General features: G+C 52.2%; 51 protein-coding genes (1 of these 51 running past the window's edge). 21 read left to right on the plus strand and 30 right to left on the minus strand.

Going from position 1 to position 57,671, the window contains the following annotated elements; translation table 11 throughout:
- Positions 1-62: 62 nt before the first annotated feature.
- Together tig and bolA are read right to left on the minus strand one after the other, a co-directional pair.
- On the minus strand, positions 63-1,367 hold the full coding sequence (gene tig, locus WCT94_RS00005; RefSeq protein ID WP_336867076.1) for a trigger factor: 1,305 nt from the start codon (positions 1,365-1,367) through the stop codon (positions 63-65).
- 315 nt (positions 1,368-1,682) lie between these two features.
- Positions 1,683-1,997 (minus strand): transcriptional regulator BolA, encoded by a 315-nt coding sequence (gene bolA, locus WCT94_RS00010; protein ID WP_225087223.1) that lies wholly within the window; start codon positions 1,995-1,997, stop codon positions 1,683-1,685.
- Between the two features lie 336 nt (positions 1,998-2,333).
- Here bolA and WCT94_RS00015 point away from each other — a divergent pair, with 336 nt between their 5' ends.
- The 8 genes from WCT94_RS00015 (at position 2,334) to WCT94_RS00050 (ending at position 11,277) form a co-directional block, all read left to right on the plus strand.
- Positions 2,334-2,912 (plus strand): lipoprotein, encoded by a 579-nt coding sequence (locus tag WCT94_RS00015; protein WP_225087222.1) that lies wholly within the window; start codon positions 2,334-2,336, stop codon positions 2,910-2,912.
- A 59-nt stretch (positions 2,913-2,971) separates the two neighbouring features.
- Entirely contained in the window at positions 2,972-4,459 is a 1,488-nt protein-coding gene (gene ampG, locus WCT94_RS00020; RefSeq protein WP_336867083.1) for a muropeptide MFS transporter AmpG, read from the plus strand.
- 425 nt (positions 4,460-4,884) lie between these two features.
- Positions 4,885-5,847, plus strand: a complete 963-nt coding sequence (gene cyoA / locus WCT94_RS00025; protein ID WP_336867085.1) for a cytochrome o ubiquinol oxidase subunit II — start codon at positions 4,885-4,887, stop codon at positions 5,845-5,847.
- Between the two features lie 4 nt (positions 5,848-5,851).
- A complete protein-coding gene (cyoB, locus tag WCT94_RS00030) occupies positions 5,852-7,843 on the plus strand; it encodes a cytochrome o ubiquinol oxidase subunit I (protein ID WP_014914525.1) in 1,992 nt (663 codons plus the stop codon).
- Entirely contained in the window at positions 7,833-8,447 is a 615-nt protein-coding gene (locus WCT94_RS00035; RefSeq protein WP_015839340.1) for a cytochrome o ubiquinol oxidase subunit III, read from the plus strand. The genes cyoB and WCT94_RS00035 overlap by 11 nt, the downstream gene beginning before the upstream one ends.
- Positions 8,447-8,779 (plus strand): cytochrome o ubiquinol oxidase subunit IV, encoded by a 333-nt coding sequence (locus WCT94_RS00040; RefSeq protein ID WP_015839339.1) that lies wholly within the window; start codon positions 8,447-8,449, stop codon positions 8,777-8,779. Before WCT94_RS00035 ends, WCT94_RS00040 begins: the two co-directional genes overlap by 1 nt.
- 14 nt (positions 8,780-8,793) lie before the next feature.
- Entirely contained in the window at positions 8,794-9,684 is an 891-nt protein-coding gene (cyoE, locus tag WCT94_RS00045; protein ID WP_180742244.1) for a heme o synthase, read from the plus strand.
- 228 nt (positions 9,685-9,912) lie between these two features.
- Complete coding sequence (locus WCT94_RS00050; RefSeq protein WP_336867089.1) at positions 9,913-11,277, plus strand: MFS transporter; 1,365 nt, start codon at positions 9,913-9,915, stop codon at positions 11,275-11,277.
- Positions 11,278-11,334: 57 nt separating this feature from the next.
- Here WCT94_RS00050 and WCT94_RS00055 read toward each other — a convergent pair whose 3' ends face one another.
- Positions 11,335-11,826, minus strand: coding sequence for a YajQ family cyclic di-GMP-binding protein (locus WCT94_RS00055; protein ID WP_336867092.1), 492 nt, complete (start codon positions 11,824-11,826; stop codon positions 11,335-11,337).
- A 187-nt stretch (positions 11,827-12,013) separates the two neighbouring features.
- Between WCT94_RS00055 and panE the strand changes: the two genes are divergently transcribed.
- On the plus strand, positions 12,014-12,922 hold the full coding sequence (gene panE, locus WCT94_RS00060) for a 2-dehydropantoate 2-reductase (RefSeq protein WP_336867095.1): 909 nt from the start codon (positions 12,014-12,016) through the stop codon (positions 12,920-12,922).
- A complete protein-coding gene (gene yajL / locus WCT94_RS00065; protein WP_336867097.1) occupies positions 12,885-13,475 on the plus strand; it encodes a protein deglycase YajL in 591 nt (196 codons plus the stop codon). The genes panE and yajL overlap by 38 nt, the downstream gene beginning before the upstream one ends.
- Before the next feature lie 35 nt (positions 13,476-13,510).
- Here yajL and thiI read toward each other — a convergent pair whose 3' ends face one another.
- Entirely contained in the window at positions 13,511-14,959 is a 1,449-nt protein-coding gene (gene thiI / locus WCT94_RS00070) for a tRNA uracil 4-sulfurtransferase ThiI (protein WP_336867100.1), read from the minus strand.
- Between the two features lie 252 nt (positions 14,960-15,211).
- Between thiI and xseB the strand changes: the two genes are divergently transcribed.
- Genes xseB through dxs form a run of 3 tightly spaced genes read left to right on the plus strand, consistent with a single transcriptional unit; the run spans position 15,212 to position 18,251 of the window.
- Positions 15,212-15,460, plus strand: coding sequence for an exodeoxyribonuclease VII small subunit (gene xseB, locus WCT94_RS00075; protein WP_319846924.1), 249 nt, complete (start codon positions 15,212-15,214; stop codon positions 15,458-15,460).
- Positions 15,457-16,368: a (2E,6E)-farnesyl diphosphate synthase gene (ispA, locus tag WCT94_RS00080; RefSeq protein WP_336867102.1), complete on the plus strand. Its 912-nt coding sequence runs from the start codon at positions 15,457-15,459 to the stop codon at positions 16,366-16,368. The genes xseB and ispA overlap by 4 nt, the downstream gene beginning before the upstream one ends.
- Positions 16,369-16,385: 17 nt before the next feature.
- Positions 16,386-18,251 (plus strand): 1-deoxy-D-xylulose-5-phosphate synthase, encoded by a 1,866-nt coding sequence (gene dxs, locus WCT94_RS00085; protein ID WP_336867104.1) that lies wholly within the window; start codon positions 16,386-16,388, stop codon positions 18,249-18,251.
- Positions 18,252-18,336: 85 nt separating this feature from the next.
- On the opposite strand, the gene pgpA is transcribed toward dxs, so the two are convergent.
- From pgpA to nrdR, 6 genes are all read right to left on the minus strand, one after another.
- Positions 18,337-18,873, minus strand: coding sequence for a phosphatidylglycerophosphatase A (gene pgpA, locus WCT94_RS00090; RefSeq protein ID WP_012773711.1), 537 nt, complete (start codon positions 18,871-18,873; stop codon positions 18,337-18,339).
- Positions 18,848-19,828, minus strand: coding sequence for a thiamine-phosphate kinase (gene thiL / locus WCT94_RS00095; protein ID WP_336867107.1), 981 nt, complete (start codon positions 19,826-19,828; stop codon positions 18,848-18,850). Before thiL ends, pgpA begins: the two co-directional genes overlap by 26 nt.
- A 68-nt stretch (positions 19,829-19,896) precedes the next feature.
- Positions 19,897-20,316: a transcription antitermination factor NusB gene (gene nusB, locus WCT94_RS00100; RefSeq protein ID WP_012773709.1), complete on the minus strand. Its 420-nt coding sequence runs from the start codon at positions 20,314-20,316 to the stop codon at positions 19,897-19,899.
- A gap of 24 nt (positions 20,317-20,340) precedes the next feature.
- Positions 20,341-20,817, minus strand: coding sequence for a 6,7-dimethyl-8-ribityllumazine synthase (ribH, locus tag WCT94_RS00105; protein WP_012773708.1), 477 nt, complete (start codon positions 20,815-20,817; stop codon positions 20,341-20,343).
- Between the two features lie 110 nt (positions 20,818-20,927).
- A complete protein-coding gene (gene ribD / locus WCT94_RS00110; protein ID WP_336867110.1) occupies positions 20,928-22,064 on the minus strand; it encodes a bifunctional diaminohydroxyphosphoribosylaminopyrimidine deaminase/5-amino-6-(5-phosphoribosylamino)uracil reductase RibD in 1,137 nt (378 codons plus the stop codon).
- A gap of 35 nt (positions 22,065-22,099) precedes the next feature.
- On the minus strand, positions 22,100-22,549 hold the full coding sequence (gene nrdR / locus WCT94_RS00115; RefSeq protein ID WP_005975999.1) for a transcriptional regulator NrdR: 450 nt from the start codon (positions 22,547-22,549) through the stop codon (positions 22,100-22,102).
- Positions 22,550-22,766: 217 nt separating this feature from the next.
- Between nrdR and WCT94_RS00120 the strand changes: the two genes are divergently transcribed.
- Entirely contained in the window at positions 22,767-23,336 is a 570-nt protein-coding gene (locus WCT94_RS00120) for a DUF3251 domain-containing protein (RefSeq protein WP_336867112.1), read from the plus strand.
- 74 nt (positions 23,337-23,410) lie between these two features.
- Here the strand turns inward: WCT94_RS00120 and secF are convergent, their stop codons facing one another.
- The 5 genes from secF to queA all read right to left on the minus strand — a co-directional run bounded on the left by secF (position 23,411) and on the right by queA (position 29,022).
- The gene (gene secF / locus WCT94_RS00125; RefSeq protein ID WP_336867644.1) at positions 23,411-24,322 is read right to left on the minus strand and encodes a protein translocase subunit SecF; all 912 of its coding nucleotides are present in this window, start codon (positions 24,320-24,322) and stop codon (positions 23,411-23,413) included.
- A 73-nt stretch (positions 24,323-24,395) separates the two neighbouring features.
- Positions 24,396-26,243, minus strand: a complete 1,848-nt coding sequence (secD, locus tag WCT94_RS00130; RefSeq protein ID WP_336867114.1) for a protein translocase subunit SecD — start codon at positions 26,241-26,243, stop codon at positions 24,396-24,398.
- A 27-nt stretch (positions 26,244-26,270) separates the two neighbouring features.
- Positions 26,271-26,603, minus strand: coding sequence for a preprotein translocase subunit YajC (gene yajC / locus WCT94_RS00135; protein WP_010282033.1), 333 nt, complete (start codon positions 26,601-26,603; stop codon positions 26,271-26,273).
- Positions 26,604-26,711: 108 nt separating this feature from the next.
- Positions 26,712-27,857 (minus strand): tRNA guanosine(34) transglycosylase Tgt, encoded by a 1,146-nt coding sequence (tgt, locus tag WCT94_RS00140; protein WP_336867117.1) that lies wholly within the window; start codon positions 27,855-27,857, stop codon positions 26,712-26,714.
- 97 nt (positions 27,858-27,954) lie between these two features.
- Positions 27,955-29,022 carry a tRNA preQ1(34) S-adenosylmethionine ribosyltransferase-isomerase QueA gene (queA, locus tag WCT94_RS00145; protein ID WP_336867119.1) on the minus strand — a complete coding sequence of 356 codons (1,068 nt, stop codon included), beginning with the start codon at positions 29,020-29,022 and terminating at the stop codon, positions 27,955-27,957.
- A gap of 191 nt (positions 29,023-29,213) precedes the next feature.
- On the opposite strand from queA, the gene WCT94_RS00150 reads away from it, so the two are divergent.
- The 3 genes from WCT94_RS00150 to WCT94_RS00160 all read left to right on the plus strand — a co-directional run bounded on the left by WCT94_RS00150 (position 29,214) and on the right by WCT94_RS00160 (position 32,236).
- Positions 29,214-29,795 (plus strand): acyl carrier protein phosphodiesterase, encoded by a 582-nt coding sequence (locus WCT94_RS00150; RefSeq protein WP_336867121.1) that lies wholly within the window; start codon positions 29,214-29,216, stop codon positions 29,793-29,795.
- A 338-nt stretch (positions 29,796-30,133) separates the two neighbouring features.
- Positions 30,134-30,736 (plus strand): peroxiredoxin C, encoded by a 603-nt coding sequence (locus WCT94_RS00155; RefSeq protein WP_010299049.1) that lies wholly within the window; start codon positions 30,134-30,136, stop codon positions 30,734-30,736.
- Between the two features lie 225 nt (positions 30,737-30,961).
- On the plus strand, positions 30,962-32,236 hold the full coding sequence (locus WCT94_RS00160; RefSeq protein WP_336867123.1) for a mechanosensitive ion channel family protein: 1,275 nt from the start codon (positions 30,962-30,964) through the stop codon (positions 32,234-32,236).
- Between the two features lie 223 nt (positions 32,237-32,459).
- Here the strand turns inward: WCT94_RS00160 and proY are convergent, their stop codons facing one another.
- The 6 genes from proY to phoB all read right to left on the minus strand — a co-directional run bounded on the left by proY (position 32,460) and on the right by phoB (position 40,113).
- Positions 32,460-33,836 carry a proline-specific permease ProY gene (gene proY / locus WCT94_RS00165; protein ID WP_336867124.1) on the minus strand — a complete coding sequence of 459 codons (1,377 nt, stop codon included), beginning with the start codon at positions 33,834-33,836 and terminating at the stop codon, positions 32,460-32,462.
- A gap of 141 nt (positions 33,837-33,977) precedes the next feature.
- Positions 33,978-35,297 (minus strand): branched-chain amino acid transport system II carrier protein, encoded by a 1,320-nt coding sequence (gene brnQ / locus WCT94_RS00170; RefSeq protein WP_336867126.1) that lies wholly within the window; start codon positions 35,295-35,297, stop codon positions 33,978-33,980.
- Positions 35,298-35,772: 475 nt separating this feature from the next.
- Positions 35,773-36,879, minus strand: coding sequence for a cobalamin-independent methionine synthase II family protein (locus WCT94_RS00175; protein ID WP_336867128.1), 1,107 nt, complete (start codon positions 36,877-36,879; stop codon positions 35,773-35,775).
- A 240-nt stretch (positions 36,880-37,119) separates the two neighbouring features.
- Positions 37,120-38,058, minus strand: a complete 939-nt coding sequence (locus WCT94_RS00180) for a PstS family phosphate ABC transporter substrate-binding protein (RefSeq protein WP_336867129.1) — start codon at positions 38,056-38,058, stop codon at positions 37,120-37,122.
- Between the two features lie 15 nt (positions 38,059-38,073).
- Entirely contained in the window at positions 38,074-39,396 is a 1,323-nt protein-coding gene (gene phoR / locus WCT94_RS00185) for a phosphate regulon sensor histidine kinase PhoR (protein ID WP_336867131.1), read from the minus strand.
- Between the two features lie 27 nt (positions 39,397-39,423).
- Positions 39,424-40,113, minus strand: a complete 690-nt coding sequence (gene phoB, locus WCT94_RS00190) for a phosphate response regulator transcription factor PhoB (RefSeq protein WP_005975981.1) — start codon at positions 40,111-40,113, stop codon at positions 39,424-39,426.
- 271 nt (positions 40,114-40,384) lie between these two features.
- Between phoB and sbcD the strand changes: the two genes are divergently transcribed.
- Together sbcD and WCT94_RS00200 are read left to right on the plus strand one after the other, a co-directional pair.
- Positions 40,385-41,623 (plus strand): exonuclease subunit SbcD, encoded by a 1,239-nt coding sequence (gene sbcD, locus WCT94_RS00195; RefSeq protein ID WP_336867133.1) that lies wholly within the window; start codon positions 40,385-40,387, stop codon positions 41,621-41,623.
- A complete protein-coding gene (locus WCT94_RS00200; RefSeq protein ID WP_336867135.1) occupies positions 41,620-45,303 on the plus strand; it encodes an AAA family ATPase in 3,684 nt (1,227 codons plus the stop codon). The genes sbcD and WCT94_RS00200 overlap by 4 nt, the downstream gene beginning before the upstream one ends.
- An 18-nt stretch (positions 45,304-45,321) precedes the next feature.
- Here the strand turns inward: WCT94_RS00200 and mak are convergent, their stop codons facing one another.
- Positions 45,322-46,233: a fructokinase gene (mak, locus tag WCT94_RS00205; RefSeq protein WP_336867137.1), complete on the minus strand. Its 912-nt coding sequence runs from the start codon at positions 46,231-46,233 to the stop codon at positions 45,322-45,324.
- 288 nt (positions 46,234-46,521) lie between these two features.
- Here mak and rdgC point away from each other — a divergent pair, with 288 nt between their 5' ends.
- A complete protein-coding gene (rdgC, locus tag WCT94_RS00210; RefSeq protein ID WP_319846903.1) occupies positions 46,522-47,451 on the plus strand; it encodes a recombination-associated protein RdgC in 930 nt (309 codons plus the stop codon).
- An 86-nt stretch (positions 47,452-47,537) separates the two neighbouring features.
- Here rdgC and WCT94_RS00215 read toward each other — a convergent pair whose 3' ends face one another.
- A complete protein-coding gene (locus WCT94_RS00215; protein WP_336867140.1) occupies positions 47,538-49,328 on the minus strand; it encodes a methyl-accepting chemotaxis protein in 1,791 nt (596 codons plus the stop codon).
- Between the two features lie 536 nt (positions 49,329-49,864).
- On the opposite strand from WCT94_RS00215, the gene WCT94_RS00220 reads away from it, so the two are divergent.
- Positions 49,865-50,611 carry a GntR family transcriptional regulator gene (locus WCT94_RS00220; protein WP_336867645.1) on the plus strand — a complete coding sequence of 249 codons (747 nt, stop codon included), beginning with the start codon at positions 49,865-49,867 and terminating at the stop codon, positions 50,609-50,611.
- Here the strand turns inward: WCT94_RS00220 and WCT94_RS00225 are convergent.
- From WCT94_RS00225 to WCT94_RS00255, 7 genes are all read right to left on the minus strand, one after another.
- Positions 50,585-51,562, minus strand: coding sequence for a PfkB family carbohydrate kinase (locus WCT94_RS00225; protein WP_336867142.1), 978 nt, complete (start codon positions 51,560-51,562; stop codon positions 50,585-50,587). The genes WCT94_RS00220 and WCT94_RS00225 overlap by 27 nt on opposite strands.
- The gene (locus WCT94_RS00230; protein ID WP_109411819.1) at positions 51,562-52,563 is read right to left on the minus strand and encodes an ADP-ribosylglycohydrolase family protein; all 1,002 of its coding nucleotides are present in this window, start codon (positions 52,561-52,563) and stop codon (positions 51,562-51,564) included. The genes WCT94_RS00225 and WCT94_RS00230 overlap by 1 nt, the downstream gene beginning before the upstream one ends.
- On the minus strand, positions 52,560-53,840 hold the full coding sequence (locus WCT94_RS00235; RefSeq protein ID WP_010281779.1) for a nucleoside permease: 1,281 nt from the start codon (positions 53,838-53,840) through the stop codon (positions 52,560-52,562). Before WCT94_RS00235 ends, WCT94_RS00230 begins: the two co-directional genes overlap by 4 nt.
- A 258-nt stretch (positions 53,841-54,098) precedes the next feature.
- A complete protein-coding gene (gene ppnP / locus WCT94_RS00240) occupies positions 54,099-54,383 on the minus strand; it encodes a pyrimidine/purine nucleoside phosphorylase (RefSeq protein WP_336867143.1) in 285 nt (94 codons plus the stop codon).
- A gap of 136 nt (positions 54,384-54,519) precedes the next feature.
- Positions 54,520-55,041, minus strand: a complete 522-nt coding sequence (gene aroL / locus WCT94_RS00245) for a shikimate kinase AroL (protein ID WP_336867145.1) — start codon at positions 55,039-55,041, stop codon at positions 54,520-54,522.
- A 282-nt stretch (positions 55,042-55,323) separates the two neighbouring features.
- Complete coding sequence (locus WCT94_RS00250) at positions 55,324-56,373, minus strand: type II asparaginase (protein WP_431888898.1); 1,050 nt, start codon at positions 56,371-56,373, stop codon at positions 55,324-55,326.
- Positions 56,374-56,579: 206 nt separating this feature from the next.
- Positions 56,580-57,671, minus strand: partial view of a multidrug ABC transporter permease/ATP-binding protein gene (locus tag WCT94_RS00255; protein ID WP_336867150.1) — the 3' portion only. Its footprint extends 555 nt past the window's final position; the window shows 1,092 of its 1,647 coding nt (coding positions 556-1,647); the start codon falls outside the window, past its right edge — the gene reads right to left on this strand; the stop codon is at positions 56,580-56,582.

Raw genomic sequence — 57,671 nt, forward strand, 5'->3', positions numbered from 1 at the left:
GCCCGCGCCATAAGGCACGGGCTTTTGATAGGGAAAGTTCCCTGCTACGCGATAAACGCTGTTTACGCTGTAGCGGTTTGATTCATCAGCTCATTGAAGCTTACTGATTTCTCAACAACTTTCGCTTTAGCCAGCACGGTTTCTACCGCTTGCTCTTCCAGAGCGACGTTACGCATGTTGTTCAGCAGCTCTTTGTTTTTGCCGTAGAACTCGATAACTTCCTGCGGATCTTCGTAAGCAGAAGCCATCTCTTCGATCAGTGCGTTAACGCGTGCTTCGTCAGCTTTCAGCTCATTGCTGCTGATGACTTCGCCCAGCAACAGACCGATAACAACGCGACGTTTAGCCTGCTCTTCGAACAGCTCACGCGGTAATTCCTGCGCTTGCTTCTCGTTGCCGCCAAAACGCTGTGCAGCCTGACGACGCAGAACATCGATTTCGCCATCGATCAGTGCCGCTGGCACGTCGATGTCGTTTGCGTTGATCAGCCCGTCCAGAACCTGAGTTTTCACACGGTTACGCACCGCGCCTTTCAGCTCACGTTCCATATTTTTACGAACTTCAGCACGCAGACCTTCCTGAGAACCATCAGCCACGCCGAAACGTTTGATGAATTCTTCAGTCAGTTCAGGCAGTTCACGCTCTTCAACTTTCTTCAGGACGATAGCGAACTGAGCCGCTTTTCCTTTCAGGTTTTCAGCGTGGTAGTCTTCAGGGAAGTTCACATCGATAGTGAATTCTTCACCTGCTTTGTGCCCAACAACGCCATCTTCAAAACCTGGGATCATGCGATTCTGGCCCATTGCCAGAACGAAATCGGAGGCTTTACCGCCTTCGAAGACTTCACCGTCGATAGAGCCAGTGAAATCGATAGTGACACGATCTTCCGCTGCCGCAGCGCGGTCAGTTTCTTTCCAGGTTGCCTGTTGCTTACGCAGCGTTTCCAGCATGGTATCAACGTCGGCGTCGGTCACTTCAACAACCGGTTTTTCAACTTCGATCGCATCCAGACCTTTCAGTTCAACTTCCGGGTACACTTCAAACTCAACAGAGTAAGTGAAGTCGCCGCCTACAGCGTATTCGCCAGGGATGTAGTTAGGCGCGCCAACCGGATTAATTTTTTCTTTGATGATAGCGTCAACAAAGTTGCGCTGCATCAGATCACCCAGTACGTCCTGACGCACAGAGGCACCATAACGCTGAGCAACAACATTCATCGGCACTTTGCCTTTACGAAAACCGTCAATACGTACTTTTTTGGCCGCGTTGACCAGCTCGCTCTTCACCGCACTCTCAATGATGTCAGCAGCAACGGTAATCGTTACGCGACGTCCCAGACCTTGAGTGGTTTCAACTGAAACTTGCATCTTGTTACCTCAAAAAATCACAGTGATCGGTCAACCCCAAAACTATTCTCGCGACGAAAAATCTCACGACAGCAAAGCTGATTCAGCACAGGCACCAAGGCGCACAGACTTAAATAAACCTCGCAGAACCGGGAAATTGCCAACCCCGTTCCCTGTAGTCAGAAGCGTCCCGAATACATTCAGGAAAAATAGACGCGGCATTATAGCGGTATAGAGAGGATGAGTCGAGAACGGCGGGTGGACTATTACAGCAACAAATTCACACTTTTGGTCAGTAACCCGCCCCGATATGTCAGGAACGGGCCATATTAATGATTAAGAAAGGATGCCAGCGCCACCGCAAGGTGGTGAAGAAGGGACGGCGTTTTGCAAACTGACCCACTCTTTTGTCGAATAGGTATGTAACGCTAACGCATGCACCGAACCCGCTAACTCTTCAGCCAGTACGGCATAGACGGCGCGGTGTCGCCCGATCACGCGTTCCCCCGTGAATTTATCGCTGACCAGCACAACTTTAAAATGGCTTTCCGCTCCCGCAGGCACGTTGTGACGATAGCTTTCATCGATCACCTCTAAATGAACGGGCTCAAAACCCACACGCAGCTTTTCTTCTATCGTTTCACGCATCATACGACTACCCTTTCGGCTTGGGGAAAATGTGATACCAACACGACATTGCTGCCACTCAACTGCAATTTACCGATGCCCGAATCATTATAACCTTAGCGTTTTTTCAACCTGTTATGCGCAAACACAGCCTGACAAAGAAGAAAAATATTCGCAACGCATTGATATATCATCGGCGGTCTTGATGTGATAAAAACGCTTTTTTCAGACCAATGGCACGAAAAAGATGAATTTCAGAACAATTTACCTGCTATCGGCTCTTTTTCCTGCCAGTGGCGATGATATGATATCAACAATATTTGTCGGCTCACCACACTAATCATTACTGAGAAAATACGAATGTTAAAAAAATTATTTTTCCCTCTTCTGGCCGTAATCCTGCTTGCAGGATGTGCAGCAAAAAGCAACACGCTGAACATCACACCCAAAATTAGCCTGCCTTCTCAGGATCCGACGCTGATGGGCGTAACGATTAGTATCAATGGTGCAGACCAGCGCGCCGATCAGGCTCTGGCAAAAGTGAATCGCGACGGCCAACTGATTACGCTGACGCCTTCCCGCGATCTGCGTTTCCTGTTGCAAGAAGCGCTGGAGAAACAAATGACTGCGCGTGGTTATATGATCGGTACAGGCGGCCCGGTAGCCTTGCAGATCGTAGTTAATCACCTGTACGCCGATGTCTCTGAAGGAAACCTGCGCTACAACATCACAACCAAAGCAGATATCTCCATCATTTCTCAGGCGGCAAACGGCAACAAGCAGGTGAAAAACTACCGTTCAACCTATAACGTTCAGGGTGCTTTCACCGCCAGCAACGACAAAATCACCGATGCGGTTAACACAGTGCTAGGTGATGTCATCAACGACATGGCACAAGACACCAGCGTAAGCAGCTTTATCAAAGAAAACGCCCGTTAATTTCTGTACGCCGCTTCCCTTGCTCCTGAACGCTTTCGGAGCAAGGGAAAGGATTCTTCATGTTTAGTCGCATCATTGCTTTGTTCAGCCAACGTAATTCGCTTTTTATGCTGTTGCTTGGCTTCGCTTCCGGTTTACCACTGGCATTGACATCCGGCACATTGCAAGCCTGGATGACCGTCGAGAATGTCGATCTGAAAACCATCGGTTTTTTCTCTTTGGTTGGTCAAGCCTACGTATTCAAGTTTTTGTGGTCCCCTCTCATGGATCGCTACACCCCACCGTTTCTTGGCAGGCGCCGCGGTTGGCTGATTCTCAGTCAGATTCTGCTCATTGCCGCCATTATTGGCATGGGGTTTATGAATCCGGCACGCGATCTCTGGTGGCTGGCAGCGCTGGCCGTGATGGTCGCGTTCTGTTCTGCTTCTCAGGATATCGTTTTTGATGCCTATAAGACGGATTTACTTCCCCCTGAGGAACGCGGTACGGGTGCGGCCACCTCAGTATTAGGTTACCGTCTGGCCATGCTGGTTTCTGGCGGGCTGGCGCTGTGGATGGCGGATCGCTATTTCGGCTGGCAGGCTACCTATTGGCTCATGGCAGGACTCATGCTGATCGGTGTGTTCGCAACCCTATTAGCACCGGAACCGCTAAATAGTCAGCCTGCGCCGCGCACCATGGAGCAAGCGATTGTTGCCCCACTGCGTGATTTCTTCGAGCGTAACAACGCCTGGCTCATTCTTCTGTTGATCGTGTTATACAAACTCGGTGATGCCTTTGCGATCAGTCTGACGACCACTTTCCTGATACGCGGCGTTGGTTTCAATGCCGGTGATGTCGGGCTGGTTAACAAGACGCTTGGACTCTTCGCCACCATTGTGGGGGCGATTTACGGTGGATTATTGATGCAGCGGCTCTCGTTGTTCAGAGCGCTGATGTTGTTTGGCATCCTTCAGGCCGTGTCCAACGCGGGATACTGGCTGCTGGCGATTACCGCCAAAAGCCTGTTCACCATGGCTACCGCGGTTTTTCTGGAAAATCTCTGTGGCGGTATGGGGACAGCCGCATTCGTCGCGCTCTTGATGACGCTGTGTAATAAATCATTCTCAGCCACACAGTTTGCCCTGCTTTCCGCCCTTGCAGCCGTCGGCCGGGTGTACGTCGGCCCTATCGCAGGCTGGTTTGTTGAATCCTACGGCTGGGCATGGTTCTATCTGTTCTCGATTTTGGCCGCACTACCGGGCCTGGCGATCCTGACGATTTGCCGTGAGACGCTGGAATTCACCCAGAAAACCGACACCTTTCAACTGCGTACACACTTCCAGAATTATTACAGGAAGGCCTTACATGTACTGGGTTCAGGGGGGGTATTGCTGGCACTGTGGCTTATTCTGCTCATCAGTAATGCATTGGAATGGTCTTCATTGCCCTTACTGGCAGAATACCTGCTCATCGCAGGCGGTACGCTCGCGCTGCTGGGCATTTTCTTCGGTAGCTTGCTGGACTATCTGTCACTCAGACGCGCGTCCAGACCGTCTATGCACTAACGTTATTGGTTCAGGTAGCTCTCATCGGCTGCCTGAACCAATTACACCATTCCTTTATTTAATTATTTTTTTCATAATTATCTTGCTAGAAGAAATTTTATTTCCTCGTAAAATCTCTCCAGAACTAATTTCATTCGTTATCAAAAACACATGTTGAGCAAAAAATTTCACCAAACTAAAAATAGAAAATAAGCGTTATGGTAAGTTGTAATTTCTTATTATCCATCCATACTCTCATCGGGGTAGCTACTTAATTTGCTGTTTTTCAATGTCATTTTTATTTTGGCTATCTTTGTGACATTAAGGGCAAAAACCAGCAACAATCGGCTGACATAACCTTAATCATGTTTACAGTGCAGTAACCTTCCCGTAAAATGCCCGCTCGCATGAAATGACAATAGAGCCCTTGTTATTGAGGTCGCTAGATGAGACTCAAGAAATACAATAAAATTTTTGGGATGCTGTCTTTATTTGCAGCCACAGCTCTGCTGAGCGGTTGCGATATGGCGCTGATGAACCCCAAAGGAGAGATCGGGTTAGAACAAAGATCGCTAATACTGACGGCCATCGGGCTGATGTTGATCGTTGTGATTCCCGTTATCGTTATGACGATAGCTTTTGCCTGGAAGTTCCGTGCTTCCAATGAAAAGGCAAAATATACCCCGAACTGGTCACACTCCAACAAGATAGAAGCCGTAGTCTGGACTGTACCAATTATCATTATCGTTATTCTTGGCACGATTACCTGGAAGACGACCCACTCTCTTGACCCTTACAAGCCACTGGTATCAGACGTCAAACCTATCAATGTCGAAGTTGTTTCGCTTGACTGGAAATGGCTGTTTGTTTACCCGGATCTGGGCATTGCGACGGTTAACGAACTGGCTTTCCCTGCCAACGTACCTGTTGCATTCAAGATTACATCCGACTCCGTGATGAACTCCTTCTTCATTCCTCGTCTTGGTGGACAGATTTACGCCATGGCCGGAATGCAGACGAAGCTCCACTTGATCGCTAACGAACCGGGCAAGTATGACGGTATCTCCGGCGGCTATAGTGGTAAAGGCTTCTCTGGTATGAAGTTCACCGCGATTGCTACACCAACTCAACAAGAGTTCGACCAGTGGGTTGCGAACGTTCGTGCGTCCTCCAAAACACTGAATACGATGGATGAATTCAACACCTTGGCTAAGCCAAGTGAATTCCATCCTGTCGAATACTTCTCCAGTGTCCAGCCGGATTTGTTCAATAATATTATTCGCAAATTCATAGGCAACGACATGAACATGCAACATCATGGTGAAGGCATGAAGTCTGACGAAAACATGCAACACGGTGAGGGTATGAACATGGGCGAGCATAGCTCGCACAAAGGAGCCGAGGGATAATACGATGTTCGGAAAACTTACACTCGATGCGGTTCCGTACCACGAACCCATTATTATGGTCACCGTGGCGGCGATCATCGTTGGCGGCCTTGCGCTGCTGGCGGCAATAACCTATTTCGGTAAGTGGAAATGGCTGTGGGCCGAGTGGTTCACCTCCGTCGACCACAAGAAAATCGGTATCATGTACATCATCGTCGGTCTGGTGATGATGATTCGTGGTTTTGCCGATGCCATCATGATGCGCGGCCAGCAGGTTCTGGCTTCTGCCGGGCAAGAAGGCTTCCTAAACGCTCACCACTACGATCAGATTTTCACCGCGCACGGTGTCATCATGATCTTCTTTGTGGCGACACCGTTTGTCGTTGGTCTGATGAACCTTGCGGTTCCTTTGCAGATCGGTGCGCGTGACGTTGCTTTCCCATTCCTGAACTCCCTCAGCTTCTGGCTGTTTGTTGTCGGCGTTATCTTAATCAACCTCTCTCTCGGGGTCGGTGAATTCGCGCAGACTGGCTGGGTGGCGTATCCACCGCTGTCAGGGAAGGAGTACAGTCCCGGCGTCGGGGTCGATTACTGGATATGGAGTCTACAGATATCCGGTATCGGTACTACGCTGACGGGTGTTAACTTCTTCGCAACCATTCTGAAGATGCGCGCACCTGGCATGACGCTGATGAAAATGCCGGTATTTACCTGGACAGCACTGTGTACCAACGTGCTGATCATCGCCGCATTCCCAATCTTGACCGTTACCATTGCACTACTGACGCTCGACCGTTACCTCGGCACCCATTTCTTTACCAATGATATGGGTGGCAACATGATGATGTACATCAACCTGATTTGGGCATGGGGTCATCCTGAGGTTTACATTCTGGTGCTGCCGATCTTTGGTGTTTACTCCGAAGTGGTTGCCACCTTCTGTAAAAAACGTCTGTTTGGCTACACCTCACTGGTATGGGCAACCATTGCGATTACGGTTCTGTCGTTTATCGTTTGGCTGCACCACTTCTTTACCATGGGGTCCGGCGCGAACGTCAACGCCTTCTTTGGTATAGCCACCATGATTATTTCAATCCCGACCGGGGTTAAAATCTTCAACTGGCTGTTCACCATGTATCAAGGTCGTATCCAGTCCCACTCCACGATGCTGTGGACCACGGGCTTCATCATCACCTTTACCATCGGTGGGATGACCGGGGTACTGCTGGCCGTACCGGGCGCAAACTTTGTCCTGCACAACAGCCTGTTCCTGATTGCTCACTTCCATAACGTGATCATCGGCGGCGTCGTGTTTGGTTGCTTCGCAGGTATTACTTACTGGTTCCCGAAAGCCTTTGGTTTCACCCTGAACGAAACCTGGGGTAAACGCGCGTTCTGGTTCTGGATTATCGGCTTCTTCGTTGCCTTTATGCCGCTGTATGTTCTCGGCTTTATGGGAATGACGCGTCGTCTGAGCCAGCAAATCAACCCTGAATTCCACGCCTTGCTGGTTGTGGCATCCATCGGTGCAGTGCTGATCGGTATCGGTGTGCTGTGTCAGGTTATCCAGTTCTACGTCAGTATCCGTGATCGTCACCAGAACCGTGACCTGACGGGCGATCCGTGGGGTGGACGTACGCTGGAGTGGGCAACCTCTTCTCCTGCGCCGTTCTATAACTTCGCTGTCGTGCCGCATGTTGACGAGCGTGATGCGTTCTGGGAAGCGAAAGAGAAAGGTGAAGCTTATAAGCGCCCTGCCAGCTATGAAGAGATTCACATGCCGAAGAACACCGGCGCGGGTGTGATTATCTCCGCATTCAGCCTGGTATTCGGTTTTGCCATGATCTGGCATATCTGGTGGCTGGCCATCGCTGGCTTCGCTGGCATGATTGTGACCTGGATTGTGCACAGCTTTAATCAAGACGTGGATTACTACGTGCCGGTTAAAGAAATTGAGCAAATTGAGAATCAGAATTTTGATCAACTCAGTAAGGCAGGCGTGAAACATGTCAACTGAAACTCTGACTAACCACAATACAGCCCATGCTGAGCATGGGCACCACGACACAGGAGCCAACAAGGTATTCGGCTTCTGGGTCTACCTGATGAGCGACCTGATCATTTTCGGGTCACTGTTCGCAACCTATGCAGTACTGGTTAACGGTACTGCAGGCGGCCCAAGCGGTAAGGACATTTTCCAACTGCCCTTCGTGCTGGTAGAAACGTTCGCGTTGCTGTTCAGTAGTATTACCTATGGCATGGCGATGATCGCCATGAACAAGGGTAACAAATCTCAGGTTAATGCCTGGCTGGGCGTAACATTCCTGTTCGGTCTGGTGTTTATCGGGATGGAAATCTATGAATTCCATCACCTGATTGTTGAAGGCTATGGCCCGGATCGCAGTGCGTTCCTGTCTGCCTTCTTCGCACTGGTCGGCACTCACGGGCTCCACGTAACGGGCGGTCTGATCTGGTTGGTCATCATGATGATTCAGGTGTCTAAACGTGGCCTGACGGCAACCAACAAAACACGTCTGATGTGCCTGAGCCTGTTCTGGCACTTCCTTGACGTGGTGTGGATTTGTGTCTTCACCGTTGTTTATCTGCTGGGGGCAATCTAATGAGTCATTCAACAACCGATCATTCAGGTGCTAGCCACGGTAGCGTTAAGTCATACGTAATAGGTTTTGTACTGTCAGTCATTTTGACCGTCATTCCTTTCAGTATGGTCATGAGCGGCACTGCCTCACATAACGCCATTCTTTTCACGGTGGTGGGATGTGCAGTGGTTCAGATTCTGGTGCATCTGGTGTACTTCCTGCACCTGAATACGTCCTCAGAAGAGCGCTGGAACGTGGTGGCTCTTGTGTTTGCCGTCCTGATTATCGCCATTGTCGTCGTGGGCTCCATCTGGATTATGATGAGCGCACACCACAATATGATGATCCAGTAACCGAGCCGTAAAAGATGATTAAGCAATACCTGCAAGTTACTAAACCAGGAATTATTTTCGGAAATCTGATTTCCGTTATCGGTGGATTTCTCCTTGCGGCCCAAGGCCGCATTGATTATCCCCTGTTTCTCGCCACCCTTGTGGGGGTGTCGTTAGTCGTTGCGTCTGGCTGCGTATTTAACAACGTCATTGACCGCGACATCGACAAGAAAATGGAGAGAACCAAAAATCGGGTTCTGGTAAAGGGACTGATTTCACTGAAGGTAACGCTGGTTTACGCATCGCTGTTAGGTATTGCGGGCTTTGCTCTGCTGTACATCGCGGCTAACCCGTTAGCCATGTGGCTGGCGGTGATGGGCTTCGCCGTGTATGTCGGCGTGTATAGCCTGTATATGAAGCGGCATTCTGTTTATGGCACGCTGATTGGCAGTCTGTCAGGCGCAGCTCCACCGGTTATCGGTTACTGTGCCGTCAGCAACCAGTTCGATGCTGGCGCGTTGATTCTGCTGCTGATCTTTAGCCTGTGGCAAATGCCCCATTCATACGCGATTGCGATTTTCCGCTTCAAGGATTATCAGGCCGCCAACATCCCGGTGCTGCCGGTTGTGAAAGGTATCTCGGTTGCGAAAAACCACATTACGCTGTATATCGTGGCGTTTGCGGTCGCAACATTGATGCTGTCTCTCGGCGGTTATGCGGGCTACAAATATCTGGTCGTTGCCGCAGCCGTTAGCGTCTGGTGGCTGGGTATGGCGCTGTCAGGCTATAAAAATGCGATTGATGACCGCGTATGGGCAAGAAAACTGTTTGTTTTCTCCATCGTCGCGATTACCTCGCTGAGCGTGATGATGTCTGTGGATTCAATGGCGCCAGCGCATGAAGTTCTGCTGACCTACCTGCGTTAATCACAACCGCGTTCTATGCGTTAGTAAAAACAGGTGGCTTGTCCACCTGTTTTTTTATTGCGTATTTCCTGCGTGCTACCCTTTGGGTCGCCGCAAGCGACGTTGAAAAACGCGCTCTGCGCTTTTTATTTCCCTCTCCCCTTCTCCGCCAAATCACGTAACAAACCTATCGTTTACTGTCTGGCCAATAACGCACTAAAATAGCGCCAATTGTTTTCAGAGGTACGCATGAACGATAATAAAATGACCCCTGGCGAATTACGCGCCACATGGGGCTTGGGAGCCGTTTTTTCACTGCGCATGCTCGGCATGTTCATGGTTCTGCCTGTGCTAACGACTTACGGCATGGCCTTGCAGGGCGCAAGTGAAGCGCTGATCGGTATTGCGATTGGTATTTATGGCCTGATGCAGGCTATTTTCCAGATTCCCTTCGGCCTGGTCTCTGACCGTATCGGCAGAAAGCCTCTGATTGTTGGAGGACTGCTGATTTTTGCACTCGGCAGCGTTATCGCCGCACTCAGCGACTCCATCTGGGGCATTATCCTAGGCCGGGCTTTGCAGGGCGCGGGCGCCATATCAGCCGCCGTCATGGCGCTGCTTTCCGATCTGACGCGTGAGCAGAACCGAACAAAAGCGATGGCATTTATCGGCGTGAGTTTCGGCGTCACCTTTGCTATCGCGATGGTCGTCGGCCCTATCGTTACCCATGCCTTTGGTTTACAGGCGCTCTTCTGGGGTATCGCCCTTCTGTCACTCGCTGGCATTGTGATTACCCTTACCCTGATTCCTTCCGCACCCGCGCACGTCCTGAATCGGGAATCGGCGATGGTACGCGGCAGTTTCCGCAAAGTGCTCGGCAATAGCCGCCTGTTGAAACTGAATATCGGCATCATGTGCCTGCATATTTTATTGATGTCGAGCTTCGTCGCCCTACCCCGCGTCATGGAATCCGTGGGTCTGGCGCCACAGGACCATTGGAAAGTCTATCTGGTCACGATGCTGATCTCTTTTGTCGGCGTGGTGCCTTTCATTATTTATGCTGAAGTGAAAAGGCGAATGAAGCAGGTCTTCATCGGCTGCATCGTGGTGCTGATCGCCGCAGAGGTTGTCTTATGGGCGGCAGGTAGCCATCTCTGGCAAATCATCATCGGCGTACAGCTGTTTTTCCTGGCTTTCAACGTGATGGAAGCGCTGTTGCCATCGTTGATTAGCAAGGAATCACCGGCAGGATATAAAGGTACGGCGATGGGCGTTTACTCCACCACACAGTTTATCGGTGTGGCAATTGGCGGAAGCCTCGGCGGCGGGCTGTTTGAGCTTTATGGCGCGTCTGCCGTATTTATGGGTGGCACCGCTATTGCGGCCATCTGGCTACTCGTCAGCTTCACCATGCAGGAACCGCCTTATCTCAGCAGCCTCAGAATCGCACTGTCCGATGTAGCCTTGCAGGATCGTGAGCTGGAACAGAAAATGCGTACTCAGCCCGGCGTTGCCGAGGTGGTCATCGTGCCGGATGAGTACAGCGCCTATGTGAAGATCGACAATAAAAAGACCAATCGTCAGCAGCTAGAACAACTCGCCGGCCAGATCTGATTAAACAAAAGGCCAGCTTTCGCTGGCCTTTTGTCGTCGGCAAATGACGAGAAAACATCAATCGCGGAAGTTGGTAAACTGGAACGGCTGCCCCAGATTTCCGCCGCGAATCAACGCCATCACGCCCTGCAAATCATCACGTGATTTTCCGGTAACGCGAACCTGTTCACCCTGAATCTGCGCCTGCACTTTCAGTTTGCTGTCTTTAATCAGCTTGACGATCTTCTTCGCCTGCGTGGTTTCAATGCCCTGCTTCAACTTGGCTTCCACGCTGTACGTTTTACCGCTGTGCTCGAACGCTTCCGGGACCTCTAACGCCCCGCCTTCAATTCCGCGCTTCAACAATTTCTCGCGCATAATATCAATCAGTTGCTGTACCTGAAAATCAGACTCGCTGGTCGCTTTAATACTTTGCGATTTCTCATTCAGTTCAAAGCTGGCCGGAACATTGCGAAAATCCCAGCGGGTGCTCAGCTCACGCGTGGCGTTTTCCACCGCGTTACGGACTTCCTGCATATCAATTTCCGAAACAATATCGAAAGATGGCATAATTCGCTCTCCTGACAAATTTGGCTGGCGAGCATAATAACCGCTCTTCTGCGATAAGCAAGATGCCAGACACGATCCCGATTTTACTCTGCATCTGGTAAACAGGCCGAATAGCACAAGATCGTAACGTGAATGATAGCCTATGATGGCAGAACGACAGCGCCCGCATCAAATAAGGGAGACGTACATGAAAATCACCGTTCTTGGCTGTGGCGCGCTGGGCCAACTTTGGCTCGCCGCGTTGCATCAGCAAGGGCATGATGTCCAGGGATGGCTGCGTATTCCGCAACCATATTGTCCGGTCAATGTCACCATGCTGGATGGTCAGCACTGTAATCTCAACCTGACGGCTAACGATCCCGAACACCTTGCCCAAAGCGAACTGCTGCTGGTGACGTTAAAAGCCTGGCAGGTTTCCGATGCCGTTACCGTACTGTTGCCACAGCTCAACCCGCATTGCACGATTCTGCTTTTACACAACGGGATGGGCACGCGGGAAGAATTACCGTCGCTACAACAGCCACTGGTGCTGGGTATCACCACCCATGCCGCACGGCGCGACGCAAACAACGTCGTGCATGTTGCCGCTGGCACAACGCATATCGGCACGTTTAACGGCGACAGCAGCCAAAGTCATCTGGCCGAAGTGCTGCATCAAGCCTTACCTGATGTCGCCTGGCACACCAATATTAGCGCCACCTGCTGGCTGAAGCTGGCGGCTAACTGCGTCATCAACCCACTCACGGTGAAATATCGCTGCACCAATGGCGAGCTTTCTGCGTACCCAGAACTGATTGCATCGCTTTGTCAGGAAGTGGCCAGCGTCATGGAACGAGAGGGTTTCCATACATCGCGAGACAGTCTGCTGCTCTACGTTAATCAAATTATTCAGAACACCGCGGCAAACACCTCATCGATGTTGCAGGACATCATCGCTCAGCGACATACCGAAATTGACTACATTACCGGGTATTTACTGCACCGTGCGCGCCTCCACGGCCTGACGCTCCCCGAAAATGCCCGCCTGTTTGACTACATTAAGCAAAAGGAAAATGATTATGACCGCATCGGCACTGGTGTGTCTGGCACCTGGTAGTGAAGAAACTGAAGCCGTCACAACCATCGATTTGCTTGTCCGGGCAGGTATTCAGGTCACGCTTGCCAGCGTCGCCAGCGATGGCAATCTCGAAATCGTCTGCTCACGCGGGGTAAGGCTGCTGGCGGATGCACCGCTGGCTACCGTCGCCGATCGGCCTTTCGATGTGCTGGTGTTACCGGGTGGGCTGCAAGGTGCGGAGTGCTTCCGCGATAGCCCAATACTGGTGGAATGCATTCGACAAGCGCATCTAGAAGGGAAAATTATCGCTGCGATGTGTGCAACGCCTGCGCTGGTACTGGAATATCATCAGCTGTTTCCCGTCGGAAACATGACGGGCTATCCGGCGTTTAAGGATAAGATTGCGCCAGAAAAATGGATGGAAAAGCGTGTCGTGTACGATCCGCGCGTGAATCTGTTAACCACACAAGGGCCGGGCACCAGCATGGATTTCGCCCTGAAGATTATTGATTTACTGCTGGGCAAAGAAAAAGCCGCCGAGGTCGCCGCACAGCTCATCCTGCCGCCGGGCATTCATAACTATCGCGATTAACGTAGATGAAAAAGGCGCTTGCGCGCCTTTCTACATTACGGACGGTACACCTTCACATTGCTGAAACCTTGCTCACGCAGGTATAGCGCCTGCAAGCGGCTCATCACGCCACGCTCACAGTAAAGCAGGTAGGTTTTGCTCTGATCCAAATCACCAAACTGTGTACCCAGCTTGTAGAACGGTAAGGATTTGATTTCGACCTGATCCAGCTCAAGCGGTTTATCGTCTTGTTCATCCGGCGCACGGATATCCAGCAGTACATCTGTTGGGGCAAATGACGCGACCGTTTCGACTTCAACCACTTCTTGCTTGGTCTGCTCGGCGATCTGACGGATATCAATATTCCGCGCTTCACTCACCACACGCTCCAGAATGGCAAAATCAAAGTGGCTTTCTTCAGCCTCAATCTTCGCTTTTACCGCCTTCACCGTCGGGCTTTTCGAGATAACACCACAGTATTCCGGCATCGTTTTGGCGAAATCTTCCGTTCCGAGTTCGCGAGCCTGTTTGATAATGTGTTCTTTATCATGAGAAATCAGCGGACGCAGAATCAGCGTATCGGAGGCATTATCAATCAAACGCAGGTTGGTCAGCGTCTGGCTGGAAACCTGCCCTAACGCTTCACCGGTCACCAGCGCCTGAACACCGTAACGCTCAGCGATTTTGGAGGCCGCACGCACCATCATGCGCTTCAATACGACGCCCATCTGGCCGTCGTCAACTTTCTCCAGAATTTCACCCACCACAGGATCGAAATCGATAGCAATGAAACGCACCCGGTGTGAGCTACCAAAACGGTTCCACAGATAATGTGCGACCTGTTTTACACCAATCTCGTGCGCCGCACCGCCAAGGTTAAAGAAGCAGTAATGCACGCGACACCCACGACGCATCAGCATATAACTGGATACACCGGAGTCAAAACCACCAGAAATCAGCGACAGCACATCTTCCTGTGTACCGATCGGGAAGCCGCCGATCCCTTCATAACGCCCTTTAATCAGCAGCAAACGGTCCTGCTCGATTTCCAGATGCACGGTAACCTGTGGCGCAGTGAGATTAACTCGCGCCGTTTCAATATGCTGGTTCAGACCACCGCCGACGTAGCGCTCTACGTCCTGTGAGCTAAATTCATGCTTACCACGGCGTTTCACTCGCACACAAAACGTCTTGCCCTCCAGTTGCTCACGATACAGCGCCAGCGCCTGTTCAAAGATATTGTGCACATCGGTATAGGCGTGATCTTCCACTTCCAGAATATGGTGGATACCCGGAATTCTCGTCAGCGCATCACGAATCGCCGAACGCTGGCTTTCGTCTTTGGCCCGAACTTCGATATGATCCCAGTGACGGACAACCGCCAGCGTTTCATCATAGTGTTTTAATACGTTGCGAATGTTTCCGGTTAGAATCTTGATAAAGCGCAACCGCACAGATTGGCTCTTGATGGTGATTTCCGGGAACAATTTAATGATAAACTTCATGGTGGCTGTCGTTACTTGGTCAGAAAGGCGTAAATAAATTTACCCTGAGCACTAAAATCACGTTATCGGTAAAATCAGCCAGAACAGAGATGATTTTACCAATAGCATCCAGGGCGCGGAGTATATCATTATATGAAGATATACTGTGCGCTTTAACCGTATAATTGTTGTGCATCCACGGATGACCAAACGCAACACCACGCTCTGCCGCCACAAGCCAACGGCGTATAACACCAGGATTCTGAAACCACTATGCCTAAGAAGACCGAGCAGCCAGTCAGCTTTGAAAGCTCGCTGAATGAACTGGAAAAAATCGTTACCCGCCTCGAATCAGGCGAACTGCCGCTGGACGATGCGCTAAATGAATTTGAGCATGGCATCCAGCTCGCTCGTCAGGGTCAGCAAAAACTGCAACAGGCGGAACAGCGCGTACAAATCCTGCTGAGCGACGATCCCAATGCCCCGCTGTCACCGTTCACGCCGGATAATGACGCGCTATGACCGATTTCAGCACGCAACTGAATGCGCATTACCAACGCACTAACCGTATGTTGGGCCATTTCATCGCCGACCTCCCCTTTCAGAGTAGTCCACTGGTCAATGCAATGGAGTATGGCTCACTCTTAGGAGGCAAACGCCTGCGCCCGTTTCTGGTTTATACTACAGGCGAACTGTTTGGCATGCCGTTAGAGAGCTTGGATGCCCCTGCTGCGGCAGTAGAATGTATCCATGCCTATTCACTGATTCATGACGATCTGCCAGCGATGGACGACGACGATTTACGTCGCGGACAGCCGACCTGCCACATAAAATTTGGCGAAGCCAATGCCATTTTGGCGGGAGATGCACTGCAAACGCTGGCGTTCTCCATTCTGGCCGACGCACCGATGCCGCAGGTCTCTGACCGCGATCGGCTGGCGATGATCTCAGAATTGGCTCAGGCCAGTGGTGTTGCAGGTATGTGCGGCGGGCAGGCTTTCGATCTGGAAGCGGAAGGTCATCAGGTCGATCTGGCCGCGTTAGAGCGGATTCACCGCCACAAAACCGGTGCCTTGATTCGCGCAGCAGTCCGACTAGGCGCGCTGGCCGCTGGTGAAACAGGACGCAACGCCTTGCCCCATCTGGATCGCTACGCTAATGCGATTGGGCTCGCCTTTCAGGTTCAGGACGATATTCTCGATGTTATTGGCGACAGCGCGACAACAGGCAAACGTCAGGGTGCAGACCAGCAGTTAGGTAAAAGCACCTATCCCAGCCTGCTGGGGTTAGATAACGCACGAAAAAAAGCACAGGAGCTTTATCAGGAATCACTGGCATCGCTGGACGATCTCGTCGCATCCAGCTCGATTCCCCTGAATATTGCCCCACTACAAGCGCTGGCGAATTTCATCGTTGAACGCGATAAGTAATTACCTAATGAGTCTCTATGAGTTTTGATACCGCGAAGTACCCTACATTGGCGTTAGTGGAAACACCGGATGAACTTCGACTGTTGCCGAAAGATAGCCTGCCGAAGCTGTGCGATGAGCTGCGCCAATACCTGCTGGACAGCGTCAGCCGTTCAAGTGGCCATTTTGCTTCAGGATTAGGGACGGTTGAATTAACGGTTGCGCTGCATTATGTCTACAACACCCCTTTCGATCATCTGGTGTGGGATGTCGGCCATCAGGCTTACCCGCATAAGATCCTGACGGGCCGTCGCGATCGTATTTCAACGATCCGCCAAAAAGGCGGTTTGCACCCCTTTCCGTGGCGCGATGAAAGCGACTATGACGTATTAAGCGTCGGGCATTCGTCCACCTCAATCAGTGCCGGGCTGGGTATGGCCGTTGCTGCCGAGCGTGAAGGCAAAGGCCGCCGTACCGTTTGTGTAATCGGTGACGGCGCAATTACCGCAGGCATGGCCTTTGAGGCGATGAACCACGCGGGTGATATCCGCTCCGACCTGCTGGTTGTGCTGAACGACAACGAAATGTCAATTTCGGAAAACGTCGGCGCATTGAACAACCATCTGGCACAGCTACTGTCAGGCAAGCTCTACGCCAGCCTGCGTGAAGGCGGCAAAAAGGTCTTATCCGGCCTGCCACCAATCAAAGAGCTGGTGAAACGCACCGAAGAACACCTCAAAGGCATGGTCGTGCCGGGCACGCTATTTGAGGAGCTGGGTTTTAATTATATTGGCCCGGTCGACGGCCATGACGTTCAGGCGCTAGCGCATACGTTGAAAAACATGCGCAACCTGAAAGGCCCGCAGCTCCTGCATATCATGACGAAAAAAGGCAAAGGATACGCCCCTGCCGAACAGGATCCGATTAGCTGGCACGCGGTGCCAAAATTCGATCCAGCTAGCGGTACCTTGCCGAAAAGCAAGGAAGGCGCTCAGCCCACCTATTCCAAAATCTTCGGTCAATGGCTACAGGAAACGGCCGCCAAAGACAGCAAACTCATGGCGATCACGCCGGCAATGCGCGAAGGCTCGGGCATGGTGCAATTCTCCCGCGACTATCCACAGCAATATTTTGACGTCGCGATTGCCGAACAGCATGCCGTCACGTTTGCTGCCGGTCTGGCGGTTGGCGGCTATCATCCGGTCGTCGCTATTTACTCAACGTTCCTGCAACGTGCCTACGATCAAGTTATCCACGATGTGGCGATCCAGAATCTACCGGTTCTGTTTGCCATCGATCGCGGCGGTATTGTGGGTGCAGATGGGCAAACGCATCAGGGAGCGTTCGATCTCTCTTTCTTACGCTGTATCCCGAACATGATCATCATGACACCCAGCGATGAAAATGAGTGTCGTCAGATGTTGCACACGGGCTATCACTACCAGAAAGGCCCAACAGCGGTGCGCTACCCACGAGGAAACGGTACGGGTGCTGAACTGACGCCACTCTCAGAACTGCCAATCGGTAAAGGCGTGGTGCGCCGTCAGGGCGAAACGATCGCGATTCTGAACTTCGGTACGCTACTGCCAGAAGCCCAGATTGCGGCAGAGAAGTTAAACACCACCCTCGTCGATATGCGTTTTGTGAAGCCACTGGATGAAGCGTTACTTGAAGAACTGGCACAGTCTCACAGCACGTTTGTGACGCTGGAAGAGAATGCGATCATGGGCGGTGCGGGAAGCGGCGTGAATGAGTTCCTGATGGCGAAGCGCCTTACCGTCTCGGTCCTGAACATTGGGCTACCAGACGTCTTTATTCCGCAAGGTTCACAGGAAGAAATCCGTGCCGATCTGGGTCTGGATGCCGCGGGCATCGAGCGCAAAATCACGCAGTGGATGGAATAAGCGATTTAAACGACAACCGGGGCACATGGCCCCGGTTCACTAATGCAATGGTTCAGTAATACAGTGGTTCAATAATTCGACATCGTCAGAATATCGGCCAGTGATAGCCGATAAAATAGATAATCCCCGCCGAAATAACCCCCGCGACGATATCATCGACCATAATCCCCATACCGCCATGCACGTTGCGATCAAACCAGCGAATCGGCCAGGGTTTCCAGATATCCAGACAGCGGAAGACGACAAATCCAGCCGCTACCCACTGCCATTCATCCACCGGAATCGCCATCAGAGTAATCCACATGCCGACAAATTCGTCCCAGACGATGCTGCCGTGATCGTGAACCCCCATATCCTTCGCCGTCTGGTGACACAGGTAAACACCGATACAAATACTCAGCATGACCAGCAGCGAATACAATTCAAGCGGCAGGAAGGACATGAGATACCACAGGGGAATCGCCGCCAGCGACCCTACCGTGCCAGGCATCCAGGGAGACAGGCCGCTGCCAAACCCCGTCGCCAGCAGGTGCCACGGATTACTCAGCCGTAGGCGGCGTTTCGCCACCTCAGCGCCTTTCGTCTTGCTCGCGGAATCAGTTTTGCTCGCTAAAATGGTCATACCCCTTCCAGTTCAGCTCGGTCGCTTTATTATCCCTGAAAAAGCGTAGCCCTTCAGAGGAAGGCCCGATTTGCCCGATACAGGTGTAGTCGGCACCGAGATGCCCCAAGGCAAGCTCCAGTGCACCGCGGTTAATCTCCGGTACGGTAAAGCACAGTTCATAATCTTCGCCGCCAGAGAGCGCCCAACGCAACGCCTGCTCTTCATCAACGCAGCCCCGCAGCCAATCAGACTGTGGAATCGCGTCCAAATTAATCCGCGCGCCACACTCACTGGCTTTAAGTATATGCTGTAGATCGGAAATAAGGCCGTCGGAAAGATCGATAGCCGAGCTGGCTAGATCGCGCAGCGCCTGACCTTGCAGAATTCTGGGCTGAGGACGCAGATGACGTTGGATCAATCCCTGACGCGCCTCTTCATCCTCAACGTGCAGCGTATTCTGTAGAATAGCCAGACCGGCGGCGCTGTCGCCTAATGAACCAGTAACATAAATCCAGTCGCCAATTCTGGCCCCGCGACGCGTCAGCGCCCGACCCGCAGGCACCAGGCCGTGGATAGTCAGCGTCAGGCTCAGTGGGCCGCGCGTCGTATCTCCGCCAACCAACTGCATACCGTAATAATCAAGTAACTCGAACAAGCTGTCGCTATAGGCGGACAGCCACTGGCTATTGCTTTTCGGTAGGGTAATGGCCAGAGAAAGCCAGGCAGGATCGGCGCCCATTGCAGCCAGATCGCTTAAATTGACCGCCAGAGATTTGTAACCCAGATCGGCGGGATCGATATCGGGTAGGAAATGAACGCCCGATACCAGCGTGTCGGTACTCACCGCCAGCATCTGCTTATCTGCTACCGTCAGTAACGCACAGTCATCACCAATGCCTAACTCAACATCGCGACGTGAACTTCGGACCCGATTAAAATAGCGGGCAATAAGGTCAAACTCACCTTCAACCATAACCTTTCCAGCCAGCCTATCATTCAAAAGCGATCAGGGCCGGATATCCGGCCCTGATTCGATTCATTTTACTTCTTGCCTTTCCGTACGCTCGGAGCAGCTTTATCCAGCACGCCATTCACAAACTTATGGCTATCTTCAGCGCCGAAGACTTTAGCCAGTTCGATGGCCTCATTAATCGCCACCTTGTAAGGAACGTCTTCGCGCTTGCTCAGCTCAAACATCGCCAAACGCAGAATCGCTTTCTCAACCTGTCCCAATTCCTCAATTTGACGAGACAGGAAAGGTGCCATCAGTTGATCAAGCTTCTCAGCCTGAGTGGCAACTCCCGCCAGCAATTCACGGAAATAGGTAATGTCGACATCTTTGACATCCTGCTCGCTCAGGAACTGGTGTTCAACATCGGCAATATCATTTTTAGATAACTGCCAGGAGTAAAGCGCTTGAACCGCACATTCACGAGCGCGGCGACGAGCAGCAGGTTTCACGGAATTCCCCTTACTTAATCAGGCTTACTTAATCGCTTTCAATACATTAATCATTTCTAGCGCGGTCAGGGCAGCTTCTGCACCTTTGTTACCCGCTTTCGTGCCAGCACGCTCGATCGCCTGCTCAATGCTTTCCGTCGTCAGAACGCCGAAAGCAACAGGGATTTCGCTGTCCATCGCAACGGAGGACAGGCCAGAGCTACATTCGCCAGCAACAAATTCAAAATGCGCTGTTCCACCACGGATAACCGTTCCCAGAGCAATAACGGCATCATACCCACCGTTTTTCGCGCTTTTAGTCAGCGCACGAACCGTCAATGGCAGTTCGTAAGCACCCGGCACCCAAACAACGGTGATATTTTCGTCTTTAACCTGACCGATGCGTTTCAATGCATCAATCGCACCTTCGAGCAGGCTGTCGTTAATAAAATGGTTAAAACGCGCAATCGCAATCGCCACACGGGCATCAGGAGTAGCAACAACACCTTCGATAACGTTCATAGCTTTCCTTGTATCTGGTCTTTATGGCCCGCAGGGGGGCGGATTCTATCATAATTTTTGTTGGCACGTATCCGGTTTTGTCGGACCTGCGCCACGTATTTACATACACATCAGAATTTAGGTTTCAGACGTAATCGCAAATCCGGGCCAATCTGGCGAACCTCTGCGATGTCAAATTCCGGTGCCTGAGAGAGCTGATCCAGTCCTGGCAAGAGGCACAGCGAGCGAGCGTTTTCACCCAGCAGTTTTGGCGCAAGATAAACGATAAGTTCATCAACGACACCCGCATTCAGAAGCGCACCAGCCAGACTGGCTCCGGCTTCAACCCAGACAGAGTTAATCTGCCGTCTCCCCAGCACCATCATCAGTGCGACCAGATCAACGCCGCCATTGTGCTGCGGTAAGGTGATCTGCTCAACGTCCTGTGGCCACGCCTGTTCGTCGGCCTGCACGCGCGCCAACCAAGTCTCACCCGGTTGGCTAACAATCCGATGCTGCGGCGTAACGCGCTGCTGACTGTCCACAATCACCCTTACAGGCTGCCTGAGATCCGCTTCTGAATAACGAGTCTGCACATCGGCGCCCAGCTCTGACCACCGCACGGTAAGAGAAGGATCGTCAGCCAGCACCGTGGCACTGCTGCTCAAAATCGCTGCGCTCTCCGCGCGAAAACGCTGCACATCCTGCCGCGCCTGCGGTGAGGTAATCCACTGACTTTCTCCCGACGCCATCGCAGTACGCCCATCCAAAGATGCCGCCATTTTGAGCTGCACATAAGGAAAGCCAGTCCGCATGCGCTTCAGGAAACCTACATTGACTTTCTCTGCTTCAGCCATCATCAAACCATGGCCGACGGCGATCCCCGCCTGCTGCAAACGATGTAGACCACGACCCGCGACCTGCGGATTGGGATCCTGCATCGCGGCAACCACACGGGAAACGCCAGCAGCAACCAACGCATCGGCACAAGGCGGCGTTCGGCCATGATGGCTGCACGGCTCCAGCGTGACGTAGGCCGTCGCGCCACGTGCGCGTTCCCCTGCCATTCTCAGCGCGTGAACTTCAGCATGAGGTTCGCCAGCACGGAAATGATAGCCCTCACCGACAATGTCGCCATCACGCACGATCACACAGCCAACATTGGGGTTGGGTGCCGTCGTAAAACGACCACGGCGCGCCAGCTCTAACGCGCGTGCCATGTATAATTCATCCTGCGGCAAGTGGCCGTTTTCCTGAAAAACGCTCATTCCCGAACCTCTTATCTCTCTCAAATCGACGCGGCTTAATCCTGCAAACGTGCAATCTCTTCGCCAAATTCTCGGATATCTTCAAAACTGCGATACACCGATGCAAAGCGGATATACGCCACTTTATCCAGCTTCCTCAGCGCTTCCATCACCAAATTACCAACCATCTTGGTGGTAACCTCGCGTTCTCCGGTCGCACGCAGATGAGATTTAATGTGATTAATCGCCATTTCGACGTCATCAGAACTGACCGGCCTTTTTTCCAGCGCCTTCAGCATGCCGCTACGCAATTTATCTTCATTAAAAGGCTCGCGCACTTCATTGCTTTTGATGACTCGCGGCATCACCAGTTCAGCCACTTCAAACGTGGTGAAGCGTTCATGACAAACCAGACATTGCCGACGACGGCGTACTTGGGAACCTTCGCCGACCAGACGGGAATCAATGACTTTGGTATCAACAGCGGAACAAAACGGGCAATGCATGATGTGTCCTGACCAGTAATCCTTAACGTAAAGACAGTTTACCCTGAATTAACGGACTAACCAAAACTCCTGATCTACGTTGCGAAGGGTTTCGCATCTCTTCCGGTAATAGGATGAAAAAAGCTGTCTCAACTATGACTTAGGCTTAATCGCAGCTAAACTCAGCAACAGGGATCAACGGATCAATGAATAAAACATCGAAAGGGGAACCACAGATATGAGAACCCGATATCGCGTACTGACCTTCCTGCCAGCGCTGCTTTTGCTCGCTGGGTGCGCTGAACAGCGCCAGATGCCAAAGCTACAGAATCAGATAGGTCAGCTAAACCAGCAATTACAAACGCTGACCGATCAGGCTACGGCATTAGAACGACAAAATGCGTTGAATTCCCAATCTACCTCTGGCGTTTATTTACTGCCCTCAGCGCAAACCAGCACGATGCTGGAAAGCAGCATTGGCAGACTCAGCGTGTCGTTACGCAATATTGAGACGGAAGCGAATGGAACAAGCGCGTTACTGCATATTCGTACGCTTGATGCGAAGGGGTTACCGGCCTTTGGCGCACAGCTTGACTGGGGGCGACTCGACCCGGTGAGTGGTCAGCCTTTAGCGGGCGATACACAAACCCAGTCCTTTGTGGTTTCCCCTACGCTGTTACCTAAAGCCGAAGCCGTTATTGAATTACGCCTGAGCGGTTTACCACCGGAAGAACTCGGTTTTGTTCGCTTACATCAGGTTCAGGAGATACAGAGCCCGCCACCTGTTGCCGCCACCGAATCCCCCTAGCAAACGAACCTCCTGACGCTAATACGCAAAAACCCCGCAGCGACGCGGGGTTTTTTATGTTTACAGTCGGCAGATTAAGGCAGGATAGACGGTTGGTCCGCCCCTTCTTTTTCCACTTTCTGAACGATCAGGTGTTCACGTTTCATACCCAGTTTCAGCGCCAGAGCGGAAGAAACATAGATAGAAGAGATCGTACCGATGATCACACCGATAAACATCGTCAGCGAGAAGCCATGCAACAAGGCGCCACCGAAGACCATGAGGATCACGATCATCGCCAACGTGGTCGCTGATGTGATAATGGTACGATGCAGCGTCTGCGTCAGAGAAATGTTGGTAATCTCGTAAGGTGTGCCACGACGAACCTTGCGGAAGTTCTCACGAATACGGTCAGATACCACGATCTTATCGTTCAGTGAATAACCAATTACCGACATCAGCGACGCAATGATCGTTAGGTCAATCTCAATAGAGAATAGAGACAGCAGACCCATCGTGATGATCGCATCGTGCGTCAGAGCCAGCACGGCCCCCATCGCCAAACGCCATTCAAAACGAAAACCGATATAAATGAGGATAGCAATCAGCGCAGACAACAGCGCCAACGCACCCGCCTGTGCCAAATCGCTACCCACGCTCGGCCCGACAAACTCAATGCGTTTCACCGTCGCATGCTGCTGGAAGGTATCATTCACTACCTTCAACACTTTGTTGCCCAGCGCTTCGTTCTCGCTGCCAGAAACCGGTGGCATACGCACCATCACGTCACGGCTGCTACCGAAGTTTTGTACCTGCGGCTCTGAAAACCCAGAGGTCTCTAACGAACTACGCAGGACATCGAGATCGATCGGCTTCTCAAGGTTAATCTCAATGACCGTACCACCGGTAAAATCGAGTCCCCAGTTGAAACCACGTACCCCCATAACCGCGATAGAAGCGATGATCAGCAGGCCGGAGATGATAAATGCCAATGTGTCCCAGCGCATGAAATCATAGACTTTACGTCCATGATTGAGTTGTTCAATGTTGTATTCCTGTTCCTGTGCCACAACGCACTCCTCAGATAGACAGCTTGTTGATGCGTTTACCGCCGTAAAGCAGGTTAACGATGGCACGAGTACCGACGATCGCCGTAAACATTGAGGTCGCAATCCCAATCGCAGTCGTGATAGCAAACCCTTTGATAGAACCGGTACCAACCGCATACAGGATGATGACTTTAATCAACGTCGTGACGTTCGCATCAACAATCGAACTGAATGCACCTTTGTAGCCCTCATGAATGGCCTGTTGCACAGAGCGACCATTACTGAGTTCTTCCTTGATACGTTCGTTAATGAGTACGTTAGCATCTACTGCAACCGCCAGCGTAAGCACGATACCCGCGATACCCGGCATGGTCAGCGTTGCCCCTGGCAACAGCGACATAACCCCGACAATCAACACCAGGTTAGCCACCAGCGCACTGGTCGCGATGACGCCAAATTTCTTGTAGAAGAAGACCATAAAGAGGATCGATGCGATCAAGCCCCACAGACAGGCTTCCAGCCCCTGAGTGATGTTTTGCATCCCCAGCGTTGGCCCAATGGTACGTTCTTCCACGATCTGGATCGGCGCAATCAGCGCACCCGCACGCAGCAGCAGAGAAAGCTGACGCGCTTCGTTCGGGTTATCAATGCCGGTAATACGGAAGCTGTTACCCAGTCGCGACTGAATTGTCGCCACGTTGATCACTTCTTCGTGTTTTTCCAGCACTGAGCGGCCCGTCGCATCTTTCTTACCGCTGTCTTTGTATTCAACAAACAGCGTCGCCATCAGCTTGCCGATACTGTCTTTGGTGAAGTTGGACATGGTGTTGCCACCCGCACTGTCCAGAGAAATATTCACCTGAGGCTGGTTGTATTCATCCGTACTCGATGTCGAATCGGTAATATGATCGCCCGTCAGAATCACGCGCTTGAACAGCACCACTGGTGAGCCGTCACGCATGTTCTTCACTTCAGAGTCGCCCGGCACACGGCCGTTCGCCGCTGCGGTCGCATCAGCATTACTGTTGACCAGACGGAATTCCAGCGTAGCGGTTGCGCCAAGAATTTCTTTCGCGCGCGCCGTATCCTGAATACCCGGTAACTCAACGACGATACGGTCAGCACCCTGACGCTGTACCAGCGGCTCGGCAACACCCAGTTGGTTCACACGATTACGCAGGATATTGATGTTCTGCTGTACGGCGTATTCACGCGCTTCACGTAGACGTTCATCAGACATCACCGCACGTAGCAGGTTACTGCCGCTGCTGCTGAGAACCAGGTTGCGATGACGAGACGTCAGATAGTTGATGCCGTCATCACGCGTTTGAGCATCACGGAAACGAATTTCGACGCCGTAATTATCAATTTTACGCACAGAGGCATAAGGGATGTTCTTCTCACGCAGATCGCTGCGCAAAGAGTCCATGGTTTGTTCTTGCAGTTTACCCAGCGCCGTATCCATATCCACTTCCATCAGGAAGTGAACGCCGCCGCGCAGGTCGAGCCCCAATTTCATCGGTTCAGCGCCTAACAACCGCAGCCAGGTCGGCGTAGCAGGAGCCAGGTTAAGTGCGACGACGAATTTCTCGCCCAGCTCATTAACGAGCGCTTCACGCGCGCGGAGCTGAATATCAGGGTTAGAGAAGCGAGCCAGAATTGCACCATTTTCCAATGCAATCGACTTACTGGTAATGTTTTGTTCTTTTAAGACATTCTGGACTTGGATCAGCGTCGTTTCGCTGGCGGCGGTTCCCCGCGCGCCAGTAACTTGTACCGCCGGATCCTCACCATATAGGTTAGGAAGTGCGTAGAGCAGGCCGACAAACAACACCACGACCAGCATCAGGTACTTCCACAAAGGATAACGATTTAACACGGCAGTTCCCTTCGGGAAAATCGGAAATTACAGGGCCTTAATCGTGCCCTTCGGCAGCACGGCAGCCACGAAATCACGTTTGATAACCACTTCATTGGTTTCGTTCAACGCAATCGCAATATAGCCAGTTTCGGACACTTTAGTCACGCGACCAACCAGACCACCGGTCGTTAATACTTCATCGCCCTTGCCGATAGAATCCATTAACTTTTTGTGTTCCTTGGCGCGTTTTTGCTGAGGACGCAGGATCATAAAGTAGAAAATCAGACCAAAAACGGCCAGCATAATAACCAGAGAGTACGGGCTTCCCTGAGCCGGAGCGCCGGTTGCAGCTACAGCATCGGAGATGAAAAGACTCATTTAAATATCCTCTTTTTTGTCAAAAGATAAGCTATCAAAAAGATAAATTATCAACCTTACAATCGTAAAAACGCTTCACAGCAAAATGCAATTCATAGCAAACGGGCTTCAGTGGCTTGCGGCAACGTCTTTTTCAGCAAGCGGCGGAATGGGTTTGCCTATCCGCTGGTAAAAATCCACCACAAAGTGCTCTAATTTACCCTCTTCAATGGCCTGACGTAAACCTGCCATTAAACGCTGATAATAACGCAAGTTATGAATGGTATTGAGTCGTGCTCCGAGTATTTCGTTGCAACGGTCAAGATGATGCAAGTAGGCACGGCTATAATTGCGACACGTGTAGCAATCACAGTGTTCATCCAGCGGATTCACGTCGTCTTTATACTTCGCATTACGGATTTTCACCACGCCATCAGTCACGAAGAGATGCCCGTTACGGGCATTGCGCGTTGGCATCACGCAGTCAAACATATCGACACCGCGACGAACGCCTTCGACCAGGTCTTCCGGCTTGCCAACGCCCATCAAATAGCGCGGTTTATCTTCAGGGATCTGCGGACAAACGTGCTCCAGAATGCGGTGCATGTCTTCTTTCGGTTCGCCCACCGCTAAACCGCCCACAGCGTACCCATCAAAACCAATGTCTACCAGCCCTTTTACGGATACATCACGTAAATCTTCGTAAACACTTCCTTGAATAATGCCGAACAGCGCGTTTTTATTCTCCAGCTCATCAAAACGCTGACGGCTACGTTTCGCCCAGCGCAGTGACATCTCCATCGAACGCTTGGCGTAATCCCAGTCGGCAGGATACGGCGTACACTCATCAAAGATCATCACGATGTCAGAACCGAGATCGTGCTGAATTTCCATTGATTTTTCCGGGCTAAGGAAAATCGAATCCCCGTTGATTGGGTTACGGAAATGCACACCCTGTTCGGTAATTTTGCGAATATCGCCGAGGCTGAACACCTGAAAACCGCCGGAATCCGTCAGAATCGGGCCGTGCCACTGCATGAAATCATGCAAATCGCCGTGCAGCTTCATGATTTCCTGACCGGGACGCAGCCACAGATGGAACGTATTACCAAGCAGGATCTGCGCGCCGGTCTCTTTTACTTCTTCCGGCGTCATGCCTTTCACTGTGCCGTAAGTTCCCACGGGCATAAAAGCCGGGGTTTCCACCACGCCACGTTCAAAAATCAATCTGCCGCGTCGCGCACGGCCGTCCGTTGTTTGTAATTCGTACTTCACTTAGCCTCCGGCATCAGAAAAACAGTCTGATGGTAATGATGTATTAATGCCTGACAGAGCGTGGTCTGTGGCATCGCTATTATGCAAAAAGCAGGATTTATCCCACTTTTTCCTGTTCGGCCATCGGGTTGTGCGTAATAAACATCGCATCACCGTAGCTGAAAAAACGATACTGCTCTGACACCGCCTCGCGGTAGGCAGACATCGTGTTCTGGTAGCCAGCAAAGGCCGACACCAGCATGATTAACGTCGATTCGGGTAAATGGAAATTGGTCACCAGCGCATCGATAATGCGGTAGTGATAGCCTGGATAGATGAAAATTTTGGTATCGCCGAAAAACGGTTCGATTGGCGCGTTCTGGCTGGCCTGTGCGGCACTTTCCAGTGAGCGTACCGAGGTGGTGCCAACGGCGATCACACGGTTTCCACGCGCCTTGCACGCCAGCACGGCATCAACAACGTCCTGCGGCACTTCGGCATATTCGGCGTGCATGATGTGATCTTCAATCGTATCGACGCGAACAGGCTGGAAAGTCCCCGCCCCCACATGCAGCGTTACAAACGCCATTTCGATGCCCTTCTCGCGTAGCGCAGCCAGCATCGGTTCATCAAAATGTAAACCTGCTGTCGGCGCCGCTACGGCACCCGGACGTTGGCTATACACGGTCTGATACAGCTCACGATCGGCGTCTTCATCAGGCCTGTCGATATAAGGCGGGAGCGGCATGTGGCCGATATCATTCAGGATCGACAGGACATCGCGGGAATCATCGAAATGCAGTTCAAACAGCGCATCGTGGCGAGCCGCCATCGTTGCTTTAACGCTTTCATCATCGCCCAACAGCAGCGCAGTGCCCGGTTTTGGCGCTTTTGACGCCCGAACGTGCGCCAGCACCCGATGATCATCCAACACGCGTTCCACCAGCACTTCCAGCTTACCGCCGCTGGCTTTACGACCAAACAGACGAGCCGGAATCACGCGCGTGTTGTTGAACACCAGCAGATCGCCGGGATTCAGTTTATCCAGCAAATCGGTAAACACGCCGTGCGTTAGATCTCCCGTCGGCCCGTCCAGCGATAGCAGACGGCAACCACTGCGTTCCGCTTGTGGATAATGGGCAATCAATGATTCTGGAAGTTCAAACGAAAAATCGGCAACACGCATGGCAATTCACTTAGCTGTTAATACATTAAAAATGGGCGGCCTAGTCTAGAGCCGCAAGCGCATGGCTGCAAGAAATAAGCACGCGGCAGGCGTAACGCATCACAATCCGCATAACATCACGCTCAGCGAATGCTCACACCTACATGTAAGAGGACGTGCACAATAAAAGAAGAAGCGGATATACTACTGCCATGAATTTTCTTGCTCACCTCCATTTGGCCACGCTGGCCGACAGTTCTCTATTAGGCAATCTGATGGCGGATTTCGTGCGCGGCAACCCGCAGGATAGCTATGCTGACGAGATCGTCGACGGTATCCGCCTGCATCGCCGCGTTGATTCGCTGACCGACAGCCTGCCGGAAGTCAAACAGGCGCGTCAGTATTTCAGCGATGAATTTCGCCGCGTTGCGCCCATTACGTTGGATGTGCTGTGGGATCACTACCTTGCACGTCACTGGTTACAGCTGGTGCCGGATACCCCTCTGCAAACCTTTATCGACGGCGCGCAGTCACAAATCGAACCACATCTGGAACACACGCCTGAACGCTTTCAGAACCTGAATCGCTATCTGTGGCCGGAGCGCTGGATGACGCGCTATGCAGAGCTGCCGTTTATCGCCGATGTGTTGCACAGAATGTCGGTACGCCGTCCTAAACTGGCGGCGCTGTCCGGTTCTTTTCAGGATATCGAGCAGCACTATCACCAATTTGAAACACTCTTCTGGCAGTTTTATCCACGGATGATGCAATTAGCGAAAGCGCAACAGCTGTAAGAAAGATCGCAACGTTTCCATTTTTCTACGCAACGTATACCCTAAATAATTCGAGTTGCGTGAAGGCGGCAAGCGCACGAATCCCCAGGAGCTTACACAAGTAAGTGACTGGGGTGAGTAAGAGTAGCCAACGCACAAGCAGCTTGAAGTATGACGGGTATTGTCCTTTCAATTAAAAGGGTTAATCTATCCCCTTGAAAGGAAATAGCGATGAGTTCAATAGACAGAAGCTATCTCATTGATTGGTCTCTTTGCCTGTATTCACTCAGATAGAGTCCCTATACTAGTCGCTGTTTTTTATATCATCCGATCATTAACCGCTATCTACAGGAGTAATTATGGTCCTGGTAACTCGTCAAGCCCCAGACTTCACCGCAGCTGCCGTTTTAGGCAGTGGCGAAATCGTCGAAAACTTCAACCTGAAGAAGCACATCAACGGTAAAGCTGCCGTGATCTTCTTCTGGCCGATGGACTTCACCTTCGTTTGTCCGTCAGAACTGATTGCTTTCGATCACCGCTATGCCGAGTTCAAGAAACGCGGCGTAGAAGTGGTTGGTGTTTCCTTCGACTCCGAATTCGTTCACAACGCATGGCGTAAAACCCCTGTGGACAAAGGCGGCATCGGCGAAGTGCAATACGCGATGGTTGCTGACATTAAGCGCGAAATCCAGAAGGCCTACGGCATTGAGCACCCAGAAGCCGGTGTTGCACTGCGTGGTTCTTTCCTGATCGACAAAAACGGCGTGGTTCGCCACCAGGTGGTGAACGATCTGCCACTGGGCCGTAACATCGATGAAATGCTGCGTACCGTTGACGCGCTGCAATTCCACGAAGAGCACGGCGAAGTGTGCCCAGCACAGTGGGAAAAAGGCAAATCCGGTATGGGCGCATCACCAGACGGCGTAGCGAAATACCTGTCTGAAAACGCAGACAAGCTGTAATCCCTCATCGCTGCCCTCAGGGGTAATGTGATAATCAAGCCAGTTGCTATGCGACTGGCTTTTTTTTGCCCGCGATATTTCCCTCACCGCTTATCCACATTGTTCAACGCTCCCTAACACGACGATCTCAAAGAATACAAAAGGTTGACTGGGGGCGCTAAATCCTTAGCCTTAAAGCCACATCGTGTTAATGCACGACAGATTCATTGGAATAAAGGAGAACGCATGCAACAAAATCTCGCGCTGTGGCTGAGAGAAGCCGGAATACAACACGCTAGCATCATTGCGTTACTGATTGTTCTTGGGCTGATATTGCTCATTTCTGCCGTCATTCATCTGATTTTGCATCAGGTTGTGCTGAAAAGAATGGTGCTGCGTTCACTCAATAAGCCAGGGAAAACCGAGGGGCATGGGTGGAAACAGGCGCTAACGCAACACAACCTGTTTAATCGGCTGGCCTTCCTGCTACAAGGGGTGATCCTCAACATTCAGGTCTTCGTATGGCTGCCCTCGCAGAGTGAAACCCGTGAAGCGCTCATCATCTGCTCTCAGGTGTGGATCATGATTTTTGCGCTGCTGTCCTTGTTCTCGCTGCTCGACGTTCTGCTCAACGTTTCCGCCCGAACCAAAGTCGCTACACAACTGCCGCTGCGCGGTATTTTCCAGAGCCTGAAGCTGATTGCCACCATCGTTATCAGCATCATGGTGGTCTCATTACTTATCGGGAAATCCCCGCTGATTCTGATTAGCGGTTTAGGCGCGATGGCCGCCGTGCTGATGTTGGTATTCAAAGATCCGATTATGGGATTGGTCGCGGGCATCCAACTCTCCGCCAACGATATGCTAACGCTGGGAGACTGGCTCGAAATGCCAAAATACGGCGCTGACGGCGCCGTTATCGACATCGGGCTGACAACGGTAAAAGTGAAAAACTGGGACAATACCGTTACCACCATCCCTACCTACTCGCTGGTATCTGATTCTTTCAAAAACTGGCGTTCGATGTCGGAATCAGGGGGACGGCGTATCAAGCGTAGCATCAACATCGATACCACCAGCGTGCATTTCATGACGGAAGACGAACAGGCACGCTTGCTGCGTAGCAAGCTCCTGTCACCTTATATTCAGAACAAGAAGAGCGAACTGGAACAGCACAACGCACAGTCCGACTCCGATCTGACCTCACCGCTGAATGGCCGCCGCCTGACGAATTTAGGCACGTTCCGCGCCTACCTTCAGGTTTATCTGCGCACTCATCCGGGGATTCACAAGGGGATGACGCTGATGGTACGGCAGCTCGCGCCAACGTCAGAAGGGGTGCCACTGGAAATTTATGCGTTTACCAACACAACCGCCTGGGTCGATTATGAAAGCATTCAGTCCGATATTTTCGACCATATCTTTGCGATCTTACCGGAGTTCGATCTGCGCGTTCACCAGACGCCAACCGGTCACGATATGCGGGTCATGGCACAGCAAATAACGACGCCGAAAGCGTAAAAATAGGCACCTCCAATGGAAACGCAGAGGTTGCTAACAAAGTCCGTATTGCGGGAGTAACGAATAGATCGTAAAGACGCTGCAAGTACGTCCCTGTAAGCTCGAATTGCGCCATCCATGGCGCAAACGCTTTACTCTTCTATTCCGTTACTCCCGTTTTCGTTCGACAAATAGGTTTGTCAACGGATAGTCGGAGCGCTTTTTCTGATAGCAAGCGACTCGCTTAATTCTGTGCCGCTACCGCATTCTGACGCTTCTTCTTCCAGACATAACCCACTAAAAGCAGCGCTATCCAGATAATACCGACATACAGCGACACACGTGTGTCCGGGAAGTAGCCAATCAGACCGATGATGAAAAACAGGAAGATAATACCGAACACGGAGGTCGCGATACCGCCGCGCAGCGGGAACGCCAGCGCCTTCACTTCATCCGGGCTCAAACGGCGGCGGAACGCAATCTGAGAGAACAGAATCATGATCCACACCCACACCGTCGCAAACGTTGCCAGTGAAGCAATCACCAGAAAAACTTTGCCGGGCATAATGTAGTTCAGGTACACGGCGACCAGCAACGCCATCATCATCACAACGACCGTTACCCACGGTATGCCGCGTTTGGAAATGCGGCTAAATACTTTCGGCGCGTGCCCCTGCTCCGCCATCCCATGCAGCATACGGCCTACGCCGAAGACATCGCTGTTAATCGCCGACAGCGATGCGGTAATCACGACAAAATTCAGGATACCTGCCGCCGCCGTAATGCCCATATGTTGGAATGTCAGCACAAACGGACTGCCGTTAGTGCCAACCTGATTCCACGGGTAAATCGACATAATCACGAACAGCGTACCGACATAGAACACCAGAATCCGCCACGGCACAGAGTTAATCGCGCGAGGGATAGACTTCTGCGGATCTTTGGCCTCACCGGCGGTAATCCCGATGATCTCCACGCCACCGTACGCAAACATCACCAGTTGCAGCGAGAGGATCATCCCCATCACACCGTTACTGAAGAACCCGCCATTGCTCCAGAGATTATGGATGCCGGTCGGTTCGCCGCCGTTGCCAATCCCCCAGACAATGATGCCGATCCCGGCAACGATCATGATGATAATAGTGGCAACTTTGAAGAAAGAGAGCCAGAACTCCAATTCACCAAAGGCTTTCACATTCATCAGGTTGATGGCGCCAATGATGAGTACCACGCTCAAGACCCACACCCAGTGCGGCACGGCAGGGAACCAGACGCCCATGTAGATGCCAAACGCGGTCACATCGGCGATGGCGACAATCAGCATCTCAAAGCAGTAGGTCCAGCCGGTGATATATCCCGCCAATGGCCCGAGGTAATCTTGCGCATAGCGAGAAAACGAACTGGACTGCGGGTTGTGTACCGACATTTCGCCCAGAGCGCGCATGATGATATACGCGACAACCCCACCGATCAGATAAGCCAGTAACACGCTGGGGCCAGCCATTTGGATCGCACTTGCGGAACCATAAAAAAGACCGGTTCCGATCGCAGAGCCAAGGGCGATAAAGCGAATATGCCGCGTGCTTAACCCACGCTTGAGCTTGGAAGATGGTTGTTCCATTGATAAGCAACCCTGTCTTATAGAAAGAAAAACATTACAAAAAGAAAAACCACAGGCAAATACCTGTGGTGCAGAAACCCAACGCTGTGTTGGAGCAGTACGATATTCCTACCGCCCCAGCACTATCAGGCATTAACGATATTATTGATGTACCGTAACTTCCTGACGACCACACAGTCTGTCGTAAATCACCGCGACCAGCAAAATCAGCAGTGACGGTGGTAGCCAGGCCAACCCTTGCTCACTCAGCGGCAGGTTGAGGCTCCACTCTGGCAACAGCGATTTGAAAGCCGACGATTTTATACCATCAATCATGCCAAATAACAGACTGACGAGCATGACGGGCGCCACAATACGTGAAGCGCTATTCCACCAGCGCAGCGTAAAGCTCAATAAAACCAGAATGATACATGGCGGATAAATCGCCGTCAGTACAGGAATAGAAAGTTGGATCAGATGGCTAAGACCCAGGTTAGACACCACCATTGAGAAGATGCCCAGCACAAACACCAGCGTGCGGTAAGACAACGGCAGGTATTGCGCAAAGAATTCAGCGCAGGCACAGGTTAGCCCCACCGCCGTCACCAGACAGGCGATGAAGATTAACAACGCCAGGAAGCTGCTCCCCATATTGCCAAACGAGTGTTGTACATAGGCATGGAGAATTTCAGCGCCGTTCTGCGCTTGCGGCACCAGCTCGCCGCTGACGGAACCAAGCTGGAACAAACTCAAATAGACAAGAGTCAGGCCAATACCGGCAATCAAACCCGCCCACATCGTGTAGCGCGTCAGCAGCATAGGGCTCGACACCCCGCGTGAGCGCGCCGCATTGACGATCACGATACCAAAGACCATCGCGCCCAGCGTATCCATCGTCAGATAGCCGTTGACGAAGCCATTGGAGAACGGCAGTTGCTCATACGCTTCCGTCGCGGGAATTGGTGTACCCGCAGGCCACAGCACCGCGGCAATACCCAATACCGCCAGTGCAATGATCTTCAGCGGCGCGAGCACATGACCAACCGTATCCAGCAGTTTGCCCGGATACAGGGAAATCGCGATAACAATGGCAAAATAAATCAGGCTATAAATCAGCAGCGGAGACGCTCCGTTGCCGACCAGAGGGGCCAGGCCGACTTCAAACGACACGGTTGCCGTACGCGGCGTAGCGAACAGTGGCCCAACGGCCAGATAGCACACCGTGGCCAGAACCACGCCCGCTTTTTTACCAATCGGCGAGCTGAGCGCATCTACGCCACCGCCAACCCGAGCCAGCGCAATCACGGTCAACACCGGTAGACCAACCGCGGTCAGCAGGAAGCCGATCGCCGCCGTCCAAACGTGCTCTCCCGACTGTAATCCCACCATAGGCGGGAAAATAATATTTCCAGCCCCCACAAATAAAGCAAAGGTCATAAAACCTAATGCCACAATATCTTTGGACGTTAAACGATGACTCATAGTTATGTCGTGTTGCCTGTATCAAATCGATAAAAAGAAAGCTGTGTCGTTTATCGCCGCCAAAAGCCGTTTATCAAGAGTTAGCTCGAAGCATGATGCCAACACTCCGGCGACGCGAAAATGGCGGTCATAGAAGTTATTTTTTGCACAGCCATATTGGGTGCTAAGTAAAACGTTTATAGCGTAAAAAGACAAGCAGAGATCCAAAAACCAGAGTATCCAGCCTAACTATGCCAAAAAATAAGAATATAAATTGGTTTATCTCGTTTTGCATAACACATGATTTGCGCATTTATCGATATTTCATTGCAATAAAACTGACAAAAATCGAGATAAAATGCGTTGTTCGATCATAAAAAAACATATTTCACAGAACGTCGCGGGTAGAGAGCAGAAGAATGAGCACAAAAAAGGCCGGATCGAATGATCCGGCCTTTGTTTATCCATTACAGTGATACGGTTATTTCACTGAGTGTCACCACACGCGATTGGCAATATCTACGACAAACTTCAGCTTATTCCACTGCTGCTCTTCCGTCAGGCTATTACCCTCTTCCGTTGAAGCAAAACCACACTGCGGGCTCAGGCAAATCTGGCTGAGATTGACATATTTTGCCGCTTCCGCGATACGCGCCTGCACCACCTTAGCCTCTTCCAGCTCACCGTTCTTCGTGGTAATCAGCCCCAGAACGACCTGCTGGTGGCCCGGCTTCACAAAGCGCAGCGGCTCGAATCCGCCCGCTCTCTCGGTATCGTATTCCAGGAAGAAGGCATCGACATTGACTTCGCCAAACAGAATTTCTGCCACAGGCTCATAGCCGCCTTCAGAAATCCAGGTCGAACGGAAGTTACCGCGGCAGACGTGTAAACCGATCACCAGATCCGCAGGCTTATCTGCCAGCGCTTTGTTCAACACGTCGGCGTATGTCCGCGCCAGCTGAGCCGGATCTTCACCACGTTCACGGATCTGGCGCTTTTGATCGTCAGAACACAGGTAGGCCCACACGGTGTCATCCAGTTGCAGGAAGCGGCAACCTGCGTCATAAAATGCATGAATCGCATCGCGCCAGGTTTGCGCCAGATCGTCGAAGTAGTCGGCCAGATCGGGATAAACTGTCGCATCAATCGCTTTACGTCCACCGCGGAAATGCATCACGCTGGGGCTAGGAATCGTCATTTTAGCGACCGCATCGCCAGAAATGCTGTTCAGGTAGCGGAAATGATCGAGCATAGGATGCTGAGGGTTGAAACTCACTTTATCTACGACGCGAATCGCATGAGATTTCGTCTGAATACCGTTGAATTGAATACCGTGATCGGCTTCGTAGCGCTCTACGCCGTGCAAATCAGCAAAAAAGTCGAAATGCCACCAGGCACGACGCAGCTCACCATCCGTCACAATCTGTAAGCCCGCTTCGCGCTGCTTTTCTACCACTCGCAGGATTTCACGATCTTCAATGTTGCGCAGCGCGATATCATCAATCTCGCCCGCTTGATGTTGAAGACGCGCCTGTTTGATGGCCTCGGGACGCAAGAAACTGCCGACGATATCGGCACGGAAAGGGGATAAGGTGTTCGCCATGTGTCGCTCCTGACATGTTGCCAGCGTGGATCCTCATAGAAGAAGCGAGCTGGCAGATAGTTTCAATATGAAATATTTACCCAGAGGGATAGTTACATTTAATCTTATTTAGCCATCTGGACGTCTAAATTTAAAACTATCCTGTCACGTGACAACCCACAGGGCAATGGAAGAATTTTCACATTACATGAAGAAAATTCATTTAATGTGAAAACATCGCCAATTCGTGGGCAAGAGAAATTATTCTGGCAGACCAATCAGCTGACGCGCCTGACGACGCGTTTCTTCCGGCAGCGGTAAATAGCCATCCTGATTCACCAGCGACTGCCCCGTTTCGGACAGCACGCGATCTAAAAATGCCGCCGTCAGCGCTTCCAGCGGCTGGCTGGGCGCTTTGTTCACATAGATGTAAAGGTAACGGGTGTAGGGATATAAACCGCTGCGGATATTTTCAGTTGAGGGGTAAATGTAGTCGGTCCCTTGTGCAGCTAACGGCAGCATTCTCACGCCGCTAGTGCGAAAGCCCACGCTGGCATAGCCGATGGCATCAGTTGACGCAGCCACCGCCTGTACAACGGATGCCGAACCGGGTAATTCATTGACTTGAGGAAGGAAATCACCCCGGCATAGCGCCTTTTGCTTAAAGAACCCATAGGTTCCCGACGCAGAATTACGCCCATAGCGCAGCAGCGTGCGTTTTTCCCAACTGCCCTGCAGGCCAAGATCGCCCCACTGTTTTATCGGTTGGTGGTTACCGCAGCGCTGCGTAATCGAAAAAATGGCGTCCAACTGCGACAAGTTCAGCCCGGGCAGCGGGTTATCCTGATTGACCAGCACGACCAGCGCATCCATCGCGACCGGCACCGCCAGCGGCGGATAGCCGTAGTGCTGGGCGAACGCTTCTATTTCGCTGGCCTTCATCGCCCTGCTCATCGGCCCAAGCTGCGCGGCACCCGATGCCAGAGACGTCGGCGCAGAGGATGACCCGGCGGCCTGAATCTGTAAATTCACGTTCGGGTAGTGCTGGCTGAAATCCGCCGCCCAAAAAGCCATCAGGTTAGCCAGCGTATCCGACCCCGCGCTGGAGAGGTTGCCTGCCAACATCTGGCGAGGCTGCGCAGCGCAAAACGCGCTGAACAGCAGTAAAAAAGCGCCCGCAATACGAGTGGCGGATGTCATGGGTAGCGTTTTCCGTCAGGCCGAAGGTTTCACCGTATTTTCAGCCAGAGAGGCAGGGACAATCAACCGATTCGGCAACGTAAAGACAAAACGCGAGCCCAGACCATCCTCACTCATGATTTCCAGACGGGAATCATGATGGCTCAGCGCATGCTTAACGATCGCCAGCCCCAGGCCACTGCCGCCCGTCTGGCGTGAACGTGCCTTATCGACCCGATAAAAGCGCTCCGTCAGACGCGGCAAATGCTCGGCCGCAATGCCCGGCCCGTTATCGCTGACCTGAAATTGCGCCCCCTGAGGGATCTTCTGCCAGCAGACTTCGATACGCGTTCCCGCTGGCGTATGGTTGACCGCGTTGTACACCAGATTGGATACCGCGCTGCGCAGCTGTTCTTCATTACCAAACACGCAGAGATTTTCGTTCACACGAAAGACGATCTCATGACGCCCCTGGCTCAGGGTCTGCGCTTCACGCTGCAACACACGCAGCATCAATGGAATATCGACTTTTTCATTCAAATCGATCGCCGTCGCCGCTTCAATGCGGGACAAAGTCAGCAGTTGCTTGACCAACCCGTCCATGCGCCGGGTCTGTTCCTGCATGGTATTCAGCGCTTTTCCGCGCAGCGCCGCATCCAACGTTTCTTCCTGCATCATTTCCAGATAGCCCTGCAACACCGTCAGCGGCGTACGCAGCTCATGGCTCACATTGGCAAAGAAGTTACGTCTGGCACCTTCGAGCTGGTGCATCTGCGTAATATCACGCACGACCATCAATAGTTGCCCTTCGGAATAAGGCATCACGCGGAATTCAACATGGTGAGAATTATTCAACTGCAACGTGAGAGGACGGCTAAAATCTTGCCCTTTCATGTAATTCGTGAATTCGGGGTAACGTAATAAGTTGAGGATATTCTGACCGTTATCCTCCGGCCAGCGGAAATTGAGCAAGTGCTGCGCCAGATGATTACACCAGAAGATGGTTCCTTCTTCGGTGGTGATCACTACAGCATCCGGCAAGGATTCGGCCCCACTACGAAACCGTTTGATCAGAAGTGCCAGTTCACGGCGTCGGCGTCGGTTACGCAGTTGCATCTGGTAAAGCCCGTAAAACAGCGGCTCCCAGCTCCAGCGACCGGGCGGTGGCGTCATGCTGCGATCAACCCACAGCCAATAAGAGAGTTTCAGCTGGTTATAAAAATTCCAGCACAGTAAGCCTAAGACGGCGACCAGCAGAAACCAGGGCAGATAACCAAAAATCAGCCCCAGCAGCAACGCGGGCAAACAAAAAAAAGCCAGCTCCAATGCCAGCCTTTTCCAGGATAAGCGTTCTAGCACGTTAATGTGTCTCCGGTTACGATCACCTCAGTAACGCGTTGAAAAACGGTAGCCCGTTCCCCGAACGGTTTGCACCATTTTGTCATGTCCGCTGGTTTCCAGTGCTTTACGCAGGCGACGAATATGAACGTCGACAGTACGATCCTCAACATAAACGTTAGTGCCCCAAACGTGATTCAGCAACTGTTCCCGGCTATAAACGCGTTCAGGATGCGTCATAAAGAAATGCAGTAGCTTAAATTCCGTCGGCCCCATATCCAACGCGTGCTCTTCGGTCGTCACGCGATGTGAGGAAGGATCGAGGCTCAGGCCACGCATTTCAATGACTTCTTCCACCGCCATCGGTGAAATACGGCGCATCACGGCTTTGATACGCGCCACTAATTCTTTAGGTGAAAACGGCTTGGTAATGTAATCATCCGCACCCACTTCAAGGCCGCGTACGCGGTCTTCTTCTTCACCGCGTGCGGTCAACATCATCACCGGAATATCACGCGTCAGCGCCTCGCGCTTCATATGCTTGATGAATTGCAGGCCCGAACCTCCTGGCAGCATCCAGTCCAATAACACCAGTTCTGGGAACGGCTCCGACAGTTGCGTGACCGCGCTGTCATAATCTTCGGCTTCAACTGGCTGATAACCATTTTGTTCCAGTACAAAGCAGACCATTTCACGAATTGGTGCTTCATCTTCCACGACTAATATGCGTTTTGCCATTGTTAATCCTGTCGTTAATCATCGTCGCTGTTAGCAAGCGAAAGGCATTATGCGTCAGTTTTATGACAGATTTATGAAAAACACACGGCCCTCTCCGCGCGATGTTACAACGCATACACCCGATTTTTCGAGCCGCTTTCCAAACTCCGGATTCCGGCGCGACAGCCGTCATCCCTGCTATATATAATCATGGCATTACGATGACAACACACCCTTCCCTATAATGACAACGTCATCCACCGCCACGCGGCATGAATATCGAGAGAGCACGATGCGCATTATCCACACCGCCGATTGGCATTTAGGACAATATTTTTATACCAAAAGCCGCGCCGCTGAACATCAGGCTTTTCTTCACTGGCTCATCGCTCAGGTGGAGCAGCATCAGGTCGATGCCATTATCGTCGCAGGCGATATTTTTGATAACGGCTCGCCCCCCAGCTATGCCCGGGAAATGTATTATAGCTTCGTGGTAGCACTACAGCGTACCGGCTGCCAGCTCATCGTTCTCGGCGGAAACCATGATTCCGTCGCGATGTTAAACGAATCCCGCGATTTGCTGGCCTGCCTGAACACGCGCGTGATTGCCTGCGCCAGCGACGATCCCGCCCAGCAGGTGCTCCTGTTGGAAAATCGTCAGCAGCAGCCCGGTGCACTGCTCTGCGCCATTCCTTTTTTACGCCCGCGCGATGTATTAACCAGCAAAGCCGGGCAATCTGGAGATGAAAAACAGCTGGCACTGCAGGAAGCGATTACCGCGCACTACCAGCAGTGTTACCAACTGGCTTGCCAAAAGCGCGATGAACTTGGCCTGCCGCTACCCATTATTGCAACCGGCCACCTGACGACAATTGGCGCCACCGCCTCCGAATCCGTGCGCGATATCTATATTGGTACGCTCGATGCTTTCCCGGCTCAGGCTTTTCCCCCTGCAGATTATATTGCGCTCGGCCATATTCACCGTCCGCAGCGCGTGACCCAAAGCGAGCACATTCGCTACAGCGGTTCGCCTATTCCGCTAAGTTTTGACGAACTCAACAGTGAGAAATCCGTTTGTCTGGTCAGTTTTACACCCGACGCGTCGCCGCCCATTCCCCCGCAGATAGATACGTTGCCCATCCCCGTCACCCAACCGATGCAGCTGATTAAAGGCAGTCTGAGTGACATTGAACGACAGCTGTCCGCGTTCCAGCACTATCAGGGTGACAAGCCTGTGTGGCTGGATATCGAAATCAGCACACAGGATTATCTCAGCGACATGCAGAAGCGCATTCAGGCAATGACCGAGAACCTGCCCGTTGAGGTGCTGCTGCTGCGCCGCACGCGTGAACAGAGCCTGCAGGCAATGACGCAGCAGGACAAGGAAACGCTCAACGAGCTCAGCGTGTATGACGTTTTTGAACGTCGTCTGGCAACGGAGACAGACATGGAAGAGAGTCGCCAGCAGCGTGTCCGTACGCTGTTTAATCAGGTTATTGATGAACTGGAAAATAGCGAGCCAGCCAAATGAAAATTCTCAGTCTGCGCTTAAAGAACCTCAACGCGCTGAAAGGCGAATGGAAGATCGACTTCACGCAGGAGCCCTTTTCCAGCAACGGCTTATTTGCCATTACCGGCCCCACTGGCGCGGGAAAAACCACGCTGCTGGATGCCATCTGTCTGGCGCTGTACCACGAAACACCACGACTTGGCCTGCTTTCCGCCAGCCAGAATGACCTGATGACGCGTAATACCGCAGAGTGCCTTGCCGAGGTCGAATTCGAGGTGAAAGGCGTGGGATACCGCGCTTTCTGGAGCCAGCGTCGGGCAAGAAATGCCCCTGACGGCAATTTGCAGTCTCCCAAGGCCGAACTTGCGCTCATTGAAGACGGCAAAATTCTGTGTGAAAAGCTCAATGATAAGAAAGAGATGATCACGCAGCTCACCGGGCTGGATTTCGGCCGCTTCACGCGATCCATGATGCTGTCACAAGGCCAGTTTGCCGCTTTCCTCAATGCGAAAGCAGATGACCGCGCGGAGCTACTGGAAGAGCTGACCGGCACAGATATCTATGGTCTGATATCTGAGCGCGTCTATGACAAGCACAAGCAGGCAAATGTCGCCTTGAATACGCTACAGGCGCGTGCATCCGGCATTCAGCTATTGACCGATGAACAGCGTCAGCAGGTGGCAGAACAGCTTGCCGAGCTGATCCAGCAGGAGCAACGGGGCAACATCGAACGTGAGCAAGCACTGACTACGCTGCGCTGGTTTGAGCAACTGACGCAGCGGCAAACACAGCTGACCAATACGCAGGCGCAACACGCGAGCGCCGAATCCGCCATTCAGCAGGCTAAACCGCAGCTCGACAGGTTAACTCACAGCGAACCCGCAGAAAAACTGAGGCCGCTACATCAGGAGCGAGAGCGTTGTCGACAAGAGTCTTTTACGCTCGCCCAGCACATTCAACAATTGACCGCGAAGCAAACCGCCGAGCAAGCGACCCTGGCAACGCTACGCCAGCAGGAAGACAAGGCCGAGCAAGACGTTAATCAGCATAAGCAGGTACGACAACAGCAAGAACAACTGATCAACGAGCAGGTTGTGCCGCTTGACCATCGTATTGCCACGCTGGAACAGCAAAAAATCCAGCAGCAGGACGATCTGGCAAAAACGCAGGCTCGTCTGCACGCCGATGAAAGCAAGCAAACCCAGACAGCGGCAGAGCAACAGCAGGCTAAACGGCACCTTGAACAGATCCAGTCTTACCGCCAGCAGCACGCGCATCATCAGCAGTGGGGAGAGCAGTTGCCTGTGTGGCGCACCCAGTTTCGGCAGTTGAGCCAGCTTCGGGGCGAGCAGCAGAAGCTGGAGCAAAAACAGGCACAGCACACAGAACAGGCGGGGATGCTACAGCAAGCAGCCGAAACGCTGACGGCACAACGTCGTGAACAACAAAAGGTCGTTGATGCCGCGCGCCAGCAGTTCACACAACACGATGAGACGCGGCAACATCAGGACGCGCACCAATCGCTTTCCACCCTGCACCAACGGTTCAATCAACTCATCGATCAGCGAACGGCATGTCGACAGCTCGCCACCGTCAGCGACCAGTTCCAGCGTCTTCATGTGCGCAAGCAGCAGTACCTCACCAAACAGGGTGAAGTATTTGAGCATATCAGCCAATCAGAAGCCTTAAAGCAACAGCAGCAGTCTGAGTATGAACAACGTAGCCAGCATCTGGCCGATATGGAAACCATATACCGTCAGGAAGAGCGTATTGTTAAGCTGGAAGCCGAGCGGCAACGGCTACAGGCCGGAGAAGCGTGCCCGCTATGTGGTTCAACCGAGCATCCCGCAATCGAACGCTATCAGGCACTGCAACCGTCTGAGACCCAACAGCGCCTGACGGCACTACAGCAGGAAGTGAATCGGTTAACAACGGCGTTGGCGAATACGACGGCACAATTGGCCTCGCTAGAACAGCAGAGGGAGCAGTTGCAGCAGGATATCGTTCAGCTCGATAGCGAATATCAAACTCTGCTCCAACAGTGGCAAGATGTCAGTGAGCGCTTACAAGTTAACTACACGCTGGAACAGCAGGACGAGATCGCCACCTGGCTTACACAATGTGAAACCGAAGAACAGGCTATTCGGCAGCAAATTACCGTTCGCGAGCAATTGCAAAGACAGTGGCAGGAAAGTAAGGATTTACTGACTGCCGCAGAAGCATTGCAGCGGGAACTCGACCAGAAAGTCGCGCTGAACACCCAGCAACACACTTCGCTACGCGTTACGCAGGAAGAGACAACTCAGTCACTGCAAAATGTGCATCAGCAGCTCACGCAGCATACTCAGGAAATTACGCAGACGCTGGCAACGATGGGGCTTCTTCTGCCAGACGTTGGCGCACAGGATGGCTGGCTGGCCCAGCGCGAAAGCGAATGGCAAGACTGGAAAAGCAAAGAGCAGGAGCAATCTCGCTTAATTCCTCTGTTAGCCACGCTGGAAAGCGATCTTCAACATCTGCATTACAGTGTGAACGAGGCAACACAGCACATCCAAACGCAGCAACAGCACTTGGAGCAGCACCTGGCGTTGCTCAGCGCAAGCCAACAAGAGCGGCAAAAGCTGTTTGGGGACAGGCAAATCGCTGCTGTGCGCGAACAGCTACAGCGAACCAGCCAGCAGTATGACGATGCGCTCAGGCTAGCCCTGTCAGCCCGTCAGCAAACCGAAACGACGTTGAGCCGTCTGACAGGCGAGCTGGCTAGCACGCAACAGCAGTATGAACAGAGCGCGCGCCAGCATGAGAGTGCGACCGAACGCTTCACTCAGGCGTTGCAGCAAAGCGCTTTCGATGATGAAACGGCCTTTCTCCATGCCCTACTTGATGAGCAGGAACGCCAGACGCTGCAGGCATTAAAGGAAACGCTGTATCAGAGCTTGCAGCAGGCGGCAGCGCTGCACCAGCAGGCTGAACAGGAATTGCTTGCCCATCAGCAAAAACGGTCAACATCCCTCACGGAAGACGTCACGCAGGAGGCGATACAGCAGCAGTTGGCCGCATTGGATGACACGCTGAAAACTAACCTGCGGCAGCAGGGTGAGTTCCAGCGTCAGTTATCTGACGATCGACTGCAGCGTCAGAACCAGCAGGATTTACTTAACGAGATCGCCCAAAGCCAGCAAAGGAATGACGACTGGGAGACGCTAAACTTGCTGATCGGCTCCAGTAAAGGGGATAAATTCCGCAAATTTGCTCAGGGGCTGACCCTGGATCATCTGGTCTATCTCGCCAATCTCCAGCTTTCACGCCTGCACGATCGCTATCAGCTAAAGCGTAAGGCCGGTGGCGAGCTGGAACTTCTGGTGATGGATACCTGGCAGGCAGACGCCGAACGCGACACAAAAACGCTATCCGGCGGCGAAAGCTTTCTGGTCAGTCTGTCGTTGGCGCTGGCGCTGTCCGATCTGGTCAGCCATAAAGCCAGTATCGACTCGCTGTTTCTGGATGAAGGCTTCGGCACGCTGGATGCCGAGACGCTGGATATCGCGCTGGACGCACTGGATAACCTGAACGCCTCGGGTAAAACCATCGGCGTTATTAGCCATGTCGAAGCCATGAAGGAGCGTATTCCGGTACAGATCAAAGTGCAGAAGGTTAACGGACTGGGCGTCAGCCGACTGGCGCCACAGTACGCCGTTTAACCATCATTCGATCTGCAATTACTTCGTCTTCGGCCAAAGCCAGGCGGCTCCGCGTACTCCGCTGGAGTCGCCGTGAATGGCCTGAAGCACGGGCGTTTCGCACTCACCGCCAAAGATCCACGGTTTAATCTTTTCCGGCACGGTCTGGTAAAGGCGAGAAACGTTGCTCATTCCGCCCCCCAGCACCACCACATCAGGGTCGAGCAGGTTAATCACATGCGCCAGCGATTTTGCCAGACGATGCTCATAGCGCTGCAACGCCAGCTCGGCGATGGGATCACCCTGCTCTGCTAAGGCAATGATTGCCTCACCCTTGTGTGGCTGGCCGCTCAGGCGCTGGTAATCCACCGCAAACCCGGTGCCGGAGATAAACGTTTCAATACAGCCGGACTTACCGCAGTAGCAGGGAACCGTCTGCCGGTAGCACAACTCATCGTCATCCATCCAGGGCAGCGGGTTATGCCCCCATTCACCCGCAATGCCGTTGCCGCCGACGTGAGCCTGACCGTTCAGCGCAATGCCCGACCCACAGCCAGTTCCAATGATGACCGCGAAGACGGTTTGCTTCCCTGCCCCGGCGCCGTCAACCGCCTCTGAAACCGCGAAACAGTTCGCGTCATTGGCGACCCGTACGGGCCGATTCAGCAGCGCGGCGAGATCGCGATCCAGTGCCTGGCCGTTGAGCCAGGTGGAGTTGGCATTTTTTACCTTGCCGGTAAACGGCGACAGCGTACCGGGAATCCCTACGCCAACACTGCCACGACAGCCAATCGCTTTTTCAGCCATCTCCACCAGCGTGACAATAGTCCGTAGCGTTTCCGGGTAGTCATTTCTTGGCGTCGGCATACGCTGCCGAAAACGTTCCAGCCCTTCATCATCCAGCGCGATAACTTCCGTTTTCGTCCCGCCCAGATCGATACCGATTCTCATGATGTCTCCCCACGTGTTGTCAATAGGCCCGCGTAAGTTTGTCACCGACCTGAAAACGTTCTTATTTGTAGTAGGCACCCTAAATACTTCGAGTCGCGCAGCCAACGCACATGCAACGTGAAGTATGACGGGTATAACCAGAGAAACCAATCAGCGACAACTCAAAGCGTGATAGGTATTCCTCTGAATCCCGGCATTTTATTCCACATTACGGCCTCGAATTCGTTATCATGCGCGCAACATTACAAACCCGCGTGCAAACCTGCGCGCCCAGTCAGGGATAACAACATGTTGTGGTTTAAAAACTTAATGATTTACCGCCTAAGCCGAGACAGCGCGCTGTCCAAAGATAACGTTTTATCTGCGGATGAATTGGAAAAACGGCTCAGCGCTTTCACGTTCACCCCGTGCGGCAGTCAGGATATGATGAAAACGGGTTGGGTATCGCCAATGGGATCGCATAGCGATGCATTAACGCACGTCGTTAATGGGCAAATCGTTATCTGCGTTCGTAAAGAAGAAAAAATCCTGCCGTCTCCGGTCATCAAACAAACCCTTCAGGCCAAAATCGAACGTCTGGAAGCGGAACAGCACCGCAAGCTGAAAAAAACCGAAAAAGATTCGCTGAAAGACGAAGTGCTGCATAGCCTGCTGCCGCGTGCGTTCAGCCGTTTCAGTCAGGTCTGGATGTGGATCGATACGGTTAATGGCCTGATTATGGTCGATGCCGCCAGCGCCAAAAAAGCGGAAGATACGCTGGCGCTGCTGCGCAAAACGCTGGGGTCACTGCCCGTTGTGCCACTGACGATGGAAAACCCTATCGAGCTGACGCTGACCGAATGGGTTCGTTCCGGTGAGCCAGCCGCTGGTTTCACGTTACAGGATGAAGCAGAGCTAAAAGCGATTCTGGAAGACGGTGGCGTTATCCGCTGTAAAAAACAGGATTTGGTCTGCGATGAAATCGCCGTACACATTGAAGCAGGCAAACTGGTCACCAAGCTGGCGCTGGACTGGCAGGAACGTATTCAATTGGTCTTGTCCGAAGACGGTTCGGTAAAACGGTTGAAGTTTTCCGATACGCTGCGGGAACAAAATGACGATATCGATCGGGAAGATTTTGCTCAGCGGTTTGATGCCGATTTCATTTTGATGACCAGCGAACTGGCTGCGTTGATTGCGAATCTGATTGAAGCGTTGGGCGGAGAAGCCCAACGTTAATGCCGTCGATTTTTAGTACCGTCGATTGTTAATGCAGTTTGCCCGCCAATGTTCGGCGGGCAATACCACTTCACTGCCTGAACCCGTTAAACCCGGAATGCCCCGACGACGGCGTTCAGTTCTTCAGCCTGTGATTGCAACGCCCCCGACGCAGCAGCAGACTCCTGCACCAGCGCGGCGTTTTGTTGCACCATCGAATCCAACTGCGCGACCGCTTTGTTGATCTCGTTGATGCCACGCATTTGTTCATCCGCCGCATGCGTAATTTCAGACATCACCGAGCTCACCGTAGACACACCGCCGACAATTTCATTCATCGTGTCGCTGGCCTGACGAACCTGCACTGAGCCAGACGTCACGCTGGAGACCGTCGATTCAATCAGCTCTTTAATTTCTTTTGCGGCCTGCGCACTGCGCTGTGCCAGACTGCGAACCTCGCCAGCAACCACGGCGAAACCACGCCCCTGTTCACCCGCACGCGCCGCTTCTACCGCGGCATTAAGCGCCAGAATGTTGGTCTGGAATGCAATGCCATCGATCACACCGATGATATCGCCGATTTTGCCAGACGCGACTACGATCTCTTCCATCGTGACAATCACATCGGACACCACTTTTCCGCCCGTGCCAGCATCTTTCGACAGTAACAACGCCTTAGCGTTAACCTGCTGCGCCGATCCCGCCGATTGCGTTACCGCCGCGGAGATTTCTTCCAGCGAGGCTGCGGTTTGCTGAATGCTCGACGCCGCAGATTCGGTACGCGCAGAAAGATCGTTATTCCCCGCAGAGATTTCATCCGCCGCGACCTGAAGCGAGGCGCTGATATCGCGAATCTGGATCATGACCTGACTGATCTTATCGACAAAAATATTAAACGAGCGGGCAATTTGCGCGACTTCATCATGCCCTTCATCCGGCAGGCGCTGCGTCAGATCGTTATTACCGTTGCTAATATCATCCATAGCGTCGCGAATTTGCAGCAGACGCTTGAGCGCAGACGCAATGATAAAACCAATCACCAGCGTGCCCAGCAGCGCGATAACAACTAGCGTGATAACAGAGGTAGACAGCAGAGAATTCATGCCCGCTGTCGCTTCAGCTTTATCCAACGCCACCAGCATGAACCAGTTCGTGCCCGCAATGGGTTTTGCCACCACGAGCTTTGTCACGCCAGAAAAATCCACATCGCGGGCGCTATCGGCTGAAAGAATGTCCTTCAGATCAATCCCGGGAGCAATGTCGGTGATATTTTTCAGCGTCAGTTTTTCATCCGGATGAGCAATGATCAGACCGCTACGCTCGATGAGAACACCGAAGCTATCTTTGGCTGGGTTAATCGCTTTGACGTTTTCAATCACGCTTTTCATCGTGACGTCGCTACCGACGACGCCTCTGACCGTTCCGCCTTCCACCACGGAAGCAACGAAAGAAACCACCAGCGTATTCGTCACCGCATCAACGTAAGGGGCAGTGACCAGTGGTTTGCCCTCTTTCACCGCCTGCTGATACCAGGGACGGACAGTAGGGTTGTAATCGGGAGGGATACCGCCAGAATCGGCAAACTTAGCCGTGCCATTGGCATAACCCATGTACACATTCAGGAGTCCGCCGGATGCCGCAATCTGTTTAAACAGCGGAATCGGATCCTCATCGGTGATGACACGATCGTGTAACGCAGAAATCATCAGCGTTTTAGAAGCAACCCAGTCGCTAATAGCAATACTATGGCTAGTGGCTACCGCATTCAGCGTATTCTGGATCGATTCCTTATTCGCGTTATTGGCGATGGTGTAATTAAGAAAGGTATTGATAACAAGTGAAAGCACAACAATGGTCGAACAGGCCGCAAGGATGCGGGAGCGGGTCGTTTTCAGCATAAAATACTCTTTACGTAGAATAGTTATACTATCCATAACGGCAGAGAAAAATAAAACTTGAATGCGATCACATTCAACAACCGATATTTATCTTAAAACTCAGAAAAATAGTTACTACGTTTAACCACACTCTTATAAAAAAGAAGACATCAAATGGATTTTCGATTGTTAAATTAACACAAACAACCAAATTAAAGAAAATAAATAAAATAAAAAACTTACTTAACCACATAATGTAAAATTATTATCACATGCCGTAATGTGTTGCACTTTTACAAATCAGGGATTATTCCTAATAATCATGACATTCTTTTACTCTGTTAATTAATAAAAATCATTAAATAAAATAACTCATATATGGAATTAATGATTAGCGTTACAAAGAATGGGTGACACTTTCTTTACAGAGTAACATGCTAAAAATCACTAAAAATATTTTATTTTATGTGGTAACACGCGGTTGCCATTTTCAGTATAGAGGTAATAAGACCAGTGGTATTATGGCGTCTACGCAAGCCGATCAGGATCAGAGAAAAATGGAACTCGCGCATACTCGATTAATAGAACAGCTTACGCAGCGCTTTGCGGCAACAGACAATACCCCACTCTACCTAAAGTTTGCCGAAACAGTAAAAAATGCAGTACGCAGCGGCACATTGGAACATGGCAATATTCTGCCGGGAGAACGTGACCTGAGCCAGTTGGCTGGCGTGTCGCGCATTACCGTGCGTAAAGCGATGCAGACATTGGAAGAAGAAGGCGTGGTGACCCGCGTACGCGGCTACGGTACGCAAATCAATAATATTTTTGAATATTCGTTGAAAGAGGCGCGCGGATTTTCACAGCAGGTCGTGCTGCGGGGCAAAAAGCCCAATACGCTGTGGGTGAACAAACAGATCGTAAAAAGCAGCAAGGAAGTGGCCGAGCAGTTGGCTATTGCGCCAGACACTCCTGTTTTTCTGTTGAAACGTATTCGCTATGTGGATGAGGACGCCGTTTCGATTGAAGAATCGTATGTTCCCGTTGATCTGATCGCTGACGCTGACGATATCGGCGTCTCGCTTTATGACTATTTTCGCAGCCAGAACATTAATCCACAGCGTACACGCAGCCGTGTCAGCGCCCGTATGCCCGATGCCGAGTTTCAGTCACACATCCAGCTTGATAATAAAGTACCGGTTCTGGTCATCAAGCAGATTGCGCTCGACCCACAGAACCGGCCCATTGAGTACAGCATCAGCTATTGCCGCAGCGATCTATACGTTTTCGTCTGCGAGGAGTAACCGCGCACGCAGTTCAGCCAGCGTAGGCGCACAGTCTCCGCCGCGGTGGCTCACGACATATGCCGCAACGGCGTTTCCCAGCGTGACGGCATCGGCCAGCGACCATCCAGCTGCCAGGCCAGCCAGCGTCCCGCCTGCGTGGCTGTCCCCCGCCCCGATAGTATCCACCACTGTTGCTGGGAACGGGGCAACGATGCCCTCAGAAGCGGCATCGAAATACCACGCCCCCGCTTTGTCCTGACGAATAATCACCGGAGCACGATACGCAGCCCGCCAGGCTCGTCCCAGCGTTTGTACATCAGCCGACACGCCGAGCAGGTCCGCCGCCACGTCCGCTTCCTGACGATTAAGGGAAACTACAGGGTGAAGCGCCATAATGCGAGCCATCAGGCTTGCCGGTATATCGGCAATGCGTGGGCCAAAATCGATGAATGGCGTGACGTTATGCACGTTTTCCAGCCAGCTAACCAAACGTTCACCGCACGGTGCCGCCAGTTGATAGCCAGAAAGGTAGACCAAACTTCCCGATGCGACGGATAATGACGCCAGCCAACTGTCGCTCCACTGGTTCTCGACGCCGCTAAAGGACATGAAAGTCCGTTCACCGTCCGGTTCAACTAGCGCCAGACACCAGCCGTTGTCTCCCGAATCGGTTTGTACCACCGTGGTGATATTCTGCTTTTCCAGGCTATGACGAATGATATCCGCCCACACGCCCTGCCCGACAGGCAAAGCGTTTTGTGCGGCTATACCAAGGCGTTTAAGCGCGATGGCAATGTTCAAGGCACAGCCGCCAATATTCACGCTTTGCTGCTTCAACTCGATATCACACCCGCGATACGGCAGGGCGTAAGCATCGGCAATCACGTCAATCACCGCTGCCCCGATGATGGTCAGCGGCTGACGCGTCGTTAGCCCATCCAGTTTTGCGGCAAGTTCGCTGGCCTTCATCACACCTCCCGTGCTGAGCGGTACTGCTGGAGCAGGCTGGCATAACGGCAAAAATCAAGCTGGTTAATGTCATCCAGCTCCTGCTTCAATGCGGCATCAATCGCCGTGACCCCGTGCAGCGCACCGCATATTGCGGTCGCCATCGCCCCGATCGTGTCGGTATCCCCTCCGAGGTTGGCGCACAGAATCGCACAGCGATTTGGATCGGTCTGTGCCAGTTCCACCATCGCGATGGCGGTAGCAACGGATTCAATGGTGCTTGTTCCCGCCCCAATCAGTTGATAAAGCTGCTCGCTAGCGCTTTCCGTCCCGTTTGCACGGCGCACGATACTCAGCGCCAGCTCCAGACGCGCGGCAAGGGAGGCGCTAAACGTCGTGATACGCTTTTCCTGCGCGTGGCGTGCCACCGACGGCAACGCATCGACAATCTCCTGCCAGCTGGCACCGTCAATCGCACGGGAAATAGCCCAGGCAACGACGACCGCTCCCGCAATTGCCAAATCGGATTTATGCGTCGGGCTGGATGCCAGCGCCACCTGATCGATGAATTCATCAAGATCGTGCGCAGGCAGTAGACAGCCTAGCGGAGACGCCCGCATCGCCGCGCCGTTCGTGACGCCATTATTTTCCAGCTCGCTGACCGGTGTGCCCTGTCGAATCGCCTTCAACGCAATTTTAGAGGTCGGGCCGAGTACATTCTTATTAAAGGCGTCGAACGATTCCGCCCATTTCAGGATGTGACGGCCAATCGCATCGGCATTGATTTCACCGTCACATTCAATGATGGCGTCGGCCAGACTCAGCGCCATCGAGGTATCATCCGTAAACTCACCACGGCCAAAATAGCACGCCGCATTGTTTTCCGCCGGACCGGGTAAAAAGCGATCAATCCAGCCAAAATGTGCTTTCACGCGCGTTCGCGGCCACAGTTCCGATGGCATACCCATCGCATCCCCTAAAGCCTGGCCGTATAAGGCACCGAGAATACGTTCTTGTTTCATTTGCTTTCCTCTGTACTGAAATGCTTGTTTTTTGCACCGTCTACATCAATGGTCGAGATCGTCTTATCCGATTCACGGAAAAACAGGATAAAGATCAGCGCAATAATCGCGATCATCACTGCACCAAACAGCCACATGCCGGTCCAGTTAAAGGTCAGGCCGTTAACTGGCTCACCGTGGGCGAAAAGTTTCTCCATCATCACGCCACCCAGACGATATCCCAACAGGCTGCCGAACCCCTGACAACAGAGTGTAATCAGCCCCTGCGCGGCCGTACGCATATGCACCGGCGCTTTTTTATCAACATAGATATAGGCGGTCACATAGTAAAAATCGTAACTCACGCCGTGCAGCAGAATGCCGAGGAACAGCAGTGCATAGGTGAAGTAGTGGTAAGCGTCGCCGTAGACGAAGAAGACATAGCGGATAGCCGCCGTAATTAGCCCCAGCAACAATACCTTTTTAATACCAAAACGCTTGGTGAAAAACGGCAGCGCCAGCATAAAGAAAATTTCAGAGAACTGGCCCAGCGTCATCCAGCCAGTGGCATTTTTCATGCCGACTTCGGTGAGGAAGCCCGTGGCAAAAATGTAATAAAACGCCAGCGGCATCGCGAATAAGAAGGAGCAGACAAAAAACACCAGAAAGTTTTTGTCTTTCAGCAACACAATCGCGTCCAGCCCCAGCATGACTTTAACATCCATCTTGCCGGTGCTTTTCGGTGGCGTATTGGGCAGGAAAAATGCAAAGAAGCCAAGCAACGCGGAGCTGGCAGCCGTAATCAGCAGCGGAATATTGGTGGGCGAAATATCGCTAAATCCAAGCCATGTCGGCAGAAAGCCGCAGACGATCCCGGAAGCGATCCAGCCAATCGTTCCCAATACCCGGATGCGAGGAAAATCACGCTCCACATCGGCCACATGCGAGAAAGCGATACTGTTAGTCAGTGCGATAGTCGGCATGTAGGTCAACGAATAGGCCAACAGCAGCGGGAAGAAATACATAAATTCCGTTTGCTGAGCCGCCAGGTACATCAGTATCGCCCCGGCGAACATCAGTACTGCCAGCACCTTTTGCGCGGCAAAGAAGCGATCGGTGAGCGATCCCACCAGAATCGGCGACAAAATCGCGGCAATCGCAGTACAGGCATACGACCAGCCGATTTCACCCGCCGTAAATCCGCTTTTGCTCAGATAAAGCCAGAGTGGAACGAACCAGGCTCCCCAGATAAACCATTCAACGAACATCATGAACGACAGCTTTGCTGTAGTTTTCATATTTACATCCTTCATGACTGAGTAAGGTACACCTTTAAAATACCAATTAATAATACCTTTTAAATACCTTTGCGTTCATTACTTGAGCTACTTAACATTTTTGCAGCATTATTTATTACCATCAGGGGAAGAATGGCAGAGAAAGGCGCTAACCGCGTTAGGGGTAACAAGGGGAATGAGGCAGGACTCGCATAAAAAAACGCCGCGTTATGTCGTACATAACGCGGCGAGAATGATCTACTCTACAGAGAGGATAAATTACAGGTACTTACACAGATAAGAGGTCGGTTCGACCACCTGTAAATTGAACTCACTTTTTCCCGGAACGAAAAACGTTTCTCCCGGTGTGAAAACCTGCCAATCCGGCGCGCCTGGCAACAGGACTTTCAATGCCCCGGTGATGACCGTCATTTCTTCCGGCTGCGCGGTTCCAAACGTGTATTCACCCGCATCCATGACGCCGACACTCGCGCGGCCAATGCCGTCACCTTCAAAACCGATTGATTTTACCTTCCCTGCAAAATACTCATTTACATTCAGCATAGCGCGGCACCTATCGTCGAAAAATTCAGAAAATTCATCTTAAAAGGAGAGTCGCGCTACTGTCACGATCTATTCATTGAAAGTTAGTGTTCGGTAACACTGACTGGTGATTATTTTGCCAGTGTCCGGTCACCTTCTATGCAGCCGACAAACGCAGCGCCTTCAATACGCTTGCCACAATCACTTCCGGCGACTGAGATGCATCAATAACGTGGTGAGCGACACCGCGATAAAGCGCCTCGCGCGCAGCCAGTACATCGGCCATTTCCTCCGCGATAGGACGGCCAGTCAGCGTGGGCCGCTGGTTATCCTGCGGGTTTTCTTCCAGCCGCTGGGCCAGCAGCTCCGCATCCGCATGAAGGTAAATAACGGTGCCTTTATCGTGCATAAAGCGCCGGTTGGCTTCCGCAAGCACCATACCGCCGCCCGTCGCGACGATACAGCGGTTAGATGTCACCTGCTGGAGCGCCAGACTTTCACGCTGGCGGAATCCATGCCATCCTTCCTGCGCGACCACATCAGCCACCGTCATATTGGTGGTCTGCTGCATAAACAGGTCGGTGTCGACAAAGTCATATCCCAACGCCTGCGCCAGTTGATGCCCGACGGTGGTCTTCCCACAGCCTCTGGCACCAACCATAAAAATGGGGTGTGTCATGTAATGACGTATCCTTCTTCTTTACTCACCTGCCCTGCCATACCTCAAGCTGCACGCACGTCGGCTATCCCGCAACTCGAACTATTTCGGGTATCAAAGATAAATGGGGGTGATTACCTGCTTTGTCGTGGGCTAAATCATACCGATAAAATCAACAGAGAGGGAAGTGACTTCTCAGTGGGAATGAAAAGTTGAATAACGAAAAGTCAAAATGGGATGACAGGAAATAAAAAGCCCCGCGTTTAACGGCAGGGCTATGACACGAAAAAACCGCTCAGGCGATTAATACGTGTGGAAGTAGTCCTGAATTACCGCAGGATTTGTCGTTTTCGTCAGCGCCAGCATCAACAGGATACGTGATTTAGCTGGGCTCAGAGAATCGGCAACCAGACCGGGCTGGCCTGCATCCGGTGGTACGATACCGCTACCGGTACGGCTGGAACGTACAACCACAACGCCTTTGCTTTCCGCTTTACGGATGCCTGCATCACCGCGCTTGGATACGCTACCTGCGCCCATACCCGCATACACAATGCCTTTTGCGCCGTGTTTGATGGCAGCGTCATACATGTATTCTGGATCGTCCTGATAGCCATAGATAATATCGACAGCAGGCAGTTTATCTACGTTGGTCACGTCAAATACAGAACGCGTAGTGTGGATTTTGTCCAGGCGAGTCTGGTAGTAAACCTTGTCACCGATAATCACACCCAGATAACCTTCTTCCGGCGCTTTAAAGGTATCCAGCGTAGAGGCGTTAGTTTTGCTAATGAAGCGGGCAGAACCGATACGGTCGTTCAGTACCACCATCACCCCACGGCCGCGGGAATTTTTATCCGCTGCCACTTTTACCGCACCGTACAAATTCATTGGGCCATCGGCGCTGATTGCCGTTGCCGGACGCATCGCCGCAGCAAAGACCACAGGTTTGTCACTCTTCACCGTCAGGTTCAGGAAGTAAGGCGATTCGTCGAGCGTATCCGTACCGTGTGTAATCACCACGCCATCAACATCGCTGCGTGCCAGCAGCTCGTTCACACGCTTGCTCAGCTTCAGCAGAACATCGCTGGTCATATTTTCACTACCGATGCTGGCAACCTGCTCACCTGAGATATTGGCAAGCGTTTTCAGCTCTGGCACCGCTTGAATCAGCGTATCTACGCCCAACGCACCCGCTTTATACCCCGTGGTTTGCGTGTTGGCCGCTGCGGAACCCGCAATCGTACCGCCCGTTGCCAGAATGACAATGTTAGGTAGATTTTCTGCCGCATTTGCCAGAGACGAAAAACAAACAAAAACAACAACGAATAATGCGTTAAACATCCTTTTCATAACATATACCAACTTATTGAGTTAAGTGGCAGACCAGATACGTCAGGTGCCTGATCTGTAAGTAAAAAACGTCCACTCTGTTGGCAGCCTGCCAACATTGGCGCTTATTCTGCCCCAGAATTCAACGAATTAATATATGCCTGTCAGACTTCATGTTAACGGTGTGTTATCCCTCACAGCGCAGCATTCCGCTGCGCTGATTTACGCTATCGGCTAATCTGTGCCACGGCATCCTGCGAGGCCTGTTCACGCGCGGCACCCGTCAGCTCAGACAGCGTCCCCTGATGCATTTCAAGCAGGCGATCGGCATGTTCAAAGTAGTGATCGTCATGGCTGATCGCCACAATCGTTTTCCCCAATGCGCGCAATTGCGGTAACAGCTCAAGATAGAACACTCGGCGGAATTGCGGATCCTGATCGGCCGCCCATTCGTCCAGTAGCAGGATGTCCCGCTGTTCGGCGACGGCCAGCAGCAGCGCAACACGTTTACGCTGCCCCTGAGAAAGCTGTAAGTTCATCACCTGATGATTCTCCAGCGTCAGCTTATGCCGCATGTTCAGGCGATCCAGCCAGTTGTCGATCAGCGCCGTATCCGGCGCCGTTCCCTGCGGGCCCATCATCTGCCCGAACAGGTGGAAATCGGTAAAAATGGCGGAGAATAGCTTTTGGTAATCCTCGCGCGTTTCCGCCGTAACGGGGCGGTTATCCAGCAGCAACGAGCCGGAAACCGGGGTATAAAGCCCAGTCAGCAGCATCGCCAGCGTCGATTTTCCGCTTCCGTTACCGCCAATCAGAAACACCAGTTCGCCACGTTTTATCACCAGATTGATCGGCCCGACTTCAAACCCAGACTCGTCATAGCGAAACACCACATCACGCAATTCCAGCGTGTGCCAGTCCGCAGGGGCAATCGCCGCGGGAAACGGCTCCTGATAATCCGCCAAATCAAAACGTTTCAGCTTATTAAACGCAACTTGCGCACTCAGCAGCGTCGGCAGTGCACCAACGGCCTGTAGCATCGGCGTGCGTAAAAAAAGCAGCGTCAGTGAGTATGTCGCGGCAACATTGGTATCCGCCCAGCCGAGATTGTTTGCCATGAAAAAGACTGCGCCAATCACGCCCAACATCATAATATTCGACCAGTTCACCGCGCTGAGGTGGAAGGTGTCAGCCCGAATCACGTTCTGTCGGTAATCCTGCGCATTGGCCTGATAAATTTCTTCATACAGCTTCTGCGCCCGCTCACGATTGAGCGTGAGTTCTTTACGCCCGTTAATCACGGTTTCGTAATCTTTCTG

Origin of the sequence: Pectobacterium sp. 1950-15 (assembly GCF_037136835.1) — a bacterium.
In the GTDB taxonomy this organism is placed as follows: Bacteria; Pseudomonadota; Gammaproteobacteria; order Enterobacterales; family Enterobacteriaceae; genus Pectobacterium.

Coding starts and splice junctions, on each gene's coding strand:
- thiI (WP_336867100.1), bottom strand. CDS start 14,959: ATGAAGTTTATCATTAAATTGTTCCCGGAAATCACCATCAAGAGCCAA.
- pgpA (WP_012773711.1), bottom strand. CDS start 18,873: ATGACCATTTTAGCGAGCAAAACTGATTCCGCGAGCAAGACGAAAGGC.
- WCT94_RS00180 (WP_336867129.1), bottom strand. CDS start 38,058: ATGACATCCGCCACTCGTATTGCGGGCGCTTTTTTACTGCTGTTCAGC.
- xseB (WP_319846924.1), top strand. CDS start 15,212: ATGCCTAAGAAGACCGAGCAGCCAGTCAGCTTTGAAAGCTCGCTGAAT.
- WCT94_RS00230 (WP_109411819.1), bottom strand. CDS start 52,563: ATGAAACAAGAACGTATTCTCGGTGCCTTATACGGCCAGGCTTTAGGG.
- mak (WP_336867137.1), bottom strand. CDS start 46,233: ATGAGAATCGGTATCGATCTGGGCGGGACGAAAACGGAAGTTATCGCG.
- nrdR (WP_005975999.1), bottom strand. CDS start 22,549: ATGCATTGCCCGTTTTGTTCCGCTGTTGATACCAAAGTCATTGATTCC.
- proY (WP_336867124.1), bottom strand. CDS start 33,836: ATGGAACAACCATCTTCCAAGCTCAAGCGTGGGTTAAGCACGCGGCAT.
- WCT94_RS00225 (WP_336867142.1), bottom strand. CDS start 51,562: ATGAAGGCCAGCGAACTTGCCGCAAAACTGGATGGGCTAACGACGCGT.
- phoB (WP_005975981.1), bottom strand. CDS start 40,113: ATGGCAAAACGCATATTAGTCGTGGAAGATGAAGCACCAATTCGTGAA.
- panE (WP_336867095.1), top strand. CDS start 12,014: ATGAAAATCACCGTTCTTGGCTGTGGCGCGCTGGGCCAACTTTGGCTC.
- cyoB (WP_014914525.1), top strand. CDS start 5,852: ATGTTCGGAAAACTTACACTCGATGCGGTTCCGTACCACGAACCCATT.
- thiL (WP_336867107.1), bottom strand. CDS start 19,828: ATGGTTGAAGGTGAGTTTGACCTTATTGCCCGCTATTTTAATCGGGTC.
- cyoE (WP_180742244.1), top strand. CDS start 8,794: ATGATTAAGCAATACCTGCAAGTTACTAAACCAGGAATTATTTTCGGA.
- WCT94_RS00150 (WP_336867121.1), top strand. CDS start 29,214: ATGAATTTTCTTGCTCACCTCCATTTGGCCACGCTGGCCGACAGTTCT.
- WCT94_RS00215 (WP_336867140.1), bottom strand. CDS start 49,328: ATGCTGAAAACGACCCGCTCCCGCATCCTTGCGGCCTGTTCGACCATT.
- rdgC (WP_319846903.1), top strand. CDS start 46,522: ATGTTGTGGTTTAAAAACTTAATGATTTACCGCCTAAGCCGAGACAGC.
- secF (WP_336867644.1), bottom strand. CDS start 24,322: ATGCGCTGGGACACATTGGCATTTATCATCTCCGGCCTGCTGATCATC.
- WCT94_RS00040 (WP_015839339.1), top strand. CDS start 8,447: ATGAGTCATTCAACAACCGATCATTCAGGTGCTAGCCACGGTAGCGTT.
- WCT94_RS00015 (WP_225087222.1), top strand. CDS start 2,334: ATGTTAAAAAAATTATTTTTCCCTCTTCTGGCCGTAATCCTGCTTGCA.
- tig (WP_336867076.1), bottom strand. CDS start 1,367: ATGCAAGTTTCAGTTGAAACCACTCAAGGTCTGGGACGTCGCGTAACG.
- WCT94_RS00120 (WP_336867112.1), top strand. CDS start 22,767: ATGAGAACCCGATATCGCGTACTGACCTTCCTGCCAGCGCTGCTTTTG.
- ppnP (WP_336867143.1), bottom strand. CDS start 54,383: ATGCTGAATGTAAATGAGTATTTTGCAGGGAAGGTAAAATCAATCGGT.
- WCT94_RS00220 (WP_336867645.1), top strand. CDS start 49,865: ATGGAACTCGCGCATACTCGATTAATAGAACAGCTTACGCAGCGCTTT.
- ribD (WP_336867110.1), bottom strand. CDS start 22,064: ATGAGCGTTTTTCAGGAAAACGGCCACTTGCCGCAGGATGAATTATAC.
- WCT94_RS00050 (WP_336867089.1), top strand. CDS start 9,913: ATGAACGATAATAAAATGACCCCTGGCGAATTACGCGCCACATGGGGC.
- WCT94_RS00175 (WP_336867128.1), bottom strand. CDS start 36,879: ATGGCGAACACCTTATCCCCTTTCCGTGCCGATATCGTCGGCAGTTTC.
- ispA (WP_336867102.1), top strand. CDS start 15,457: ATGACCGATTTCAGCACGCAACTGAATGCGCATTACCAACGCACTAAC.
- yajL (WP_336867097.1), top strand. CDS start 12,885: ATGACCGCATCGGCACTGGTGTGTCTGGCACCTGGTAGTGAAGAAACT.
- brnQ (WP_336867126.1), bottom strand. CDS start 35,297: ATGAGTCATCGTTTAACGTCCAAAGATATTGTGGCATTAGGTTTTATG.
- ribH (WP_012773708.1), bottom strand. CDS start 20,817: ATGAACGTTATCGAAGGTGTTGTTGCTACTCCTGATGCCCGTGTGGCG.
- queA (WP_336867119.1), bottom strand. CDS start 29,022: ATGCGTGTTGCCGATTTTTCGTTTGAACTTCCAGAATCATTGATTGCC.
- ampG (WP_336867083.1), top strand. CDS start 2,972: ATGTTTAGTCGCATCATTGCTTTGTTCAGCCAACGTAATTCGCTTTTT.
- WCT94_RS00235 (WP_010281779.1), bottom strand. CDS start 53,840: ATGAAAACTACAGCAAAGCTGTCGTTCATGATGTTCGTTGAATGGTTT.
- WCT94_RS00250 (WP_431888898.1), bottom strand. CDS start 56,373: ATGAAAAGGATGTTTAACGCATTATTCGTTGTTGTTTTTGTTTGTTTT.
- bolA (WP_225087223.1), bottom strand. CDS start 1,997: ATGATGCGTGAAACGATAGAAGAAAAGCTGCGTGTGGGTTTTGAGCCC.
- WCT94_RS00055 (WP_336867092.1), bottom strand. CDS start 11,826: ATGCCATCTTTCGATATTGTTTCGGAAATTGATATGCAGGAAGTCCGT.
- WCT94_RS00200 (WP_336867135.1), top strand. CDS start 41,620: ATGAAAATTCTCAGTCTGCGCTTAAAGAACCTCAACGCGCTGAAAGGC.
- dxs (WP_336867104.1), top strand. CDS start 16,386: ATGAGTTTTGATACCGCGAAGTACCCTACATTGGCGTTAGTGGAAACA.
- cyoA (WP_336867085.1), top strand. CDS start 4,885: ATGAGACTCAAGAAATACAATAAAATTTTTGGGATGCTGTCTTTATTT.
- yajC (WP_010282033.1), bottom strand. CDS start 26,603: ATGAGTCTTTTCATCTCCGATGCTGTAGCTGCAACCGGCGCTCCGGCT.
- WCT94_RS00160 (WP_336867123.1), top strand. CDS start 30,962: ATGCAACAAAATCTCGCGCTGTGGCTGAGAGAAGCCGGAATACAACAC.
- WCT94_RS00035 (WP_015839340.1), top strand. CDS start 7,833: ATGTCAACTGAAACTCTGACTAACCACAATACAGCCCATGCTGAGCAT.
- aroL (WP_336867145.1), bottom strand. CDS start 55,041: ATGACACACCCCATTTTTATGGTTGGTGCCAGAGGCTGTGGGAAGACC.
- WCT94_RS00155 (WP_010299049.1), top strand. CDS start 30,134: ATGGTCCTGGTAACTCGTCAAGCCCCAGACTTCACCGCAGCTGCCGTT.
- sbcD (WP_336867133.1), top strand. CDS start 40,385: ATGCGCATTATCCACACCGCCGATTGGCATTTAGGACAATATTTTTAT.